Here is a 50,089-nt window from a genome sequence, read left to right as displayed (position 1 = left end):
GCCTTGTCGTCGAGGGTGTAGACGCCGCCCTTGTCGCCGACGCCGTACAGCTTGCCGTTCTGGACGCGGAAGTCGATCCCCACCAGCCTGCCGTCGCCCCTGAGGCCGGTGATCCTGCCGAATGACCAGGTGTCGGCGGGGTCGCGGACGTCGAAACCGACCAGACGCTGGTCCGAGGTCAGGCCCACGCTGATCAGACCGTGGTGCGCGGCCCGGCCCCGCGGACCGAACGGGTCACCGCCGCCGGCCTCCGCCGACGCCATGACAGGAGAGAGCAGGGAAGCGGCCACCGCGGCAGCAGCGACAGCGGTCGCGGCGAGTCGAATGCGCACGAGAGAACTCCGATCGACGAACGGCCCGCATCCTCGATGAGGCGAGTCCACTGATCCTTCGGCACCCCACCCACCGAGGATCGGTGCTGCGTCCCACAACCCCCCGGACAGCCCGCAAAAGTCCTACCGCCACACCCACACGCAGAGCAATCACCACCACTCGTGCGCCTGTTCCACAGAGGTGTTGTCGCCTGGGCGCTGTCCCGTAAACGATCCGCGGCTTGCCGGTTGACCAGCCCGTCTCCCCGTCAACCGGCGAGGGTGAGGTCGTGCGGGCGCGCGATGCCGAGCACGGCGTGGTGGACACCGTCGCCTTTCGGTCGGCGGTCGCAGAGGATCTTCCAGGTGGCCGGTGGAGTACCGATGGCTCTTCGGCTGCTCGGCGACGGCGTGATCGCGGGTGGGGGCCAGGGTGCCGTCCACGATCAGCACGGTGCCTTCGCGGAACCGCTTGCGGGGCTGGAGCGCGAGTGACTGCCCGATAGGGTCGATGACGCGGTCGGCAGCCGGTTTCGACACCCCGGACAGCGGGGCGATCCGTCGCGGCGTCAGGTTCGTCCGCCAGTACGCCGCGAACAGCGGGCCCCGGTCCTCCAGCGGCAGGCTCCACGGCCGGCCCTCGCGGACCGGGCCCCCCTCGCCCCCTCGCGTCGCAGCGCGGTGATCGGCTTGCCGGACTGCCACGGGCTCGGCCCGGTGAACGGGGACCCCGCCGACCGCTGCCGACGGGGGCGTCCTTCACGGCGTCGGCCGGCACCGTGCGTCAGTGACGCGTATGGACCGGGCCGTCCACCGTAAGGGACCCGTCATGGGCCGTCCCGGGCGATGAGGTGCGCGCATAGCTTCGTCGTCGTGCCCCGGTCCGCCTCCCCGCGCCCGGGGCCCGTCCGTCCCCCGCGGTTCCGGCAAGGAGAGCCCCATGTGTCTGTTCCGGTACGACGACGATCCCGAGCCCGAGGAACCGGTCCCGGCCGGACTCCTCCACGTGCCCGTCCGGCCGGGAACGACGGAGGTGGTGCTGCGCGTGTTCCGCACCCCCCTGGGCGAGCGCACCGCCGTCGGGTTCACCCGCCCCGAGCTGCTGGCCACGGCCCTCGGTCCGGAGCAGCCCTGGATCCGGCTGTCCGAGCCGGCGCTGCGCGCGCTGACCTCGCCCCTCGGCGCGTGCCGGCTGACGATCGACCCGACGCTCACCGCCCCGGCCGTCACCCGTCTGCCGGCGGACACCGCCGGGGTCGCGGCCCGTGCCCTGTGAGGAGGTTTTCGATGACCGCCGAGACCGTCACCGGGGTCGCCGCCGACGCGGCGGACCTCTCCCTGTGGCCCGCGTCCGCCCGGCTCCTCCCGCACGGCCACCTGGCCGTCGGCGGGGTGTCACTGGCGGAGGCGGCCGCACGCTTCGACACCCCGCTCTACGTCGTCGACGAGGACGAGGTGCGCGGGCGCTGCCGGACCTACCGGGACGCCTTCCCCGACGCCGACGTGCTGTACGCGGCCAAGGCCTTCCTGTCCCGCGCGATGGCCCGCTGGGTGCGCGAGGAGGGACTCGGCCTGGACGTGTGCTCCGCCGGAGAGCTGGAACTCGCCGTCCTGGCCGGCTTCCCCCCGGAGCGCATCGTGCTGCACGGCAACGCGAAGTCGCCCCGCGACCTGACGACGGCACTGCGCCTCGGCGTGGGCCGGATCGTCGTCGACGGGCCGTCGGAGATCGCCCGGATCGCGGCCGCCGTCGCCCCGGGCGGCCGGCAGAAGGTCATGGTGCGCGTGGTGCCGGGCGTCTCGGCCGGCGGTCACGACAAGATCCGCACCGGCACGGACGGCCAGAAGTTCGGGCTGTCCCCCACCGACGGTTCGGCGCAGCACGCCCTGGCGCGGATCCTGGACCAGCCCGGGCTCGAACTGACCGGCCTGCACTGCCACATCGGGTCCCAGATCACCGAGGTGAAACCCTATCTGGTGGCCCTGCGCCGGATGGTCGGGCTGATGGCCCGCCTCCGTGACGCGCACGGCGTCACCCTGCCCGAGCTGGACATGGGCGGGGGCCACGGCATCGCCTACCGGCCCGGCGAGCCCGCCCTCGACCTCACCGCCCTCGCCGGGCGGCTGCGCGCGGAACTCGCCGAGGGCTGCGCCGCCGCCCGGCTGCCCCTCCCCCGGCTCGTCGTCGAGCCCGGACGGGCCGTGGCCGGACCGGCCGGGATCGCCCTGTACCGGGTGCTCGCCGTCAAGCACACCGGCGGGAAGGTGTTCGTCGCGGTCGACGGAGGCATGAGCGACAACCCGCGTCCCGCCCTGTACGGAGCGCGCTACGCGCCCCGTCTCGTCGGCCGCCGCTCGACGGCCGAAGCCCGTGCGGTCACCGTGGTGGGCCGGCACTGCGAGGCCGGTGACGTCCTCGCCGCCGACGCCGAGCTGCCCGGCGACGTCCGGCCCGGCGACCTGCTCGCCGTACCGGTGGCCGGCGCCTACCAGCTGTCCATGGCCTCCGGCTACAACCTCGTGGGCCGCCCCGCGGTCGTCGCGGTCCACGACGGCACGGCCCGGGTGCTGCTGCGGCGCGAGACGCTGGAGGACTTCCGCGGCAGGGACGTCGGGGAGTGAGGGCACCTCCCGGGCCCTGCCGGTGAAGGGGCCGGGGCGACAGGACCGTCGCCTCGCCGGGGACGGCCCTGTCGGTCGCCCCCGGCTGCCGCCCTCGTGTCGATCAGGGCGCCGGCTCCGAGGACCGGTCTGCCACGTGGCCCTTCTTCACGGGATCGGCGCCGTCGGCATCGGACGGAACCGCTTCGGCGGCAACGCCGGTCAGAGCCACTTGTTGCGGCGGAGCGCACGGTAGACGACCGTGCACACCGTGATCATGGCCAGCCAGACGGCCGGGTAGCCGTAGGGGGAGGCGAGTTCGGGCATGTGCTCGAAGTTCATGCCGTAGATGCCGACGATCATGGTGGGGACGGCGATGAGGGCGGCCCAGGCGCTGATGCGGCGCATGTCGGCGTTCTGCTGGACGCCGAGCTGGGCGATGCTGGCGGTGAGCATGCCGGTGATCAGTTCGTCGAAGGACAGGATCTGTTCGCTGACGCGCTGGTGGTGGTCGGCGACGTCCCGGAAGTAGGTGGCCACCTTCGGCGGGATTCCCGGCGCGTTGTTGTCGCTCAGGCGCTGCAGGGAGCCGGCGAGGGGCATGACGGCGCGTTTGAACTCCAGCAGTTCCCGCTTGAGCTGGTAGATGCGCGCGGCGTCGACGGGGGTGTCGGGGGAGAAGACCTCGGCTTCCAGGGTGTCGACGTCGCCGGCGAAGGCGTCGGCGACGACCATGTAGCGGTCGACGACCATGTCGGCCACCGCGTGCAGGACGGCGGCGGGACCACAGCCCAGCTGCTGGGGGTCCTCCTGGAGCAGGCGGCGTACGCCTTCCAGCGGGGGCGCGCTGCCGTGGCGGACGGTGATCGCGTAGCCGGGGCCGGCGAAGACCATGATCTCGCCGGTGTCGACGATCTCGCTGGTCGCGGTGACCTTCTCGTGGTCGACGTAGACGATGGTCTTCAGCACCAGGAACAGCATGTCGCCGTAGCGCTCCAGCTTGGGACGCTGATGGGCGTGGACGGCGTCCTCGACCGCCAGGGGGTGCAGGCCGAAGGTGTCGGCCACCTCCTGCAACTGCTCCGCGGTGGGCTCGTACAGACCGATCCACGCGAACCGTCCGGCCTGCGGGTCTATCCGTTCCTTGATCGCCTCCAGGCCCACCTGGCCCGGGACGCGACAGCCGTCCTCGTACAACGCGCAGTCCACCACCGCCGAAGGCAGAAGCCCCTCCTCTTTGCCGTTCCGCTGTGTCACTGACCCCTCGTTCCGCTCGTTCCCGTATCAGGGGGCAACCTACCCGCCCGGCAGGCGTCCGGTTGCGACGACGGACCATCCGGGCTCGCCGTCGAGGCCGGCCGGGCAGGCTCTTCGAAACCCGCGTCGCCTTTCGTCCTGTCGCCCGACGGCCCTTCGGGCAGTCGCCCCAGAACCGTTCCGGGCCCGTGGGAAGACGACCGAGCCGTCATGCCCTCACGTCTCCTTCTCCGTGGAGGGGTCTGGGCGCGGCCGGTGAGGGCCGTCTGCCGTGCGGAGGCCGAGCACCATGGTCAACCCGCCTCCGGGGGTGTCCTCGGTGGTCACCGTGCCGTCCATCGCCTCGACGAATCCGCGGGCCACCGCCAGGCCGAGGCCGACGCCCTCACCGCGCGGTGCGTCGCCATGGCGCTGGAAGGCTCCGAAGACGCGCTCCTTGGCCTCGTCGGGGACGCCGGGGCCGCGGTCGACGACGCGGAGTTCGACGCGGCCGGCGAGGGCGCTCGCCGAGACGAGGACGGGCTCTCCGTGCGGGCTGTGCTTGACGGCGTTCTCCACGATGTTGGCGACGGCCCGTTCCAGCAGGCCGCGGTCGACGGCGACCATCGGGAGCGTCTCGGGGACGTCGAGGTCGACGCTGCCCTCGGGGACGCCGAGCAACGCCATGGGGACGACCTCGTCGAGGTCGGTCTCCCTGATCACGGCCGTGACGGTTCCGGTCTCCAGGCGGGACACGTCGAGGAGGTTGCCGACCAGGTGATCGAGCCGGTCGGTGCCGTCCTCGATGTTCGCGAGCAATTCCGCGCGGTCCGCTTCCGACCACTCCACGTCGTCGGCCCGCAGGGAGGAGACGGACGCCTTGATGCCGGCGAGCGGAGTGCGCAGGTCGTGGCTGACGGCGGCGAGGAGCGAGGTGCGGATCTTGTTGCCTTCGGCGAGCTCGCGGGACTTCTCCGCCTGGTCCAGGAGGCGCTGCCGGTCGAGGACGACGGCGGCCTGGGCCGCGAAGGCACCGAGAACGCGCCTGTCCTCGGCCGGCAGGACACGGCCTGTGAGGGCGAGGGCCAGGTGGTCACCGACAGGTACGTCCACGTCCGCGGCCTCGGGGCGGCTGACGGGACGGTGGCCGACGGCGGCGACGCAGGACCACGGTCCGGTGTCCTCACCGCGCTCCAGGAGCGCCACCGACTCCATGGAGAAGGTTTCCCGGAGCCGTTCGAGCAGGGCGTCCAGACCGGTCTCCCCGCGCAGCACGCTGCCGGCGAGGAAGGAGAGCGTCTCCGCCTCCGCCCGCAGCCGGGCCGCCTGATGCGTGCGGCGGGCGGCGACGTCCACCACGGAGGCGACCGGGACGGCGACCCCGACGAAGATCACCAGAGCGACGATGTTGCGCGGGTCGGCGATCGTGAGCTGGTGGAGCGGCGGGGTGAAGTACCAGTTGAGCAGCAGCGATCCGACGGCCGCGGACCCCAGGGCCGGTCTGAGCCCGCCGAGCAGGGCTGCGGCCACGGTGAGCGCCAGGAAGAGCAGTACGTCGTTGGCCAGGCCGACATCGGGCAGGACGCCGCTCAGCAGCAGGGTGAGCAGGACGGGCCCGGCAAGGCCGACGGCCCAGCCCCACAGGGTACGGGACCGACCCAGCCGTGTCCGGGCGGGGGCCGGCAGGCTGCGGCCCTTCGCCGCCTCGTCGTGAGTGACGATGTGGACGTCGAGATCGGGGCCGGACTCACGGGCGACCGTGGCGCTGACGCCCGGCCCGAGGACGTACTGCCAGGACCGGCGGCGGCTCACACCGAGGACGATCTGGGTGGCGTTGACCCCGCGCGCGAACGCGAGGAGGCCGGCGGAGACGTCGTCGCCGACGACGTGGTGGAAGGTGCCTCCCAGGTCCTCGACGAGAGTGCGCTGGACGGCGAGTTCCTTCGGGGACGCCGAGGTCAGGCCGTCGCTGCGGGAGATGTAGACGGCCAGCACCTCACCGCCCGCGCCCTTCTCCGCCAGGCGTACGGCACGCCGTATCAGGGTCCGGCCCTCCGGTCCCCCGGTGAGGCCGACGACGATCCGTTCCCGCGAACCCCAGATCTTCGAGACGCGGTGCTCGGTCCGGTACTCCTGGAGGTACTCGTCGACCCGGTCGGCCGTCCACAGCAGGGCCAGCTCGCGCAGGGCGGTGAGGTTGCCGGGGCGGAAGTAGTGGGAGAGGGCCGCGTCGACCTTGTCCGGCTTGTAGACGTTGCCGTGTGCCATCCGGCGCCGCAGCGCCTGCGGCGACATGTCGACCAGCTCGATCTGGTCGGCGCGCCGGACGACCTCGTCGGGGACCGTCTCCTTCTGCCGGACGCCGGTGATCGCCTCGACGACGTCCCCGAGCGACTCCAGGTGCCGACGACGTCCCCGAGCGACTCCAGGTGCTGGATGTTGACGGTCGAGACGACGTCGATGCCGGCCGCGAGCAGTTCGGCGACGTCCTGCCACCGTTTGGCGTGGCGCGAGCCCGGTACGTTCGTGTGCGGCAGTTCGTCCACGAGGGCGACGGCGGGGCGCCGGGCCAGGACCGCGTCCACGTCCATCTCCGTGAAGGACGTGCCCCGGTACTCGATCGTGCGGCGCGGGACGGTCTCCAGACCGTGCAGCATGACCTCGGTCCGGGGCCGGTCGTGGTGCTCGACGAACGCGACGACGCAGTCCGTGCCCCGCTCGACGCGCCGGTGCCCCTCGGAGAGCATGGAGTACGTCTTGCCGACGCCCGGAGCCGCTCCCAGGTAGATGCGCAGCTTTCCGCGTCTCATGTGCGCGTCTCTCCTACGGTTCGAACCGGTGGCCCGTGCCGGGCTCGGTGATCAGGTGACGCGGGTGCGAGGGGTCCGCTTCCCGCTCGCGTCGCAGCCGGGCCGTGCAGACCCGAAGGTGGTTCGTCTTTCTGCCGTAGCCCGGCCCCCACACCTCTTCGGGCGGGTGGCGCCGGCCCGTGAGCTTTCCGGGGGCCTGATCAGGACCTCCAGCAGGTGCCGTCCGGTCGGCGTGAGCCGTACCTCGCGCCGCGCCTGCTGGGCCAGCAGGTCGACCGTGAAGCCGTCGGTGCCGACCGGACCGCCCGCGGCCGGTGCGGACGACGGAGAGGGTGGGCGCCGAGGTGCCGTCCGGTACCGAGTCCACCGCGTACCGGCGCGCCCGCAGGTTGGTCACCAGCGCTCGTGCGAGCTGTGCGTCGTCCTCCACCACCAGCACCCGCTTCATCGGCCCGCTGCCTTCCTGTTGTGCGTGACATGCGTGTCGTACGGCGTGGGGGCGGGGGTCGGCGGCCCCGGACCGTTTCCGGGACCACCGTCTCCTCCCCTGCCGGGGCGAGGCCGTCAGCCCTTGGCCGCCAGGTCCTTGAGCGCGGTGTTGAGCTTCAGGACGTTGACGCGGGGCTCGCCGATGAAGCCGAGGACGCGGTCGTCGGTGTGGTCGGCGACCAGTTCGTCCACCGTCGCGACGGACAGGTGGTTCCTCTCCGCGACGCGGTGGACCTGGAGCCTGGCGTACTCCGGGGAGATGTGCGGGTCCAGGCCGGAGCCCGAGGAGGTGACGGCGTCGGCCGGCACGTCCGAGGGCTTCACCGTGTAGCCCTTCACCGAGTTGTCCTCGACCACGGCCGCCTTGGCGTCTTCGACCCAGGTGATCAGATCCTCGTTGTCTCCGGAGCGGTTGGTGGCGCCGGAGAGGATGATCTCGTACTGAGTGTTGACGCCGTTGGTTCCCAGGCCGTTGGACGGGCGCGGCTGGAACCAGCGCAGGTCCGGGGCCGGCGTCTCCTCGCCGTCCTCCAACGGCAGGTCGTAGCGCTGGCCGATCAATTCGGAGCCGACGACCTCGCCGCCGGCGTCCTCGATCTCGGAGCCGTTCGCCTTGCCCGGGAAGGCCACTTGGGCGATGCCGGTGACGGCCAGGGGGTAGAGGACGCCGGTGATCACGGTCAGGACGAGCAGGGCCCTCAGGCCCGCCCAGAGCACGCGGCCCGTGTTCGCTGCTGAGTTGTTCATCGCGGGTCAGCCGATTCCGGGGATGAGGGAGAGGAGCATGTCGATGAGCTTGATGCCGAGGAACGGGGCGACGAGGCCGCCGAGTCCGTAGATCCCGAGGTTGCGGCGCAGCATCCTGTCGGCGCTGGTCGGCTTGTACCGGACGCCCTTGAGGGCGAGCGGCACGAGGGCGACGATGATCAGCGCGTTGAAGATCACGGCGGAGAGGATCGCGGACTCGGGCGAGGTCAGGCGCATGATGTTGAGCTCGTCCAGGCTCGGGTAGGCCACCGCGAACATGGCGGGGATGATCGCGAAGTACTTCGCGACGTCGTTGGCGAGGGAGAAGGTGGTCAGCGCTCCCCGGGTGATGAGGAGTTGCTTGCCGATGGCGACGATCTCGATGAGCTTGGTGGGGTCGGAGTCGAGGTCGACCATGTTGCCGGCCTCCTTCGCGGCCGACGTGCCGGTGTTCATCGCCACGCCGACGTCGGCCTGCGCGAGCGCCGGGGCGTCGTTGGTGCCGTCGCCGGTCATCGCGACCAGCTTGCCGCCCGCCTGCTCCCGCTTGATGAGGGCCATCTTGTCCTCGGGCGTGGCCTCGGCGAGGAAGTCGTCGACGCCGGCCTCCTCGGCGATGGCCTTCGCGGTCAGCGGGTTGTCACCGGTGATCATGACGGTCCTGATGCCCATGCGGCGCAGTTCGTCGAACCGTTCCCGCATGCCGTCCTTGACGACGTCCTTCAGGTGGACGACACCCAGGACGCGCGCGCCCTTCTCGTCCTTGACCGCGACGAGCAGCGGCGTGCCACCGGCCTCGGAGATCCCGTTCGCCAGGGCGTCGGCGTCGTCGGCGACCTCGCCGCCCTGCTCACGGACCCAGTTGACGATCGACCCGGCCGCGCCCTTACGGGTCTGCCCACCGTCGACGTCGACACCGGACATACGGGTTTGGGCGGTGAACCCGATCCAGGTGGCGTGCGCCAGTTCGCCCTGGTGGCGTTCGCGCAGGCCGTACTTCTCCTTGGCGAGAACCACGATCGAGCGTCCCTCGGGCGTCTCGTCGGCGAGCGAGGACAGCTGCGCCGCGTCGGCCAGTTCGGCCTCTGTGGTGCCCTCGACCGGGACGAACTCGGAAGCCCGGCGGTTGCCGAGGGTGATGGTGCCCGTCTTGTCGAGCAGCAGCGTCGACACGTCACCCGCGGCCTCGACCGCGCGGCCCGACATCGCGAGGACGTTGCGCTGCACGAGCCGGTCCATGCCCGCGATGCCGATCGCGGAGAGCAGTGCGCCGATCGTGGTCGGGATCAGGCAGACCAGGAGCGCGCTGAGGACGATCAGGGAGGTCTGCCCGTCGGCGCCCGCGTAGATCGCGAACGGCTTCAGAGTGACGACCGCGAGCAGGAAGACGATGGTGAGGGATGCCAGGAGGATGTTGAGGGCGATCTCGTTCGGGGTCTTCTGCCGGGCGGCGCCCTCGACCAGGCCGATCATGCGGTCGATGAACGTCTCGCCCGGCTTCGTCGTGATCTTGATGACGATCCGGTCGGAGAGCACCTTCGTACCGCCCGTGACCGCACAGCGGTCGCCGCCGGACTCGCGGATCACGGGGGCGGACTCGCCCGTGATGGCGGACTCGTCCACGGACGCGACGCCCTCGACGACGTCACCGTCGCCGGGAATGACGTCACCGGCCTCGCAGACCACCAGGTTCCCGATCTTCAGCTCGGTGCCCGGGACCCTCTCCTCGTCCTTGCCGACGATCCGGCGCGCCACGGTGCCGGTCTTGGCCTTGCGCAGGGTGTCGGCCTGGGCCTTGCCCCGGCCCTCGGCGACCGCCTCCGCCAGGTTGGCGAAGATCGTGGTGAGCCACAGCCAGGCGGTGATCGCCCAGCCGAACCAGTCACCCGGGTTCCTCACGGCGAGGACGGTGGTCACCACCGAGCCGACGAGCACCACGAACATGACCGGCGACTTGATCATCACGCGCGGGTCGAGCTTCCTGATCGCGTCCGGGAGGGAGACGACCAGCCGCTTGGGGTCGAACAGGCCTCCACCGACCCGGCCGGGTGAGGGGTGTCCCCCGGGCAGGTCGCCGTGGGGCGCCTCGGTCGCGGTCGTGATGGACATGGCGTCCTCGTGCTTCTTCACGTCGTTGGTCATGCCGCGAGCCCTTCGGCGAGCGGTCCCAGCGCGAGCGCCGGGAAGTAGGTGAGACCGGCGATGATCAGGATCGTGCCGACCAGGAGACCGGTGAACAGCGGCTTCTCCGTGCGCAGGGTGCCCACGGTCTCCGGGACCGGCTTCTGCTCGGCGAGCGAGCCGGCCAGGGCCAGGACGAACACCATCGGAAGGAAGCGGCCCAGGAGCATGGCGATGCCGAGGGTGGTGTTGAACCACTGGGTGTCGGCGTTCAGGCCCGCGAACGCGGAGCCGTTGTTGTTGGCGCCGGAAGTGTAGGCGTAGAGGATCTCGGAGAAGCCGTGCGCGCCGGAGTTGGTCATCGAGTGCGACGGGGTGTCCAGGGCGAGCGAGGCCGCCGTGAAGCAGAGCACGAGCGCCGGGGTGACCAGGATGTAGCAGGCGGCGAACTTGATCTCGCGGGTGCCGATCTTCCTGCCCAGGTACTCCGGGGTGCGGCCGACCATCAGGCCCGCGAGGAACACGGCGATGACCGCCATGATCAGCATGCCGTAGAGGCCGGAGCCGACGCCGCCGGGCGCGATCTCGCCGAGCTGCATGCCCAGCATGGTGATGCCGCCGCCGAAGCCGGTGTAGGAGGAGTGGAAGGAGTTGACCGCGCCGGTCGAGGTCAGGGTGGTCGCCACCGCGAAGAGGGCCGAACCGCCGATGCCGAAGCGGGTCTCCTTGCCCTCCGTCGCCCCGCCCGCGAGCTCGAAGGCCGCTCCCCTGCCCGCGAACTCGGTCCACATCATCAGGGCGGTGAAGCCGATCCAGATGACGGCCATCGCGCCGAGGATCGCGTACCCCTGCTTCAACGATCCGACCATGCGGCCGAAGGTGCGCGTCAGCGCGAAGGGGATGAGCAGGATCAGGTAGATCTCGAAGAGGTTGGAGAGCCCGTTGGGGTTCTCGAAGGGGTGGGCGGAGTTGGCGTTGAAGTAGCCGCCGCCGTTGGTGCCCAGCTCCTTGATGACCTCCTGGGAGGCGACCGCGCCGCCGTTCCACTGCTGCGTGCCGCCGGTGAACTGCCCCACCTCGTGGATGCCGGAGAAGTTCTGGATCGCGCCGCACGCCACCAGGACGAGCGCGCCGACGACGGAGATCGGCAGCAGGATCCGGACCGTGCCCCGGACCAGGTCGGCCCAGAAGTTGCCCAGCTCACCGGTACGGGAGCGGGTGAAGCCGCGCACCAGGGCGACGGCCACCGCGATGCCGACCGCCGCCGACACGAAGTTCTGCACCGCCAGGCCGCCGGTCTGCACGACGTGGCCCATGGCCTGTTCGCCGTAGTACGACTGCCAGTTGGTGTTGGCCACGAAGGACGCGGCCGTGTTGAACGCCTGGTCCGGATCGATCGACACGAAGCCGAGCGAGCCGGGCAGCGACCCCTGCACCCGCTGGAGCAGGTACAGGAACAGCACGCTCACGGCGGAGAAGGCGAGCACCGCGCGCAGATAGGCGGGCCAGCGCATCTCCACCGACGGGTTCGCGCCGATCGCCCGGTAGATCCACTTCTCGGGCCGGTGGTGCTTCTCCGAGGAGTACACCTCCGCCATGTGGTCGCCCAGCGGCCGGTAGGACAGACCGAGGGCGACGACCAGGGCCAGAAGCTGGAGCACACCAGCAAGAACAGGACTCATCTCGTGCCTCAGAACCTCTCCGGCTTGAGGAGGGCGAGGACGAGATAACCAAGGAGGGCGGCGGCGACGAGCAGACCGACGACGTTCTCGACAGTCACGGCTTCGCCACCCCCTTGGCGATGAACGCCACCAGCGCGAAGATCGCGACCGTGGTGACGACGAAGGCCAGGTCGGCCATCGTGGGCTCCCGGTGAAGAAGGAAAGCGGATTCTCGGACGAGATGAGGAAACAGCCTTTTCGAGCCATCGCCGCCTTCGTTGACGCCGCCCTGACGCCTTCGGCGCTTCTCTTGACGCGTCCCCTACGCGGAGCCGCCTTCGCGGGTCCGGGACCCGGCCGCGGCCTCTCCCGTCAGCGGCACGTCAAATCTGCCCGCCGCCGCGTAAACGACGCGTAGCCCCGCCCGGCCCTCCCCGTCCCGAGCACCTAGCGTCGGCGTCATGCAGCCCCCGCTTCCCGCCCCCCGCTCCGGTCCCGGCCCCGGTCCGGTCGACGACGTACTGCACGACGCCGACTGGGCCGCTGAAGCACGTTCCGCCCTCGCGTGCGCGGGACTGCTGCTCGGGACGTCACTGGGCGTCGAGGCCTGCGCGCACGGGCCGACCCTGCCGGGCACGGTGGGGTGGATCGCCCTGGCGGCACTCCTGCTGGTGGTCCTGCTGCCCCCGCGCGTGGGTGTCGCACCGAACCTGCTCGTGGTCCGGGGACTGTGGCTGACCAGGACGGTCCGCATCGACCGGCTCACCCTGGTCTCCTGGCCGGAGGGCACCGCCCGGCGCCTGGTCCTGCGGGACGAGGAGGGGGCACGGGCCGAGGTCGACCTCCGGGTCCTCCTGGCCAACCCGGCGTTGTGGCTACGGATCGAAGCGGGCGCCCGTGTCTCCCGGCAGCGCGGCCTCCTCACCCGCGGCACCGCCGACCTCGCGCGTCTCTCGCTATGGGTCCACGGGGAGACGACGCGCTCCGTCTTCAAGGTCTCCGGCCTGGAGTAGCGCCTCCGGGGCGTCCGGCACGAGCGCGGCGAGGCCGACCGGGTCGCCCGTGACGAGCCCGGCCTCCTCCGGCGGCATCGAGGCGACGCGCGCGCCGCGTCCGGGGACCGGGTCCGGTTCCTCCGGCGCGGTCCTCCTCCCGGCCGGGGCGGGACGCCCGCGAGCCTCGCGGACACGTCTTGACGCTTCCCTGACGCACCCGCCCGGAATGGCCGGGCAGACGGTGCGTACGCTGACTCGGCCATCCATGCGATGGCCGGAAATATCACCTCAACAGCAGTTTCGGGAGCACTTCATGGCCACCACGAAGGACAAGCGCGTCGAAGGGTCCGGGCGGTTGCGCGCGTGGATGCTCGAGGGTCTGTCCGACATGGGCAAGGGCAGGCCGTCCCGGCCCGAGGAGTCCGCCCCGGACGCCGGGCACAAGGGGCAGCCCTGGTGGCGGGTGATGTGCCTGACCGGCGTCGACTACTTCTCCACCCTCGGCTACCAGCCCGGCATCGCGGCCCTGGCCGCCGGGCTGCTCTCCCCCGTGGCGACGGTCGTGCTGGTGGTCGTGACCCTGGCCGGCGCACTGCCGGTCTACCGGCGGGTGGCCGAGGAGAGCCCGCACGGCGAGGGCTCGATCGCGATGCTGTCGCGGCTGCTGTCCTTCTGGCAGGGCAAGCTGTTCGTGCTCACCCTGCTCGGCTTCGCGGCGACCGACTTCCTCATCACGATCACCCTGTCGGCGGCGGACGCCTCCACCCACCTGGTGGAGAACCCCCACCTGGAGTCCGCACTCCACGACAAGCAGCTGGTCATCACCCTGATTCTGATCGCCCTGCTCGGCGCGGTGTTCCTCAAGGGCTTCCTGGAGGCCATCGGCGTCGCCGTCGCCCTCGTCGGGACGTACCTCGCGCTCAACGTCGTCGTCGTGGTCACGGGCGTGTGGCACGTCGTGACCGAGGGCCACGTGGTGACGGACTGGTCCGCCGCCCTGACCCAGGAGCACGGCAACGTCTTCGTCATGATCGGCGTCGCCCTGATCGTCTTCCCCAAGCTCGCGCTCGGCCTGTCCGGCTTCGAGACGGGCGTGGCGGTCATGCCGCACGTGAAGGGCGATCCGGGGGACACCGAGGAGAAGCCCGCCGGCCGGATCCGCGGCACCAAGAAGCTCCTGACGACGGCCGCGCTGATCATGAGCGTCTTCCTGGTCTCCACGAGCTTCCTCACCACCGTGCTCATCCCCCACGAGGAGTTCGAGTCCGGCGGCGACGCCAACGGCCGCGCGCTCGCCTATCTCGCGCACGAGTACCTGGGCAACGCCTTCGGCACCGTCTACGACGTCTCGACCATCCTCATCCTGTGGTTCGCCGGTGCCTCGGCCATGGCCGGCCTGCTCAACCTGATGCCCCGCTACCTGCCCAAGTACGGCATGGCCCCGCACTGGGCCCGCGCCGTGCGCCCCATGGTCATCGTCTTCACCCTCGTCGCCTTCCTCGTCACCTGGATCTTCGACGCCGACGTCGACGCCCAGGGCGGCGCGTACGCCACCGGTGTCCTGGTCCTGATCTGCTCGGCCGCCATCGCGGTGACGATCGCCGCCCGCAAGGCGGGCCAGCGCGGCTGGACCATCGGCTTCGGCGTCATCTCCGTCGTCTTCCTCTACACCACGGTCGTGAACGTCGTCGAGCGACCGGACGGCGTGAAGATCGGCGCCTGCTTCATCGCCGGCATCATCCTCATATCCCTCCTCTCCCGGCTCGGCCGCGCCTTCGAAGTGCGTGTCACCCACATCGAGCTCGACGAGATGGCCCGGCGCTTCGTCCAGGACACCGCACGCCGCACGCCGCGCTTCGTCGCCAACGAACCCGACGCCCGCGACGTCGCCGAGTACCGAGCCAAGATCGAACAGGTCCGCGCCGACAACGACCTCCCCGACACCGAGGACCTGGTCTTCGTCGAGGTGACCGTCACCGACCCCTCCGAGTTCGAGGCCGGACTCACCGTCCGCGGTGAGGTGCTGCACGGCCGCTACCGCGTCCTGACCGTCGAGTCCTCCTCCGTGCCCAACGCCATCGCCGCCCTCCTCCTGCACATCCGCGACACCACGGGCGCCTGCCCCCACGTCTACTTCGAGTGGACCGAGGGCAACCCGTTCAGGAACTTCCTGCGCTTCTTCCTCCTCGGCCAGGGCGAGGTCGCCCCGGTCACCCGCGAGATCCTGCGCGAGGCGGAGCCCGACCGGGACCGCCGCCCCCGCGTCCACGTCGGCTAGGGACGTGGGCGCCGGAGATCGGCGTCAGGAGGATCAGGGCCACCTCGCGCGGTACGAGGCGCCGGTGCCGCGGACGGCCCCGGAAGTCGGGCCCATCGCTCGCGGAGACCGGTGGCCACCTGCGCGTGCGCCGCGGAAGCCGATGGAGCCGCGGCTGCCCGGGAGCGCCGCCGAGGAGCGGGGGTCTCCTTCGCCCGGCCCCAGGCCGTGACGCCCCGATCACCGTCCTCCCGCCCCGCCCCGCCCCGCGCCGGTGGCGGCCGCGCCGGGGTGCGCCGCGCAGGCCCGTCAGGGCCTTGCGTCCGCGGGCCCGGGGGATCAGATCCGGAACCTCAGCCGGCAGACCGCGGCATCCGTGTCCTGGCGCACGGCGTGGGCGACGACCGCGCCCCGCTGGTTCTGCAGCAGGCGCTGCCACAGGTGTTCCGGTTCCACCTCGGGAACCAGGACGGTGATCCGGGCGTTCGGCTCGGCCGCGCGCAGCTCGCGCACGTAGGCGGTGATGGGCCTGCCGAGCGTGCGCTTCTCGGAGGGGAGCCGGATCAGGGGCACGCCGGGACCCCACAGCGCCCAGTCCCGCTCCAGGGCCTCGGTGGCGGCCAGGTCCTCGGCGTCCGGGTGGCAGACGGTGACGGCCCGCACCTCGTCACCGAGGGAGACCGCGGCGGTGAGGGCCTCGCTGGTGAGCCGGGTCAGGGAGGAGACGGGAACGAGGACGAGGGAGCGCTCGCGGTGCGGCGGCTCGGGGATCCGGCCGACACCGAGGCGCCGGCCGATCCTGCCGTACGACCGGCGCACGGTCTCGAAGAGGAGGACGAGGAGGGGCAGGGCGACGATGATCAGCCAGGCGCCGTCGAGGAATTTGGTGGTCGTGACGACGATCGCGGAAACACCCGTCAGAACGGCACCGAGGCCGTTGAGGAGGGCCTTCGCGGCCCAGCGGGTACCGCGCTCCCGGCGCCAGTGCAGCACCATGCCGGTCTGAGCGATCGTGAAGCCGACGAACACGCCGATCGCGAAGAGCGGGACGAGGGTGTTGGTGTCGCCGCCGGAGAAGACCAGCAGGGCGGCGGAGACCACGGCGAGCCAGACCACACCGTGCCGGTGCACCTGCCGGTCGGCCTTGAGACCGAAGACGTGCGGCAGGCAGTTGTCCCGGGCGAGCAGTTTGAGCAGGACGGGCAGACCGCCGAAGGAGGTGTTGGCGGAGAGCGCGAGCAGCACCATGGTGGCGAACTGGACGACGTAGAAGGCCCCGTTGTGGCCGAGGGAGGCGTCGGCGAGCTGGGCGAGGACGGTGACGCCCTCGACGGGCCGGAGCCCGAAGCGGGAGATCAGTACGGACAGGCCGATCAGCATCACGCCGAGCAGGGCGCCGAGGGCGACCTCCGCGCGCATCGCCCGGCGGGCGGCCGGGGTACGGAACGACGGCACCGCGTTCGCGATCGCCTCGACCCCGGTGAGGGCCGAGCAACCCGAGGCGAACGCCTTCAGCAGGAGCAGGGCGCCCACGGTGGTGGCGTTGTCGGCGAGCACCGAGGGGTGGCCGGCGGAGGCGGCCGTGGAGACGGGGGCGTCACGGAACAGGCCGACGACGACCAGCACCATGATCGCGCCGACGAAGACGGCTGTCGGGGCGATGAAGGCGCGTGCCGAGTCGACGATGCCCCGCATGTTCACGGCCGTGACGAGCACGAGGACGCCGAGGCAGAGCACCAGCCGGTCGTCGTAGAGGCCGGGGAAGGCGGAGGTGAGGGCGGCGACACCGGCGGTGACGGCGACGGCCACGTTGAGGACGTAGTCGAGGACGAGCGAGGCGGCCGCGACCAGGCTCGCACGGCGGCCGAGATGGGCCTTGGCCACGGCGTAGGAGCCGCCGCCGTCCGGGAACGCCTCGATGACCTGCCGGTACGAGGCGACGAGGACGACGAGCAGTCCCGCGATGGCCAGGGTGACCGGGAGGGTGAAGCCGAGGCCGTGAGCGCCGGCGGCCGCCAGGACGAGGACGATCGCCTCGGGTCCGTACGCCACCGACGCCATCGCGTCCAGCGACAGCGCGGCGAGACCGGTGAGGGTGGTCAGCTTGTGCCGGCTCTCGGCGTCGGGCGGTTCGGCGCCGGGGGTGGCGCTCTTCTCGGCGGTCGGAGCGGTCGGAGCGGTCATGCGGACGGATCCCTTCGGGTGTGGCTCCGCTCAGCGTGCGCCCCGAGGACGAGAGACCCGTTCACTCCTGGCGTTTTCTTGGCGCCGGTCGGCCCGTTCCTCACGCTTCCCTGACACCGGCCCGGCCTCGGCGTCAGGGAAGCGTGAAGACTTCCGGCGCGAGGACCTGCTCGGAGGCCCGTTCGGCCTACAGTCCTGCTATGAACAGGTACGACGGGAGGACGTCCGCCGACCGCCGTGTGCGTCGCATTTCGGTGGCCCTCGCCGCTGCGGTCGTGCCCGTCGGCGCCTTGGGGGTGATCGCCGACAGCATGTGGTTGCTCGGCGTGGGCGCGTGGCTCCTCATCGTCGCCTTCCTCATGGAGCTCGTCTACCGCCCCTGAGTTCCCTTGTCCCACCCCTGCCGGCGGACGGGCACGTGGACGACCTGGACGGCCGCTACGCCGCTCGTCGACGAGCGGGAGCGCGACCACGCGGCCTTGGCCGGGGGCGGCCGGGTGAACGCCGGTAAGTTACGACGTTCCGCAACCGGGATCCGGAAGGTGCCCCGGCCCCGCTCATGGCGCGAACCGGGCGCGGACCGTGCCCGGCCCTCAGTCGAGTCCGGGCACGGGATCGACGTCCCGGCCGCCGTGCGCGGGCCGGTGGGCGCCGCGCAGCCGCTCCTCCAGCGCCTCCAGGAGGCCGGGCAGGTCGGGGGCGACGGCGAGGTCGTCCAGGGTGGACGCCGCGAGGAACCCGGTGCCGGAGATCCCGCGCAGGGCGCCGAGCAGCGGCGTCCAGAAGCCCCCGGCGTCGAGGAGGCCGACGGGCTTGGCGTGGAAGCCGAGCTGGCGCCACGACCACACCTCGAAGATCTCCTCCAGGGTCCCGAGCCCGCCGGGCAGGGCCGCGAAGGCGTCCGCGCGGTCGGCCATGATCGCCTTGCGCTCGTGCATCGAGTCGCAGACGACCAGCTCCGTCACCCCCTCGTGCGCCCACTCCCGCTCGATCATGCTGCGCGGAATGACGCCGACGACCTCGCCGCCCGCCTTCAGGGCCGCGTCCGCCAGGACCCCCATCAGTCCCGTACGGCCGCCGCCGTAGACGAGTCCGATCCCGCGCCGGGCCAGATCGGCGCCGACCGCGGCGGCCAGTTCGGCGTACGCCGGGTCGTGTCCGTCGGAGGAGGCGAGGAAGACGGCGAGGCGGCGCATGGTGACCTCCCGGGGCGGCTGCGGCGGACGGTCCGGTCTATCACGGGCGCTTCCGCTCCGACCAGGGGGCTTTCGGGGCGCGGGGCGCGCGCCCCGCCGGTTCAGGGGCTCGTCGTGGAGACCGCGTACACCCGGGGGAAGGCCGGTTCCGTGAGGTCGACCGTGATGTCCGTGGTGGGGCGGGGTTTCTCCCGGGTGACGGTGGTGCCCGACCAGGCCGGGGTGTTCGGGAAGGTCCAGGCGGCGATGGAGCGGTCGCGTTCGCCGATGGTGACCCGGCCCGGAGTGAGCTGGGCGCGGGCGGCGCCGGACTCGGCGAGGAAGGTGTCGAGGCCGGCGGCGGTCGTCGTGAACCGGACGTAGAGCCGGCTGGTCTTCCAGTTGCTGGTCTCGTAGTAGGCAACGTCCCGGGCGCCGGAGGGGATCGGGACCTCGAAGACCCGGCGCTTCATCTGGGAGGGCCAGTTGTCCTGGAGGCCGGCCGCCGAGGACTCGCGCTCCTTGTCGCGGCCGCTGTCGCGGCTCTGGCCCGCGGAGATGACGAGGTAGCCGGCCGGGATGCCGACGAGGAGCACGATGATGACGGCCGTCAGCCAGCGGCGGCGGATCATGTGCCGGCGGTCCTCGGGCAGCCGCTCGCGCGGTGCGCGGGGCGGGGCGGACGACGGGTGGGGCGGGGTCATGAAGGGGGGTCCTCGGGGGTGCGGGCGGTCCGGGCCGAGGTCCCGCTGCGCAGGGCCTGGGCGTAGCGCTCGTACCGTTCGTACCGCTCGACGCGGCGCCGGTTGGCGCGGCGGAAGCGGCGGGCGACGAGCCGGGCGAGGTCGGCGGCGCCGACCATGCCGGCCTCGGGGCCGAGCTGGGCGCGGACGAGACGGGCCTCGGGGCGGTAGCCGCGGCCGGTGAGGTGGCGGCGGAAGGAGTCCCGGGCGGGGCCGATGAGGAGGTCGTCGGCGGCGGAGACGCCTCCGCCGATGACGAAGCAGGAGGGGTCGAGGGCGGCGGCGAGGTTGGCGATGCCGACGCCGAGCCACTGGCCGATGTCCTGGAACAGCTCGACGCACATGGCGTCGCCCTCGCGGGCGAGCTCGGTGATGAGCGGGCCGGTGATGTCGGGGACGTGGCCCTTGACCCGCTCGATGATGTTGTACGCGACCGGGGAGTCGGCGGCGGCCAGCTCGCGGGCCTCGCGGACCAGCGCGTTGCCCGAGCTGTACTGCTCCCAGCAGCCGCGGTTGCCGCAGGGGCAGCGGTGGCCGCCGGGGACGACCTGCATGTGGCCGAACTCGCCGGCGACGCCGTACTTGCCCCGCTTGACCTGGCCGTCCTCCAGGATGGCGCCGCCGATGCCGGTGCCGAGGGTGATCATGACGAGGTGGTCCTCGCCGCGTCCGGCGCCGAAGCGCCACTCGGCCCAGGCGGCGGTGTTGGCGTCGTTGTCCACCATGACGGGGACGGCGAGCCGGCCCTGGAGGGCGTCGCGGAGGGGCTCGTTGCGCCAGGCGAGGTGCGGGGCGAAGAGGACCGTGGCGCGCTCGGCGTCGACCCAGCCGGCCGCGCCGATGCCGACGGCGTGCACGTCGTGCCGGTCGGAGAGGTCCAGGACCAGTTCGACGATGGTGTCCTCGACGACCTTGGGGCTCTTGGACTTGTCCGGGGTCTCCGTGCGGAGCTTCTCCAGGATGTTGCCGTCGGCGTCGACGACCCCGGCCATCACCTTCGTGCCGCCGATGTCGATGCCGACGGTCGGCACCCGGGGGGCCGTCAGGTGGGAGCGCCGTTCCCGGGTCCCCACGGTCCGCAGCACGGTGCCGCGGGCGGAGCCGCGGTGGGCGAGGTCACGGTAGGTACTCATCGGCTCCGATTCTGCCAGGTGGGGTGTGCGGGGGCCGTTACGTCGCGGAGGGGCGTTCCAGTTCGTGGCGCAGGTCCTCCAGCTCGCTGCCGCCGGCCATCTGCCGGGTCAACTCGTCGAGGGTGACGGAGCCCTTGGTGTGGCTGCCGGCCGTCGTGCCGCGCTTGAGGAGGACGAAACGGTCGCCGACGAGGTGGGCGTGGTGGGGGTTGTGGGTGATGAGGACCACGCCGAGGCCCTGGTCGCGGGCGGCGGCCACGTACTTCAGGACGACCCCGGACTGCTTGACGCCGAGGGCGGCGGTCGGCTCGTCGAGGACGAGGACCTTGGCGCCGAAGTGGACGGCGCGGGCGATGGCCACGCACTGGCGCTCGCCGCCGGAGAGGGTGCCGATGGGCTGGTCGACGTCGCGCAGGTCGATGCCCATGCGGAGCAGGGCCTCGCGGGTGGTGGCGCGCATGAGCCCGGCGTCGAGCCGCTTGAGGGGGCCCCGGCCCTTCGTCGGCTCGGAGCCGAGGAAGAAGTTCCGCCAGACCGGCATGAGCGGGACGACGGCGAGGTCCTGGTAGACGGTGGCGATGCCCCGGTCGAGGGCGTCGCGCGGGTTGGCCAGGGTGACCTCCTCGCCCTCGATGCGGAAGGTCCCGGCGTCGTGCCGGTGCAGTCCGGCGACGATCTTGATGAGGGTGGACTTGCCTGCGCCGTTGTCGCCGAGGACGCAGGTGATCTCCCCCGCGCGGACCTCCAGGGAGACCCCTTCGAGGGCGCGGATGTTGCCGTAGTACTTGCTGACGTCGTCGAGCTCGACGAGGGGCGCGGTCGCGGTCGTCACTTGGTGGCCTCCACGCGCTTGCGGATCCAGGCGTTCAGGAGGGTCGCGAGCAGCAGCATCGCGCCCAGGAAGAACTTGAACCAGTCCGGGTTCCACTCGGCGTACACGATGCCCTTGCTGGTCATGCCGAAGATGAGGGCGCCGACCGCCGAGCCGATGGCCGAGCCGTAGCCGCCGGTGATCAGGCAGCCGCCGATGACGGCCGCGATGATGTAGATCAGCTCGTTGCCGACGCCCTCGCCGGACTGGACGACGTCGAAGGAGAAGAGCAGGTGCTGGCCGGAGATCCAGGCGCAGAAGGCCACGCCCGCGTAGAGGCCGATCTTGGTGCGGTGGACGGGGACGCCGACCGCGCGGGCCGCGTCGGCGCCGCCGCCGACCGCGAAGATCCAGTTGCCGAAGCGGGTGCGGAGCAGGATCCAGGTGGCGAGCGCGACCAGGCCGAACCACCACAGGACGGTGACCTTGAACTCGACCCCGCCGAGGGTCAGCTGCGAGGCGAAGAGCTTGCGGGCGGAGGGGAAGCCCTCCATGTCGGCGATGGTCTTGGTGGAGACGGTGCCGCTGATCAGCTTGGTGAGGCCGAGGTTGAGGCCGGTCAGCATGAGGAAGGTGCCGAGCGTGATGATGAAGCTGGGCAGCCTGGTGCGGGTCAGCATGACGCCGTTGAAGACGCCGATCGCCAGGGTGACGAGCAGCGAGACGCCGACGCCGACCCAGACGTTCGCCGTCATCTGGTAGCTGAACATCGAGGAGACCAGCGCGGAGCTGGTGACCATGACGCCGGCGGAGAGGTCGAACTCGCCGCCGATCATCAGGAGGGCGACGGGGACGGCCATGATGCCGATGGTGGAGGCCGCGTAGAGGACGGTGCCGAGGCTGGAGGGGCGCAGGAAGCTGTCGGCGAAGACCGCGAAGAAGACGAAGACGGCGGCCGCGCCGACGACCGAGCCCAGCTCGGGGCGGGCGAGGAGCTTCTTCAGCGGGGTCGTGCGCAGCAGGCGTTCGTCGACGTGGTCGATGCCGGACGGCGGGGCGGTGGAGCTCATCGGGTGCCCCGATCCGCGTAGGCGACGAGGTCGGCGGCGTTCTCCCCGGTGATGATCTGGGGGCCGGTGAGGACCGGCTTGCCGCCGCCGAGGACGTCGGCGTTGTAGCGGTACAGCCAGAGCAGGTCGACGGCCTCGTACCCCTGGAGGTAGGGCTGCTGGTCGACGGCGAAGCCGAGGGTGCCGGCCTTGAGGGCGGTGGCGACCTTGGCGTTGAGGTCGAAGGTGTCGATCTCGGCCTTGCTGCCGGCGCTCTTCGCGGCCTGGACGGCGGTGTCGGCGAAGGGGGCGCCGAGGGTGACGACGGCGTCGACGTCCTTGTCGGACTGGAGCTTGGCCTCGATGGAGGCCTTCACGTCGGGCATGTTGGTGCCGTCGACGTACAGGTTGACGAGCTCGCCGCCGAAGGTCTTCTTCGCTCCCGCGCAGCGCTGCTCGTGGCCGACGTTGCCCTGCTCGTGCAGGACGCAGAGCGCCTTCTTCTTCCCGCGCCTGTCGAGCTCCTCGCCGACGGCCTCGCCGGCGACGGTCTCGTCCTGGCCGATGTGGGTGAGGGCGCCGTAGGCCTTGGACTGCTCGGCGCCGGAGTTCACGGTGATCACCGGGATGCCTGCCTTGACGGCCTTCTCTACGGCGGCCTTCATGGCGTCGGGCTTGGCGAGGGTGACGATCAGGCCGTCGACGCCCTTGGCGATGTACGAGTCGACCAGCTGCGCCTGCCGCTGGGCCTCGTCGTCGTGGGCGTAGAGGAAGTTGACGTTGTCCTTGACGGCGGCCTGCTGGGCGCCCTTCTGGACGATGTCCCAGAAGGTGTCGCCGTCGCCCGAGTGGGTCACCATCGCGAAGGTCCAGCGGGGGGTGTCGACGGCCGCCCTGCCCTGGGCCTGCGCGGCCTTGCGGGCGTCCTCCGCCCGCTTGCCGCCGGTGCTGCTGCATCCGGCGAGCGCCGTCGTCAGCGCGAGTGCGAGCACGGCGCCGACCGCGGCGCGTACCCCTCCTGTCCGAAGCCTGGTCACGAGGCCGTGCCCTCCTTTGTGTCCTTTGCACGCATTGCAGGCGTGCATTGCAGTATCGGTCATGCGGGTCGGGCGGCTCGCCGCGGGGCCCGCCCCGGATCACGGACGGGCCATCAGCCGGAACTCGAAGGAGTGGTGGGCGGCCCGGTAGAGGTGGGAGCCGTACTCGACGGCCCGGCCGGTGTCGTCGTAGGTGACGCGCTCCATGGTGAGCAGCGGGGCTCCCTCCTCCTCGCCGAGCAGCGCGGCCTCGGCGGCGGTCGCGGCGCGGGCGCCGACGGTCTGGCGGGCGCTGTGCAGGGTGAGCGCGGCGGAGCGCAGCAGCCGGTGGAGGCCGGTGGTCTCCAGGAGCGCGGTGTCCGGTTCCAGGAGCCCGGCCGGGAGGTGGTTGCGCAGGTGCGCCAGGGGTTCGCCGCGCGCGGTGCGGAGCCGTTCCAGGTAGCGGACCTCGCTGCCCTCGGGTACGCCGAGGGCGGCGGCGACCGGTCCGGTGGCGGGTTCGAGCCGGTTGACCAGGACGCGGGTGGCGGGGTGCCGTCCCGCGGCCTCCAGGTCGTCGTAGAGGCTGCTGAGCTCCGGGGGCCGCCGGACGCCGGTGTGCACGACCTGGGTGCCGACGCCCCGGCGGCGGACCAGGAGTCCCTTGTCGACGAGGGTGCGGATGGCCTGGCGGACGGTGGGGCGGGAGAGGCCCAGGCGGGCGGCGAGGTCGATCTCGTTGCCGAGGAGGGTGCCCGGGGCCAGCGTCCCGTCCTCCACGGCGCTCTCCAGCTGGCGGGCCAGCTGGAAGTAGAGGGGGACCGGGCTGGTGCGGTCCACCGAGAGCGGGGGGAGGGCGGAGCCGGACTGCGGGGGCACGGGGGGAGCGTAGCCCCGGGGCGCGGACGGCGGGAACCCGATGACGGGAAGTCGTGACGTCCTGTTGTCCTGACAAATCCTTGACAGGGGGTGCGGGCGCCTCCACGGTGGGGCCATGCGCATCGGACTCATCGGTACGGGACGGATCGGGAGCTTCCACGCGGGGGTGCTGGCCCGCCACCCGGAGGTCGGGTCCCTGGTCGTGGCGGACGCGGACCCCGCGCGGGCGGCCGGGGTGGCGGGGGCGCTCGGCGCGGAGGCGGCGCCGGACGTGGCCGCGCTGCTCGGGAGCTCCCCGGACGCGGTGGTGATCGCCTCGGCGACGGCGGCGCACGCGGAGCTGATCGCCCGCGCCGCCGGGGCGGGCCTGCCGGCCTTCTGCGAGAAGCCGATCGCCCTGGACGTTCCGGGGACGCTCGCCGCGCTCGACGCGGTGGCGGCGGCGGGCACGGAGCTCCAGCTGGGGTTCATGCGCCGCTTCGACGCGGGGTACCGGGCGGCCCGCGAGGCGGTGCGGTCGGGGCGGCTCGGCCGGCTGCACACCGTACGGGCGGTGACCTCCGACCCGCGGCCGCCGCCCGCCGCGTACCTGCCGCTCTCCGGCGGGCTCTTCCGCGACTGCCTGGTGCACGACTTCGACGCGGTCCGCTGGGTGACCGGGCGGGAGGTCGTCGAGGTGTACGCGGCGGGCTCGGACGCGGGCCCGGCGATGTTCCGGGAGGCGGGGGACGTGTCCTCGGCCGCCGCGCTGCTCACCCTGGACGACGGCACGCTGGTGACGGCGACCGCGACCCGGCGCAACGGCGCCGGGTACGACGTGCGGATGGAACTGGCGGGCGAGCGGGGCCAGATCGGGGTGGGCCTGGACGACCGCACCCCGCTCGTCTCGGTGGAGCCGCAGGGACCGCCCGCGCCGGAGAAGCCGTGGCCCGGCTTCCTGGAGCGGTTCGCCCCGGCGTACGAGGCGGAGTTGGACGCCTTCGTACGGCTCGTGCGCGGCGCGGCGCCCAATCCGTGCGACGGGCGGGAGGCCCTGGCGGCGCTGCGGATCGCGGAGGCGTGCGAACGCTCACGGCGGGAGGGGCGGCCGGTGCGGGTGGAGGGCTCCGGCTGACGCGCCGAAGGGGTCCGGGCGGTCCGCCGAGGACTCCGGGCGGTCCGCCGAGGGGCGCTCTGTCAGCGGTTTCGCCCGACGCCGGGACGCTCCGCGCGCCCTGCCCCCGCCCTACGCGCCGTCCTCGGCGTCCAGGAGGCCCGCGTCGTGGACGAGGAGGGCGATCTGGACGCGGTTGTTGAGGCCGAGCTTGGCCAGGATCCGGGAGACGTACGTCTTGACGGTGGGCACGCCCATGTAGAGCTCGGCGGCGATCTCCGCGTTGGAGCGGCCGTGGCCGACGGCGACGGCCACCTCCCGCTCGCGGCCTGCGAGTTCGGCGAGGCGGTCGGCCGCCGTGGTGCGCCGGGGCTGTCCCGGCCGGCCCGCGACGTGGGTCATGAGCTGGCGGGTGACGGCCGGGGAGAGGACGGGGTCCCCGGCGGCGACCCGGCGGACGGCGGCGACGATCTCGGCGGGCGGCGTGTCCTTGAGGACGAAGCCGGCGGCGCCGGCCCGCAGGGCGCGCAGGACCTGCTCGTCGGCGTGGAAGGTGGTGAGGACGACGACCTCGGGGGCGCCGGGCCGGGCGCGCAGGAGTTCGGTGGCGGTGAGGCCGTCGACGTGGGGCATGCGGATGTCCATGAGGACGACGTCGGGGGCGTGCCGGGCGACGAGTTCGGGGACGTCCCGGCCGTCGGCGCCCTCGCCGACGACGGCGAGGTCGTCGGCGCCGCCGAGCATGAGGGTGAGGCCCGCGCGGACCAGGGGGTCGTCGTCGACGATGAGCAGCCGGATGGTCATGGGGGCCACGGTAGCCAGGCGTGCAGGGCGAAGCCGCCGTCGGGGGCCGGTCCGTGGGCGAGGCGGCCGCCGGCGAGGGCGGCGCGTTCGGTGAGTCCGATGAGGCCCTGTCCGGAGCCGGGGACGTGCGGGACGGGTCCGGCGGGGGCCGGGTTGTGGACGTCGACGGTGAGCCCTTCGCCGGGGCGGCCGCGGACGGTGACGGTGACGGGGGTGCCGGGCGCGTGCTTGCGGGCGTTGGTGAGGCCCTCCTGCGCGATGCGGTAGACGGTGCGGCCGGTGGCGGCGGGGACCGCGGCCGGGTCGTCGACGGTGGTGTCGAGGACGACCTCCGCCCCGGCCCCGCGGGACTCCTCGACCAGCGCGCCGAGGGTGGCGAGGGTGGGCTGGGGCCGGTTCCCCTCGCCGTCCTCGTCGGGGGCGCGCAGGACGCCGATGATCTCGCGGAGGTCCTGGAGGGCCTCGTGGGCGCTGTCGCGGATGACGCCGGCGGCGCGGGCGATCTGCTCGGGCGGGGCGTCGGGCCGGAACTCCAGGGCTCCGGCGTGGACGCTGAGCAGGGTGAGCCGGTGGGCGAGGACGTCGTGCATCTCGCGGGCGATGGCCTCGCGGGCGAGCCGCTGGGCCTGGGCGGCGCGCAGTTCGGCCTCGGCCTCGGCGCGGCGGGCGCGTTCCCTGAGGGCCTCGACGAGCTGGCGCCGGGAGCGGACGAGCATGCCCCAGGCGGTGACGAGCAGGATGAGGACGAAGCCGAGGACGAGGGAGAGCGTGAGGCCGGTGGTGGGGTCGGGCCGGAGGAAGGCCTGGGCGGTCGAGGTGGCGACGGCGAGCGCGCCGATCGGGGCGACCTCGCGGAAGGGACGGCGCACGGCGACGCTGAAGAGGCTCGCGAGGACGGCGCCGGCGGCGACCGGGGCCACCAGGTTCACCAGGGAGAGGCCGATCGCGAGCCCGGCCGGCCACCGGCGGCGCAGCCAGAGCGCGCAGCAGGCGGCGGCGCCGGCGAGCTGGTCGAGGAGGGTGACGGTCTCGCTGGTGTACTGCGCGCTGGTGTCGGCGGCGACGAGGCCGACGAGGGCGGCGAGCAGGAAGAGCGAGGTGTCCACGATCCAGTCGCGGACGGTACGGCGGGGCCGTGCCGCTCCGCTCCCGCCCGGTTCGACCAGGTGGGAGGGGAGCAGCCAGCGCTGCCGGTCCGTGCGGGTCATGTCCGCAATGTAAGCGGCCGGGGGCGCCCGTGAGGGGTTCGGGCAGCCGGGTCGCTACCGAAGTCGCGGAGGTCGGTACTTCGGTAGCGGCGGACGGGGACCGGGGGCGGACGCGGCCGCTCCCCCGCCCCGGTCATGATCGGGACATGAAGAGATTCCTGGAGACCGTCGGGTTCGTGATCGCCCTGGCCGGTGTGTGCGGGGTGGTCCGCGAGCTGACGGACGGCTGGTTCGGTGTCATGGGCCTGACCCGGTTCCTGACGGAGAACGTGGGGTTCCTGGAGGGGCGGGAGCTGTTCGCCAACATCGTGATAGCGGTGCTCGGCGGGGTCGTCCTGATCGTGTCGGACCGGGTGCCGAAGTCCTGAGCGCGCGTCTCAGGCGCCGGTGGAGTCCAGGCGGGTGACCTCGGCGAGGTAGTCCGCCGTCCGGTGCGCGGCGGAGCCGCCGGTGTAGAGGGCGGCGCCGGCGACGGCGAAGGGGAGGGAGCCGCCGAGGAGGGCGACGAGGCCGGGCCAGTCGCGCTCCTCGACGCAGTCGTCGTGGTGGACGTACTCGCTGGTGAGGAGGGCGGGGCAGGGGCTGCCGCCGCCGCTCTGCTCGTACGGGGTGACGAGGAGGACGGCGAACCAGATCCAGAGCAGGCCGGCGGCGGCGAGCAGGAGGATCCCCCAGCCCTGGGTGCGGCGGGCGCGGGCCCTGAACTCGTTGCTGTGGACGAGGGAACGCGTGGACGAGGACATGGAGGGAGAACCTACCGGTCGTCCTCGCCGGCCCCGCCGGGGCGGTCGGTCCCGTCGGCGGCGCGGCGGCCCCAGGTGGTGCCCGCGAGGACGAGGACCGCGCCCGCGAGGCCGAGGGCGCCGGGGCGGTCGCCGGCCACGGCGATGCCCGCGGCCGCGGCCCAGAGGGGTTCGGTGCCGAGGAGGAGGCTGACCCGGGACGGGGAGGTGCGGCGGACCGCCCACATCTGCACGAAGAAGGCGAAGAGCGTGCAGAAGACGGAGAGGAAGAGCAGTCCGGCCCATGCGCGCGGGCCGAAGTCGAGGGCGGTGGCCCAGGGGGAGGCGCCGGTGCCGGGGAAGGCGGCGATGACGGCGAACACGGCGACGGCTGAGCCGAGCTGGACGGTGGTGAGGGAGAGCGAGTCGGCCGAGCGGACCGCCTTGATCCGGGACATGGCCAGGACGTGGACGGTGCGGGCGAGTGCGGCGAGCAGCATGAGCAGGTCGCCGGTGGAGGGGGCGGTGAAGCCGCCGCCCTGGGTGAGCAGGACGACGCCCGTGACGGAGAGCCCGGCGGCGGCGAGGAAGGCGCGCGTCGGCCGGACGCCGGTGACGGCGGCCTCGGCGAGCGGGGTGAAGATCATGGTGAGGCTGATGATCAGGCCCGCGTTGGTGGCGGAGGTGTGGACGACGCCGTAGGTCTCCAGGAGGAAGATCCCGCCGAGGATCAGCCCGAGGGTGCCGGCGCCGCGCCACTGGGCGGCGGTCAGGGCGCGGAGCCTGTTCCACCCGGCGGCGACGAGGACGGGCAGCACCACCGCGAACCGCAGGACGAGGACGGCGATGACCGTGTGGGTGGTGGTGATGCCCTTGGCCGCGAGGTAGCTGGCGCCCCAGAAGACGGCGACGAGCAGGACGGGCAGGTCGGTGAGCCAGGCCCGGCGCGGGGCGCCGAGGGGCAGGGGTGCGGCGAACGACGGAGCCGACATCGGGCCGTTTCTCCAACTCTCTGGGTGGGGTGGAGACTTCGACGGCTCGCACGCGGAGGATCACCGTACCCGGAACGGCCCGTGGCGGCTACACCTTTCCGCCGCGCTCAGTAACTGCCGTACGCGGGGCGCCCTTCGCGTTCGTACGTGTGGACGGCGACGCCCGCGCCGGTGGTGTGCGACCCGGCGGGCCGGAAGGCGGTGGGGCGGACGCCGTCGGTGAAGAGGCGGCGGCCCGTGCCCAGGACGACGGGGAAGACGAGCAGGTGGAGGGTGTCGATGAGGTCGTGGTCGAGGAGGGTGCGGGCGAGGCCGGCGCTGCCGTGCATCTGGATCTCGCCGTCGAGCCGCTCCTTGAGGCCGGCGACCTCCTGGGCGACGTCGCCGCGGAGCACGGTGGTCCCGGCCCAGTCGGCCTCGGTGAGGGTGGTGCTGGCGACGTACTTGGGGAGGGCGTTCAGCTTGCTCGCGACCGGGTTGTCGGGGTCGGTCTGCTTCGGCCAGTAGCCGGCGAAGATGTCGTAGGTGCGGCGGCCGAGGAGGAAGGCGGTCGGCCGGGTGAAGACCTCGTCCACGAAGCGTCCGAAGTCCTCGTCGCCGTACGGCACGGACCAGCCGCCGTGCTCGAAGCCGTCGCTGCGGTCCTCGTCGGGGCCGCCGGGGGCCTGGACGACGCCGTCGAGGGTGAGGAACTGGGTGAGGCTGAGGGTGGCCATGGCGGATGCCTTTCCGTTCTCCGGACCATCGTGTTCCGAAAGCTCCGACCGCGCCGCCGGACGGAACTCATCGGTGCCGGACTCGACGTCCGATTGCCGCCGGTCTTCGCCCGCTCCCCCGGCTTTCATTGAACCCGCAACCACTTAGTGCTTCCACGGAGGTTCGGGATGTCCACGATGAGCGGCACGGCGGTCCTGGTGACGGGCGGCAGCAGGGGGATCGGCGCGGCGACGGCGGTACGGCTCGCCCGGGAGGGCGCGGACGTGGCCTTCACCTACGTACGGGACGAGGCGCGGGCCGCGGAGGTCGCGGCGCGGATCGGGGCGACGGGCCGGAAGGCGCTGCCGCTGCGGGCCGACGCGGCCGACCCCGGGGACGCGGCGGGCGCGGTCGCGTGGGCGGCGGACGCCCTGGGCCGGCTCGACGTCCTGGTGAACAACGCGGGCGTCGGGGTCCTCGGCCCGCTGGAGTCGCTGGCCCTCGCGGACGTGGACCGGGTCCTCGCCGTGAACGTCCGGGCGGTCTTCCTCGCCTCGCAGGCGGCGGCGGCCCGGCTGCCCGACGGCGGCCGGATCGTCACGATCGGCAGCTGCATGGCCCGGCGGGTGCCGGGCCCCGGCGGGACCCTGTACGCGATGAGCAAGACCGCCCTGACGGGCCTCACGAAGGCGCTCGCCCGCGAGCTGGGCGGCCGGGGCATCACGGCGAACCTCGTCCACCCCGGTCCCGTGGACACCGACATGAACCCGGCGGACGGCCCGCTCGCGGCGGGCCAGACGGCCCTCACGGCCCTCGGCCGCTTCGGCACCCCGGACGAGGTGGCGTCGATGGTGGCGTTCCTGGCGGGCCCGGAGGGGCGGTACGTGACGGGGGCGGAGTTCTCGGTGGACGGGGGGCACGCGGCGTGACGCGTGCGGGGAGGCGCACGACGGCGGTGGCAGGGGTGGCAGGAGTCGAACCTGCGGCATCCGGTTTTGGAGACCGGCGCTCTGGCCTCTGAGCTACACCCCTTCGGTGGGCCCGAGCATGACACCCGGCGCACGTCGGCCGCCACGTCTTTTCCGGGGCGTGCGGCCGGGGACGCGGTCCGGCGGAACGCGCGAGGGCGCACCGGTGCTGTCGGGCCGGTGCGCCCTCGGGGGCCGGGCGGGGTGTCGTGTCCCGCTCGGGTCGTGGGGGCCGGGCGGGTCGCCCGGCCGGGGGCGGGGGCCCGGGGGTGCCGTGTCGGCGGGTCACCCCCGGGAGGTCAGCCGCCCAGTTCCTGGTGGCGGGCGGTCAGCCGCGCCGTACCGGCCTCCGTGAGGGAGCCGAAGAGGCGGAGGCGGGAGATGCCGCCGTCCGGGTAGATGTCGATCCGGACGCGGGAGCCGACCGCCGGGGCGTCCAGGACGAAGCGGTGGTTGGTGTCGGGCTGGAGGCGGGTCCGGGGCAGGATCTCGGTCCACTCCTCGGAGCCCTCGGCCGCGACGGAGAGGGCGGCCCAGCCCGCGCTGTTGCCCTTGAGGTAGGCGGTGTCGATCTCGACGGCGCGGATCTCGGACTCGGCGACCAGGGCGTAGCGGATCCAGTCGTTGCCCTTGTCGCGGCGGCGGCGGGTCTCCCAGCCGTCGTCCATCTTGTGGGAGCGGCCCGGCTGGATGGTGTGGGTGGCCGGGGAGTAGAAGCGGTCGGAGGCGTCCTCGACCTGGCCGCCGTTCTCCAGGGCCGCGAGGTCGAAGGTGCCGAGGACGCCCAGCCACACCGGGTCGGGGGCGACCTCGCCGTACACGCGGAGGCGGGCGATGCCGCCGTCGGGGTGCTGGTTGACGCGCAGGTGGGTGAAGCGCTGCTCGGCGTCGACGGCGAAGCCGTTGGCGGCGTGGCCGCCGACGGCGGTGCGCGGGACGAGCACCGTCCACTTCACGTCGTCGGCGAGGAGGTCCTCGGGCGAGGGCGAGCCGGCGACGGAGGCGGCCTCGACGGAGACGGCCTGCGGGTAGTTGCCCCGGAAGTGGGCGGTGTCGAGGACGATGCCGCGGATCACGCCGGGGGCACCGAGCCGTACGAGGGCCCAGTCGTGGTCGTCCTCGGTGGGGTGCGGCCGCTGCGCGGAGACGCCGCGGCGGCGGCGGGTCTCCCAGCCGTCCATGATCTTGCCCTTGTGGCCGAAGTGCTCGGGGTCGAACTCGGCGGCACCGGGCTTGAGCAGGTTCTCGCGCTCCGCGAAGAACTCGTCGTTGGCGGCGAGCACGCCCGCGCCCAGCCGCCGGTCCGCGAGGTCCGCGTACTGGGTGAAGGGGAAGTCGGCCGTGCGGTAGTCGGCGTACGGGTCGCCGCCGCCGTAGGGGCTGGCGTCGCCGGTGAAGGAGGGTATGCCGGTGCTCACGGGTCAGTTGTTCCTTTCGAGGAGGCGGCCGGAGGGCTCGGCGAGGACGCCCTGGTCGACGATCCGCTCGCCGCGCAGCCAGGTGGAGGTGACGACGCCGTGCAGGGTCCGGCCCGCGTAGGCGGTGATCCGGTTGCGGTGCTGGAGCTCGGCCGGGTCGACGGTGAAGGTGGCCTCGGGGTCGAGGACGGCGAAGTCGGCGTCGCGGCCGGCCTCGATGGCGCCCTTGCGGTCGAGTCCGGCGAGCCGGGCGGGGCCGGTGGACATCCAGCGGACGACGTCCGTCAGGTCGTGGCCGCGGCGGCGGGCCTCGGTCCAGATGGCGGGCAGGCCGAGCTGGAGGGAGGAGATGCCGCCCCACGCGGAGGCGAAGTCGGGGGTCTTGAGGTCGGCGGTGGACGGCGAGTGGTCGGAGACGACGCAGTCGATCGTGCCGTCCGCGAGCCCCTGCCACAGCGCGTCCTGGTTGGCGGCCTCGCGGATCGGCGGGCAGCACTTGAACTCGGTGGCGCCGTCCGGGATCTCCTCGGCGGTGAGGGTGAGGAAGTGCGGACAGGACTCGACGGTGATCTTCACGCCCTCGGCCCGGGCGGCGGCGATGGCCGGCAGCGCGTCGGAGGAGGAGAGGTGCAGGACGTGGACGCGGGCGTCGAGCCGACGGGCCTGGTCGATCAGGTTCTCGATGGCCGTGTTCTCGGCGTCCCGGGGCCGGGAGGCGAGGAAGTCGGCGTACGCGCCGCCCGGCCGCTGGGGCGCGGCGGCGAGGTGGTGCGGGTCCTCGGCGTGCACGATCATCAGGCCGCCGAAGCCGGAGATCTCGGCGAGCGAGGTCGCGAGGCGTTCCTGGTCGAGCTCGGGGAACTCCTCCACGCCGGAGGGCGACAGGAAGCACTTGAAGCCGAAGACGCCGGCGTCGTGCAGCGGGCGCAGGTCCTTGACGTTGTCGGGCAGGGCGCCGCCCCAGAAGCCGACGTCGACGTGGGCCTTGGCTCGGGCGACGTCCTGCTTGACGCGCAGGTTCTCCACGGTGGTGGTCGGCGGCAGCGAGTTGAGCGGCATGTCGAGCAGGGTGGTGATGCCGCCGGCGGCGGCCGCGCGGGTGGCGGTCCAGAAGCCCTCCCACTCGGTGCGGCCGGGGTCGTTCACGTGCACGTGGGTGTCGACGAGTCCGGGCAGGACGACGTCGTCGCCGACGTCCTCCAGCCGGGCGCCGGCGGGCACCTCGGCGTCGTACGGCAGCACGGCCGCGATCGTCCCTCCGGAGACGGCGATCGACGCCGGGCGCGTCCCCTCGGGGGTGATGACGCGCGTCGAGCGCAGGACCAGGTTGACGTCCACCCGTACCCCTTCTTCCACTGCTCCTGAAAGGAGCCGCCCCTGCTCGGGGAGGCCTCCGCGGAGAAATTCAACGAACTGTTGAAGGAGTCTTCACTTCCGGACGACATGCCGTCAAGGGCACACTTCCAGCATCCGGGACTGCCGAACCCGGCTTGGATGTTTCCACAGAGTGGAATGTAAATTTCGTACAGTAGAACGTAGCTCCGCACATGCGAGGCAGTCCAGGGCCGCTCCGGGCCCTCGCCGACACCGGACAAACACCCCCTGACCGGCGCCGACGCCGGGACCGGGGCCGTGTGCCCCGGCCGGTGGCCCGGTAGGCTGCTGCCTTGCCCGCCCGCCCCGAAAGGACCGTGACGTGCCGACGTCCAGCGCCAGCACCACCGACGCCGCCAAACCCGCCGCGAGCGGGGGCGTCCAGTCCCTCGAGCGCGCCTTCGACCTCCTGGAGCGGATGGCCGACGCCGGGGGCGAGGTCGGGCTGAGCGAGCTCTCCGCCAGCAGCGGGCTGCCGCTCCCCACCATCCACCGCCTGATGCGCACCCTCGTCGCCTGCGGCTACGTGCGCCAGCAGCCCAACCGGCGGTACGCGCTCGGCCCCCGGCTCATCCGGCTCGGCGAGTCCGCCTCCCGCCTCCTCGGCACCTGGGCCCGGCCGTACCTCGCCCGGCTCGTCGAGGAGACCGGCGAGACGGCGAACATGGCGCTGCTCGACGGCGACGAGATCGTGTACGTGGCGCAGGTGCCGTCCAAGCACTCGATGCGCATGTTCACCGAGGTCGGCCGGCGGGTCCTGCCGCACTCGACCGGCGTCGGCAAGGCGCTCCTCGCGCACACCCCGGCGGACGAGGTGCGCGCGCTGCTCGCCCGTACCGGCATGCCGGCCGCGACCGAGAAGACCATCACCACGCCCGAGGGCTTCCTCGACGCGCTCGTCGCGGTCCGCGAGGCGGGGTACGCGGTCGACGACAACGAGCAGGAGATAGGGGTCCGCTGCCTCGCGGTGTCCGTGCCGGACTCCCCCACCGCCGCCGCCGTCTCCATCTCGGGCCCGGCGGGCCGGGTCACCGAGGCGGCCACCGAGAAGATCGTCCCGATCCTCCAGGAAGTGGCGCGCGACCTGTCGGCGGCGCTGGCGAACACGGCGGGCAACGGCCAGGGCTGAACCGCACCGCACGCGAGGGCGCCCGGAACCACGTGGTTCCGGGCGCCCTCGCGCATGCCGGGGACTGCGTGCCGGGGACCGGCTTACACGGGTACGGCCTCCGCGAGCCGGCCGTCCCGGACCGTGACCGTGCGGTCCGCCCGGGCCAGGTGGGTCCGGTCGTGGGTGACCAGGACCGTCGCCGTGCCCCGCTCCCGCGTCAGACGGGCGAGGAGGTCCACGACCGCCGCCCCCCGCTCGTGGTCGAGGGCGCTGGTCGGCTCGTCGACCAGCAGGACGGACGGCTCGTTCATCAGGGCCCGCGCGATGTTGACCCGCTGCCGCTGACCGCCCGACAGCTGGTGCGGCCGGCGCCCGGCCAGGTCCGCCAGGCCCACCGCGTCGAGCAGTTCCAGGGCCCGGCCCCGTACCGCCTTCGGGGAGCGGCCCGACAGGTGGGCCATCACCTGCACCTGCTCCGCCGCGCCCAGCGAGGGCAGCAGGTTGGGCTGCTGGAAGACGATCCCGACGTGCTCGCGCCGCAGCTCCGCCCGGGCGGCCGGGGTGAGCGCCCCCGTGTCCGTACCGGCGACGACGACCCGTCCCCGGTCCGGGGTGACGAGGGTGGCGGCCACCGCGAGCAGGCTGGACTTGCCGGAGCCCGAGGGGCCGACGACGGCCGTGAGCGTCCCGGCGGGGACGGCGAGGGAGACGGCGTCGAGGGCGGTGAGCCGTCCGCCGCCGTCGGGATAGGTGAGGGTGACGTCGTCGAGGACGAGGCTCATCGGGTGCTCCCGCGTGGGGGTGAGAGGGCTCATCGGGTGCTCCGTGTGGCGGTGAGAGGGCTCATCGGATGTTCCCGTGTCGGGTGAGAGGGCTCATCGGACGCCGCCCAGGGCCGTGAGGGGGTCGACGGCGGTGATCCGGCGGACGGCCAGGGCCGCGCCGAGCACGCCGAGGACGACGATGACGGCGGCCGGTCCGAGGACGGTGAGCGGCTCCAGGACGAAGGGCACGTTCCCGCCGCCGATCAGGGCGCCGGCGCCGACCGCGAGCGCGGTGCCGAGCAGGGTGCCGGCGGTGAGCATGAGGACGGCCTGTCCGAGGGCGTCCCCCAGGAGGTACGGGGTGGAGGCGCCGAGCGCCTTGAGGACGGCGACGTCACCGGCGCGCTGGACGGTCCAGACGGTGAAGAAGGCGCCGATGACCAGGGCGGAGATGGCGAAGAGGAAGCCCCGCATGAGCTGGAGGGAGCCGTTCTCGGCCTGGTAGGACCCCAGGGCGGTGAGGGCGTCGTCGACGGTCCGCGCCTCGGTGCCGGCGGCCGCGTCGCCGGCCGCCCAGTCGGTCCCGTCTCCCCCGCTCAGGACGATGACGGTGGCCTCCTCCCGGACCGTGGTGCCGCTGTGCCCGACCTTCCGCCAGTCGTCGAGGGAGGTCCACACGACGGGCGTGTGGCTGTACGAGGCGTCGCCGGAGACGGCCGCGACGGTGACCTCCAGGGGGCCGAGGCGGACCGCGTCACCGGCGGCCGCGCCCAGTTCCTCGGCCGCCCGCTCCGACAGGACCGCCTTCCCGGGGGCGACGGGCGCGGGCGCGAGCCCGGACTCCGGTTCCGTACCGAAGACGGAGACGGAGACGGCGGCGGTGCGGTCCCCGGCGGCGCCGTCGAGCGTGCGGATGCCGAGCGGCGCCGCGCCCGTCACCCCGGGGCGCTCCGCCCACGCCCGCCACTGCTCCTCCGTCACCGTCGAATCGGTGAAGGAGGCCGACCGTCCGGACGGCGGCGCCGCGAAGGCCAGCCGGTCGGCGGGCAGCCCGGTGAGCGCGGAGACGTTCTCCCGCGCGAGCCCGGCGGTCAGCCCGGACAACAGCCCCACGAGCAGGGTGATCAGCACGATCACCGTGCCCATGAGGGCGAACCGCCCCTTGGCGGATCTCAGGTCTCTCCATGCCACGAACATGCCGACCAGCCTGGTCCGCGCACCTCCTCGCGGGCATCGCGCGGCGGACGGTCCCACAATCGAACTTTCGGTTGAGCCGGGCCGCCCGCCCGCTGTCTACCCTGGAGGGACCATGGCTCCCCACTCCTCCCTCCACCCCGCCCGGCGTCCCCTCACCCCCGCCCCGTTCGTGCTGCGCCTCTGCCTGCACCTCCTCATGGCGGGCCTGCTCGTCCTGGCGGCGGTCCGGGCGCACTCGGCCGCCGGGACGGTGGCGGCGGCGGTGACGGGGGCGGTCTACGCGGCGGGCTCGTACCTTCCGGCGGTACGGGACTCCCGGCGGGCGGCCGCCGTCTGGCTGGGGGTCCTGGGGGCGTCCTGGCTGGCGATGCTCTGCCTGACGCCGGAGGCGCTCTGGGCTGCCTTCCCGCTGTACTTCCTCCAGCTGCACCTGCTGCCCGTCCGCTGGTCGCTGCCGGCGGTGGCGCTCACGGCGGGCGCGGCGATCCTCTCGTACGTGGGGCACGGCGCCGCGCTCAACCCGGGGGTCTTCATCGGGCCGCCGCTGGGCGCGGCGGTCGCGGTGGCGACGGTCCTCGGCCACCAGGCGCTCTACCGGGAGAGCGAGCGGCGGCGCCGGCTCATCGAGGAGCTGATCGCGACGCGGGCGGAGCTGGCGGCGGCGGAGCGGCACGCGGGGACGCTCGCCGAGCGGGAGCGGCTCGCGCGGGAGATCCACGACACGCTCGCGCAGGGCCTGTCCTCGATCCAGCTGCTGCTGCGGGCGGCCGAGCGGGCGCTGCCGCCGGGCTCCCCCGCCGCCGGGCACATCGAGCGGGCGCGCCGGGCGGCCCAGGACGACCTGGCGGAGGCACGGCGCTTCGTCCGGGCGCTCTCGCCACCGGACCTGGAGCACGGGTCGCTCGCGGCGGCCCTGGAGCGGCTGTGCGAGCCGGGGACGGTGGCGGGCCCGTACGGGACGGGGGCGGGACCCCGGGTCCGGTTCTCGGCGAGCGGGACGCCGGTGGAGCTGCCGACCCCGTACGAGGTGGCGCTGCTGCGGATCGCGCGGTCGGCCCTCGCGAACACGGTGCGGCACGCCTCGGCCTCGCGGGCGGAGATCACCCTGTCGTTCATGGACGCGTCGGTGACCCTGGACGTGGTCGACGACGGGGAGGGCTTCGAGCCCGGTTCCGTACGCCCCTCGTCCGAGGGCGGCTTCGGGCTTCCGGCGATGCGGTCGCGGGCGGAGTCGCTGGGCGGGACGTTCACCGTGGAGGCCGCCCCCGGCCAGGGCACCGCCGTCGCCGTCTCCCTGCCGCTGTCCCCCGGGAACCGCCCCCTCCCCGCCGGAGGTCCCGCATGACCGTCCGTCTTCTGCTCGCCGACGACCATCCGGTGGTACGGGCGGGCCTGCGCGCGGTCCTCGACACCGAGCCGGACTTCACGGTCGTCGCGGAGGCCGCCACCGCCGGGCGCGCGGTGGAGCTGGCCGCCGCCGGGGGCGTGGACGTGGTCCTGATGGACCTCCGGTTCGGCGCGGGGATGCACGGCTCGGAGGCGACGGCGGCGATCACGGCGGCGCCGGGCGGGCCGAAGGTGCTGGTCCTGACGACGTACGACACGGACGCGGACATCCTGGCGGCGGTGGAGGCGGGCGCCTGCGGCTACCTCCTGAAGGACGCGCCGCCGGAGGAGCTGGCGGCGGCGGTCCGGACGGCGGCGGCCGGGCAGTCGGCCCTCGCCCCGGCGGTGGCGCACCGGCTGATGGACCGGATGCGGACCCCGGCGCAGGCGCTGACCAAGCGCGAGCTGGAGGTGCTCCAGCTGGTCGGCGAGGGCCTGTCGAACCTCCAGATCAGCAAGGCGCTGTTCCTGAGCCAGGCGACGGTGAAGTCCCATCTGGTCCACGTCTTCGCGAAGCTGGGCGTGGACTCCCGCACGGCGGCGGTGGCGGCGGCTACGGCCCGGCGGCTGATCAGGCGGTAGGGGCCGGGGCGGGCGGCGTGCCAGCGACTGACCGGCCCTCGGTTGACGGGCCGCCGCCCGGCAGTCCGTCCCTCAACGAGCCGTCGTTTGACGGGCCGCTGCTTGACGGGCCGCCGCTTGACGGACCGCCGCTTGACGCCGTCTCAGTTCTCCGTGCTCCGCTCCGGCGGCACACCGAAGAGTTCGACGGCGCGGCGGACCCCGGCGAGGGCGTCGGCGAGGGCGCTGACGGAGCCGACGCAGCCCGCGACGATCAGCAGGGAGCGGCGCAGCCGCCGTACCTCCGGAGCGCCGCCGAGCACCATGGCGTCGAGCGCCGCGAGCTCTCCCTCGGCGATCTCCCGATCGGTGAACTCCGCGCGGTACGCGGCGAGTTCGCGCCGAAGCCGGGACACGGCCGACCTCAGCTCGGTCACCCTGGGGTCCACGCCCTCGATGCCCACCGGCCTCTGCTCCACGCTTCGCAACATGGCTCTCCCCCTCGCACGACACTGTGCGCAGAACTCCACACCCCGAGCACGCGGAACGCCCCAGACCGGTCCTCCGGACGACGGTCGGGCGCCGCGAGTCGGGCCAGTTAACTCCTTCGCCACCCCCCGCGCCACCCCCCGCAAGGCTGATTCCGGCGACCGTGTGTTTCCGTCCGGATGCGGTATGCAGTCCTCATGACGACTCCGGAAGACCGAACCGACGACCTCACCGACAACCCCGCGGGCGGACCCGCCGACGCGTCCGCCGGCGGCCGTTCCCCCGTCGTGGCCGGTCTGCTGCTCGCCGCGGGGGGCGGGCGGCGGCTCGGGGGCCGGCCCAAGGCGCTCCTCGTCCACCGGGGCCGTCCCCTGGTGGAGCACGCGGTGGGGGTGCTGCGCGCGGCCGGGTGCGAGGTGGTGCACGTGGTGCTCGGGGCGTCGGCCGACGCCGTGCGGGAGCGGGCGGAGCTGCCCGGATGCGTCCTGGTGGACAACCCGGAGTGGGCGGCGGGGATGGGCTCCTCGCTGCGGGCCGGGCTCGCGTCGCTCGCCGCCGATCCGCGGGGGGTGGACGCGGCGCTCGTGTCCCTGGTCGACCAGCCGGGGATCGGGGCGGAGGCGGTGGCGCGGGTCCGGGCGGCGTACGGCTCGCGGGACTCGCTCGCGGCGGCCTCGTACGACGGGCGGCGGGGGCATCCGGTGCTGTTCGGCGCCGGGCACTGGGCGGGGGTCGCGGAGACGGCGGTGGGCGACCGGGGCGCGCGGGACTATCTGGCGGCGCACCGGGATGCGATCACGCCGGTGGACTGCTCGGATGTGGCCGAGCCCTATGACATCGACACCGTGGCGGACCTGTCGCACTTGGAGTGAGCGGCCTGGCACTGAGCGCCGCGTTCTGTCGATCCGGAGAATCTCGACATCAACAAACGATTGAACTTCCACCATGAGGAAACTAGTATCCACTGTTCAGAAGCGCCTGCTAGCCCAGGAGGCGCTCGCGGCCGTATCTCGGCTCCGGTGGCACTCCGTGCCCTCCCGTGACGCCCGGCGGCCGTCTGGCACCGCCCGCGAAGTCCGCTGAAGGAAGTGACAGTTCATGTCCGCACCAGCGCCGTCCCCCCTGGTCGTCGTCGATGCCGAGCCCCTGCCGCGCCAGGAAGAGGTGCTCACCGAGGCCGCCCTGGCCTTCGTCGCCGAACTGCACCGGCGGTTCACCCCGCGCCGGAACGAGCTCCTCGCCCGCCGGGCGGAGCGCCGCGCCGAGATCGCCCGCACCTCCACCCTGGACTTCCTGCCGGAGACCGCCGCGATCCGCGCCGACGACTCCTGGAAGGTCGCGCCGGCCCCGGCGGCCCTGAACGACCGCCGGGTCGAGATCACCGGCCCCACCGACCGCAAGATGACGATCAACGCGCTCAACTCCGGCGCGAAGGTGTGGCTCGCCGACTTCGAGGACGCCTCGGCGCCGACCTGGGAGAACGTGGTCCTGGGCCAGCTGAACCTGATCGACGCGTACACCCGGAACATCGACTTCACGGACCCGCGCTCCGGCAAGTCGTACGCCCTCAAGCCCGCCGAGGAGCTGGCGACGGTCGTCATGCGGCCGCGCGGCTGGCACCTGGAGGAGCGTCACCTCGCCTTCGAGGGGCAGGCCGTGCCCGGCGCGCTCGTCGACTTCGGCCTGTACTTCTTCCACAACGCCCAGCGCCTGATCGACCTCGGCAAGGGCCCGTACTTCTACCTGCCGAAGACGGAGTCGCACCTGGAGGCCCGCCTCTGGAACGAGGTCTTCGTCTTCGCCCAGGACTACGTCGGCATCCCGCGGGGCACCGTCCGCGCCACGGTCCTCATCGAGACCATCACGGCCGCGTACGAGATGGAGGAGATCCTCTACGAGCTCCGCGACCACGCCGCGGGCCTGAACGCGGGCCGCTGGGACTACCTCTTCTCCATCGTCAAGAACTTCCGTGACGGTGGCGCCAAGTTCGTCCTGCCGGACCGCAACCTGGTGACGATGACGGCCCCGTTCATGCGCGCGTACACCGAACTCCTCGTGCGCACCTGCCACAAGCGCGGCGCGCACGCGATCGGCGGCATGGCGGCCTTCATCCCGTCCCGCAAGGACGCCGAGGTCAACAAGGTCGCGTTCGAGAAGGTCAAGGCCGACAAGGACCGCGAGGCCGGCGACGGCTTCGACGGCTCCTGGGTCGCCCACCCCGACCTGGTGCCGATCGCGATGGCCTCCTTCGACGCCGTCCTCGGCGAGAAGCCGAACCAGAAGGACCGCCTGCGCGAGGACGTCTCCGTCGCGGCCGGCGACCTGATCGCGATCGACTCGCTCGACGCGAAGCCCACCTACGACGGTCTGCGCAACGCCGTCCAGGTCGGCATCCGCTACATCGAGGCGTGGCTGCGCGGCCTCGGCGCCGTCGCCATCTTCAACCTGATGGAGGACGCGGCCACCGCCGAGATCTCGCGCTCCCAGATCTGGCAGTGGATCAACGCGGGCGTCGTCTTCGAGAACGGCGAGACGGCCACCCCGGAGCTGGCCCGCGAGGTCGCCGCCGGGGAACTGGCCGCGATCCGTGCCGAGATCGGCGAGGAGGCCTTCGCGGCCGGAAAGTGGCAGCAGGCCCACGACCTGCTGCTCCACGTCTCCCTCGACGCGGACTACGCGGACTTCCTGACCCTTCCCGCGTACGAGCAGCTGGTCGGCTGACTTCCCTGCTCTTCGGCTGAACCGCACAGCAGCCGAACATCATGAGCCTTGGCTCGGTGTCGCTTCGACACCGAGCCAAGGCTTTCGCGTCTCTCGCCGCCTTCCTATGCGCGTGCACAGAGCGATGGTGGCGAGGTAACGTGGTGGCGCTTGCCACCCCTTCCTCGGAGGGGCGTACGCGTCGTGGTTTCTCGGATCGGCCGGTGCCCCGGTTGGGGACTTCCCTGCCAATGATCCGACTCCTCAAGGAGATGCCTGGCATGGAACACGCCAAGTACAAGCCCTCTCGGCGCCCGTGGTTGCATGGCCTCGCCCTCGGCATTGCCGGCGGCCTGGCAACGGAACTGCTGCTCTGGGCAGGGCGTGTGGTGGCGTCCATCACCGGAATCCGGTAGTGGACGGCGGCGGGTCGGAGAGACCCGCCGCCCCAACTCCCACTTTTGCTTCAGGAATCAAACAGGCCGAGTTGCCGGCTTCCCGAAGCACCCCGCTGCTGATTCTGCTCGGCAGCGTGCGCCCGCAGCTTGCGCACGAATCGTTGTTCTGCAGGCAGAGCCGCCGAGGTAGGCCTTAGCCCCTCCTCATCGACAGGCGCAACCATCTTCTTCAGATACCGCTGGGTTTCCGGATCGACCGAATAGATGACGGTCGCAGAGCTGGCACGCGTCAACAACACGTGATAGGCGTTCCGGATCCGTCGGGCGAACTCGTCCGGATCCGAAGGCAGTCCGGGATCCACAGAGCCTGGTTTCAGCAGCTTCCTCAGCCCGGTCTCCTCGTCCTTGCCCGAGACTTTCCCCTTCTTGAAGTGCCACACATCGCCGCGTCGAACCATGTCGTCGCCGAGAATTACCCCGCACCAATCCCACTCGAGGCCCTGAGCGGTGTAGACGCAGCCGACCTGACCGACTCCCTCGGAATCCACTCCCCACAGCGCGGCAGGCGGTTCACCATTTGCATGGCGACTTAGCGTCCCCTTCGCGTTCCAAGGTCGCCGCCATTCACCCAACTTCACATCGAGCGGCAGCTCACGAGTTTTCTCATCGGGCTCGTTCCACGGCCAGCAGAATCCCGCGACCATACGGGCCGTGGCCCCGTCACGCTGCTCCTCTCGAACGACTCTCTCGAGGTCCTCCACAGCATCGGCCACCTCCACGTGCATGAGCCCGTCCCACTCCCAGACGTGCGGCACTTCACCAGAGATGCCAAGAAGGTCCAGTACCCACTGGCGATACCCTTCGCTGCCACCGCAGCGGAACTCCGTATGCAAGTCGTAGATCTCTGGAGTGGCACCGTGGCGCTGCGCCGCCTCGACCACGAGCTGACTGGAGCCCACTTCGCCACGCCGGAGGGACTGGTTCTCGTCCAACAGAAAGACAGTGACACGAGCCGCTTGGATCAACTCGTCCACTTGAGGTTGCTTGCCGTGTCTTTCCGGCGGCCAGTACTGAAGCTTCGACACCTCGCGCATCCGGTGAGCCTCATCACAGATCAGTAGGTCAAGTACGGGTACAGGTCGCTCGACGAAGCTGAGAAAGTGAGCCAACTGCCCAGTGGAGAGAATCCCATCCCTCTGGAAAAGCTTCTCCAAAGCAGCATGAAACGCGATTGATCCCGTGGCATAGCGCGCCGTCAGACCGACTGCGGTGAAATGCCTCAGAAGCTGGAGCCCGATGGCGCTCTTCCCCGTACCCGCTCCTCCACGGACCAGGAACACAGAACGCTCCGAGCCTCCCCCGCTCGGGGATCGCCCCCTATCCACCGCCCGCTTCACGTCGCGCCACACACTGCGCTGCTCACCCCTCAGAGTGAAGGCCGTATCGGCTCCTTCGGACAGCGCCATCGCTTCCAAGAGGGGAGCGTTTTGGAGTCCGAGTCGCTTCAGCAGACGCCCTGCCGCAGGCGCACCGCTCTCCTGCTGAAATCTGTCCCGTACCTCCTCCAAGAGATCCAGACGAGTATCGTCGGTGAAGTAGAAGGAATGGGCACCCTTCGATGTTCCGGCTGCCAGCAGAGGCAAGACGGAATCTTCGGTCGCATTGTGCAGGTAAGTGAGACCTGCGTAGGAGACACTCAACCCGTTCATCGAATCATCAGATGCGAAGAAGTCAACGATCTTGCCCACCTGGGCACTGGGGTGCTTCTTCGGTCTCCTGAAGCCCGGGACGGCCACCTTGCCCGGATTCTCCGTTGCCTCCACCGAGCCCCATCGCTTGAGCTCGATGACGAGCAGGGAGTCCTGCCCCGTCTCGGGGTGAACTCCCACGAGGATGACGTCCGCTGCGCCCTCCACGCCCTCCGGTTGGCACTCCACGAACATGTGCAGCTCGCCGTGGCCGGCGTCTACTAGCTCTTCGGCGAGCCTGACGAGACTTTCCCTCCAAGCCTCCTGCTCCGAATCGGAGGCCGGATTTCCCTTGAATCGAACCCAACGCGCAGCCATGTGCGACAACAAACGGTTCCTGTCATGGAGTTTCAACAGACGCCGCGCGGAGAGCTGCAGCAGGAGCATGAAGAGGTCCCCCAGGGCACGAGAAAGCTCGTGCGGGTGGGGGCCTGTCCTTGAGGGAAGCCCGTCGGGCCGCGATGACTTCAGAGATCATAAGGGCTCATCGCATCGGCCTAACAACGGCGAGGAGCACCATCCCCACCAGGTGAAGCTGGGGCCTGCGCAGGCCGGTACGGGGCGACGGGGGCGCAGAACGCGCAGTTCCTGGCGAGAAGCGCATTGAGCCCGGTGTCGGTCGGAAGGGTGCCCAGCACCCTTCCGACCGACAGAGAATGTCAGGTGTCGAGACCTGCCACGAATCTCGTCGGTTCGCCCAATACGGTCTGCGCACCCAACAGGTCGGAAAAGCGGATCGCAAGGGTCGATTCGGCAAGTCGGGCCGGTAGTGCCTCTCCGAACTTGAGCCCCTTCACCGCTCGAGTGTCCACTTCCGGAAGGCACAGCTGCTCTGACGCGTCCGAAAGAGCCTGCTTCCAGATCCGCGGATCGATGTCTTCCCTGAGCCGGACCCAGCAATCGTTGACGCGCTGACCGGGGGCAGCCACCGCACCGAGCGAGGCGGCCAGGGTGGCATTGGCCCGTTCTGCATCAACTGCTCAAGCAGCTGGGCGGACTGTGGGGTGATGCGCCGGCTCTCCCGCTCCGGGGGCTTCCCGAGCAGATCGTCCCAGACTCTGCCCAGGCCACTCGCTCCGTCGTTGCGCCCGAAGACGTTGATCTGCTGGAACTCGTCGAGCCCGCTTACGAGACCCGAGTCGTGGAGGAAGACCGCAGGCTTGATGAAGGGGACGCGACGCGGGTCGACGCCCATTGACCGGGCAGCTCTCTCCAACTATCCCTTGAGTTCTTTACACTTGAGGTCGGTCAGGTGCAGCGGATTCTTCAGGGTGCGGACTCGGTCGGCGTGGAATTGCCAGGTGTCTCCGTGATTGACGACCCGCCCGGGGTGCCCCTTGAGCTCGAGGAGATAGAGCCCTCCGGGGACTGCGATGAAGAGGTCGCACTCGTTGGTGCGACCGGAGGCGGCAGTGAAGGAGAAGGTGGCCCAGGCACGATAGGGCTCAGCGGCCGGCATCAACTGTCGGATGCGGTCGAGGCCCTCCTGTTCCCAGGAGTTGGGTGGACCGGCGAGGCTGGAACCAACGCTCCTTGCGCGGCGGCCCGGGCTTGGGCGCCGCCGGCGCACCAGCTGCCGACACGGTTCGACCTCCGTGGTGATTCCGCTACGCCGTCCGGCGCAAGTCTCCAGGTCACCGACCCTACCCTGGCGCACCTGTACCGCGAACGGACCACGCTCGGCAAATCAATGGCCATGGATGCTACGCAGTGTGATACGATCTTCGCGCCGTTTACGGAATCCGCCGGGCTGTCGAAGTCGGACCATGCCCCCACCGTAGGGAGAGAGCGCATGCCTGCGCATCAAGAGTCAGCAGCTGTAAACATACCGGGGCCTTCTGCGTCCGCCCCCTCATTCCGTGCCACCGTTCACGATGACGGAACTCCGCACACCATTTCCCTCGCCTGAGGGTCGCCTGCTTCATCCCACAGCTGCCACTCCTGTGTCCGAATTCAGGCGAAACGTTTCTCTCGTGCAGGAATTCGGGCGCCCCAAACCCAAGGGCGTGTTCGTGCTTTCCTCTCTCTCCGATGCCGTCGTCCCGGTGAGCATCGCTGTCGCCGTCATCGCTTGCTTCGCAGTCGGCTGCGCCACGTTCCGGAGCGTCGCCAAGGCGGCCTTGGCGGACACGGAGTCCGCGGATCGTCCGCAAATTCTCAAGCAGCTCGTCGCCGTGCTGCAGGCCCTTTTCTCCTTCTCGCTGCGCCGCAGGTAGCCATCTGCAGGGGTGGGCGTGCGAAGCCCGCACGCCCACCCACATCCCGCTTCAGATCTCCGCACCCGGGAGCACTCCTTGCTTCGTGACACCGCCTCCAATGCCGCAGTTCAGGGACTGAACGGAATGCTGTCCGCCCGGCTGGCGGAACAGTTCGTACACGACCACGGGCACAAGCCCAGTGCGGCCGAGGTGCGGTCATGGGAGCGCAGCCTGCCCGCCTTGACGAGTGTGCTGCTCGAAGCAGGACTGCACGACGTGACCGTGCTCCTCGAGTACGGCCTGCCACTGACCAGCAAACGAGCCGACGCGGTCCTGGCCGGCGTCCACCCGAAAACCGGCGAGCCGTCCTACGTCGTCATCGAGCTCAAGCAATGGAGTCAGGTCGCACCGGAGGACGGCGAGCCTCTCCTGTGCCGCGTCGACGCCTATGCACGCCCCGTCCTCAATCCCATCGAGCAGGTCCGCGGTTACTGCGACTACCTCGCTTCGTTCAACGGAGCGCTGACGGAGCACCCTGAGCGCATAGCGGGAGCCGCATACCTCCACAACGCCACGGAGTTCGGCATCTCGGGACTCGCCGAGGTGGGTGAATCCGAGAGAGGACGGCTGTTCAGCGAGCAGCGCCGCGGTGAGTTCATCGGCTTCCTGCAGTCACGGCTCGCACCCATAAATGGGGCTCCCGCCGCAGACGAGCTGCTGGCAGGAAAGATCGGCCCCTCCAAGCAGCTCATGGCCGTCGCTGCTCAAGAGGTACGCGAGCGTGAGCAATTCGTCCTCCTGGATGAGCAACGCGTCGCCTACGAGACCGTGATGCGCGCGGTTCGCCACGCTGCCCAGGCGGACCTCAAGAGCGTCGTCGTCGTCACCGGCGGTCCCGGAACGGGCAAGAGCGTTATCGCCCTTTCCCTGTTGGGCGAGTTGTACCGACAGGGCCGACCCGCTCTCCATGCGACCGGATCCCAATCGTTCACCAAGACGATGCGCAAGGTCGCCGGTGCCCGAAAGCGTGAAGTGCAGGACCTCTTCAAGTACTTCAACAGCTTCATGACCGCCGAGCGGAACGCCCTCGACGTCATCATCTGCGACGAGGCCCACCGCATGCGCCAGACCTCGGCGAATCGTTACACCCCCGCGAACCAACGCAGCGGCCGACCGCAGGTGGAGGAACTGATCGACGCCGCGCGCGTTCCGGTCTTCCTCCTTGACGAACACCAGATCGTACGCCCGGGCGAGATGGGCAATGTCGACCAAATCCGCGCTGCTGCTTCGGCCAAGGGGCTCCCCTGCACGGTCGTCCCTCTGGACAGCCAGTTCCGATGCGGCGGAAGTGACGCCTACCTCCGCTGGGTGCTACGTCTTCTCGGCCTGACACCAGGGGGGCCTGTCGCATGGGACCCGGACGACAAGATGCAGCTCATGGTGGCCGACACGCCCGAGGAGATGGAGTCGTTCCTCGCGAGCAAGCGGGCAGAGGGCTACAGCGCTCGTATATCGGCCGGGTACTGCTGGAAGTGGACGAAGGAGACCGCCCCCGGTCAGGCTCTTCCTGCCGATGTCGTGATCGGCGACTGGTCACGCCCCTGGAACGTCTTCGGCGACCGCGCCGTGGCCGGAGCACCGCCGTCTGCGCTCTGGGCCACCGATCCGGCCGGCTTCGGACAGGTCGGTTGCGTCTACACGGCCCAGGGGTTCGAGTACGACTGGAGCGGCGTCATACTCGGTCCCGATCTGGTCTGGAGGGAAGGAGGCTGGATAACAGACCGCACCCAGTCGAAGGACCCTGTCTTCAAGCGGTCGACCCCCGACGACGAGGTCGATCTCCTCATCCGCAACACCTACAAGGTCCTGCTGACGCGCGGCATGGTCGGGACAGTCGTCTACTCGACTGATGAACAGACCCGGCTGAAACTCCGCGAACTCGTCTCGGACTGACTGCAGCTACCTCCTACACACAGGCCCGACCCTGGTGAACGTGCCTCCGGGCGCAGGGCTCTGTCGTACACCTTCCGTGCCACAGGCGACGAGACACAACCGAGATATGCAGCTACCTAGCGGTAACAAGCCACGCCGTGCGAGATTCCGCCCGCCACCGGCCAGCGGCTGTCCCCCACGTCACCGCGTACCGCAGAAGCACCGCCATGCCCTCGAACCCCCACCGCGCCCTACGCGCGTTCCTGGCCCTGTGTACCACCGCCGGACTCGTCTCCGTCGCCGCCCCGTCCGCCCAGGCCTCCCCCGGCACCGGGCCCACCGCCGTTGTCGCCATGGGCGACAGCTACCTCTCCGGCGAGACCGGACGGTGACAGGGTAAAGGCCTGACCGACTACGGCAGCCGTCACGGCACCGACCGGGCATGGACGGGCGGCGGCTACGACCCGTCGCGGGTGTACAGCGCCACCGCCGACGGCTGCCACCGCTCCGACACCTCCGAGGTGCGGAGCGCCGGTCCGATCGCCGCCTCCCTGATCAACCTCGCCTGCTCGGGGGCGACCGCGGAGAACGTCTTCCGCGCCTCCCGGGGCGGCCGGGCCTTCAAGGACGAGGCACCCCAGGCCGACCGGCTGGTCCCGTACAAGCACCGGCAGCTGCCCGTTCTGGGACGCCGACGCGAACTGGGCGCGGGACTCAACTGGTCCCGCGGCTCGCCGACCGTCTGCGGCAGGTCGCCGTGGCCAAGGGCGCGCAGTTCCTGGACCTGCGGGACAGCTTCCAGGGGCGCGAGGTGTGCGCGAGGGCGAGTCGGCAGGCGACCGCCTCCCCGCCTCCGTCGGCGGCGACGAGCGAATGGGCGCGCTGGATCGACAGCCGGAGCACCCAGGGGCTCGTCCAGGAGTCGATGCACCCCAACGCCTACGGTCAGCAGGCCCTCGGACGCTGCCTGGCGCTGATCCACGCCGTCCCGTCCGGCCACCGCGCATGCCGGAACACGGCGGGCGCGGGGGCTTCGGGGATGTACCTCACGGCGGGGTGACGCGGGGCCCGTCCCCTTTCCTTCCGCCTCCGGCGTCACGGCAGGGTGATGCCGAGCGGGCCGAGGACGCGTTCCGCCTCGTGGCGGTCGGCCTCGGCCATCGCGCGGACCAGGGCGGCGGAGCCGCCGGGCCAGGCGGCGGCCGTCGTGTCGAAGGCGGCGCGGCGGGACTCCAGGGGCCCCTTCTTGGCGGGCAGCGCGTCGAGGACGTGCAGGGCCCGGGCCGAGGCCGGCACCTGGATCGGGTCCGCCTCCTCGCCCCGGTCCTCCAGGGCCCGGAGGGCGTACGCGCCGAGCACCGGGTCCCGGAGGGCGGCGCGCAGCGTCCCGGGCGGGGCGGTGCCGGTGTCCAGGACGGTGAAGAGCCCCCGGACGGCGGCCGCTTCGGAGGTACCGGCGTGGACGGTGCCGAGGGCGTCGAGCAGTTGGGTCCAGGCCTGGGCGGTGTCCACGCGCGCGTGGAGCCAGTCGGCCAGGACGCGCGCGGCGACGGAAGCGGACCAGCCCCCGGCGGCGGCGACCAGGACGGGAGCGGGCCAGGCGGCGGCCCCGGCCGCGTCGGGCGCGGCGACCCCGCGCGCGGCGAGCAGGTAGCGCACGGCGCCCGCGCCGCGCGGGGTGAGGCCGAAGGCGTCGCCGCTCCGGAAGACCAGGCCGGTCGCGGCGAGTCGGTCGAGGACGGTGGCCAGGTCCCGGGCGGGCCCCTCCAGCCGGGCGCGGTCGGCCTCGCTCAGCCCCGGGGTGCCCAGGAGCCGGACGAGCTCCGGCACGGGCGGGACGGCGTACGGGCCGGGCGCCCCGTCCGGCACCGGGACGGGCAGGTCCTGCAGGGCCGGGTCGACGGTCCAGTCCTCGTATTCGGCGGCCTTGCGGGCGACGGACTCGGCGGAGCAGCCGCGCTGGTAGACCACGTAGAGCAGGTGCGGTGCCTCGCCCCCGTACGGCTCGAACTCCTCCTCCGCGAGCTCCTCGACGGCGGTGAGGAGGGTGTTCGCGTCGTCCTCCATGGCCTCGGGGGTGCCGGGCTCGATCGCGGGCGGCGGGGGCACCGG

Annotated in this window: 46 protein-coding genes, 1 tRNA gene and 3 pseudogenes; 18 read left to right on the top strand and 32 right to left on the bottom strand. The window is 71.9% G+C overall.

Translation table 11 applies throughout. From position 1 onward, the window contains the following. Together ADL08_RS26910 and ADL08_RS35965 are read right to left on the bottom strand one after the other, a co-directional pair. The coding region (locus tag ADL08_RS26910) for a DUF4394 domain-containing protein (protein ID WP_234352273.1) at nt 1-332 on the bottom strand (332 nt) is incomplete at its 3' end. A gap of 345 nt (nt 333-677) precedes the next feature. Beyond that, a pseudogene (locus ADL08_RS35965) lies at nt 678-1,099 on the bottom strand (hypothetical protein); the annotation flags it as partial. 152 nt (nt 1,100-1,251) lie between these two features. On the opposite strand from ADL08_RS35965, the gene ADL08_RS26905 reads away from it, so the two are divergent. Both ADL08_RS26905 and lysA read left to right on the top strand, forming a co-directional pair. Continuing rightward, nucleotides 1,252-1,587, top strand: a complete 336-nt coding sequence (locus ADL08_RS26905) for an SAV_915 family protein (protein ID WP_053647418.1) — start codon at nt 1,252-1,254, stop codon at nt 1,585-1,587. Between the two features lie 11 nt (nt 1,588-1,598). After that, nucleotides 1,599-2,933, top strand: a complete 1,335-nt coding sequence (lysA, locus tag ADL08_RS26900; RefSeq protein WP_053647416.1) for a diaminopimelate decarboxylase — start codon at nt 1,599-1,601, stop codon at nt 2,931-2,933. A 201-nt stretch (nt 2,934-3,134) separates the two neighbouring features. Here lysA and ADL08_RS26895 read toward each other — a convergent pair whose 3' ends face one another. The 6 genes and pseudogenes from ADL08_RS26895 to kdpF all read right to left on the bottom strand — a co-directional run bounded on the left by ADL08_RS26895 (nt 3,135) and on the right by kdpF (nt 12,095). Continuing rightward, complete coding sequence (locus ADL08_RS26895; protein ID WP_053647414.1) at nt 3,135-4,169, bottom strand: magnesium and cobalt transport protein CorA; 1,035 nt, start codon at nt 4,167-4,169, stop codon at nt 3,135-3,137. Between the two features lie 216 nt (nt 4,170-4,385). Next, a pseudogene (locus ADL08_RS26890) lies at nt 4,386-6,958 on the bottom strand (ATP-binding protein). A gap of 564 nt (nt 6,959-7,522) precedes the next feature. Then, nucleotides 7,523-8,194, bottom strand: coding sequence for a potassium-transporting ATPase subunit C (locus tag ADL08_RS26885; RefSeq protein WP_053647412.1), 672 nt, complete (start codon nt 8,192-8,194; stop codon nt 7,523-7,525). A 6-nt stretch (nt 8,195-8,200) separates the two neighbouring features. Then, entirely contained in the window at nt 8,201-10,336 is a 2,136-nt protein-coding gene (kdpB, locus tag ADL08_RS26880) for a potassium-transporting ATPase subunit KdpB (RefSeq protein WP_053647410.1), read from the bottom strand. Further along, a complete protein-coding gene (gene kdpA / locus ADL08_RS26875) occupies nt 10,333-11,997 on the bottom strand; it encodes a potassium-transporting ATPase subunit KdpA (protein WP_053647408.1) in 1,665 nt (554 codons plus the stop codon). The genes kdpB and kdpA overlap by 4 nt, the downstream gene beginning before the upstream one ends. An 8-nt stretch (nt 11,998-12,005) precedes the next feature. Beyond that, nucleotides 12,006-12,095, bottom strand: a complete 90-nt coding sequence (kdpF, locus tag ADL08_RS34870; protein ID WP_063885358.1) for a K(+)-transporting ATPase subunit F — start codon at nt 12,093-12,095, stop codon at nt 12,006-12,008. Between the two features lie 342 nt (nt 12,096-12,437). On the opposite strand from kdpF, the gene ADL08_RS26870 reads away from it, so the two are divergent. Then, on the top strand, nt 12,438-12,989 hold the full coding sequence (locus ADL08_RS26870) for a hypothetical protein (RefSeq protein ID WP_053647405.1): 552 nt from the start codon (nt 12,438-12,440) through the stop codon (nt 12,987-12,989). A gap of 295 nt (nt 12,990-13,284) precedes the next feature. After that, nucleotides 13,285-15,249, top strand: coding sequence for an APC family permease (locus tag ADL08_RS26865; RefSeq protein WP_053647403.1), 1,965 nt, complete (start codon nt 13,285-13,287; stop codon nt 15,247-15,249). A 318-nt stretch (nt 15,250-15,567) separates the two neighbouring features. Here the strand turns inward: ADL08_RS26865 and ADL08_RS26860 are convergent, their stop codons facing one another. Then, the gene (locus ADL08_RS26860) at nt 15,568-17,412 is read right to left on the bottom strand and encodes an APC family permease (RefSeq protein WP_053647401.1); all 1,845 of its coding nucleotides are present in this window, start codon (nt 17,410-17,412) and stop codon (nt 15,568-15,570) included. A gap of 200 nt (nt 17,413-17,612) precedes the next feature. Between ADL08_RS26860 and ADL08_RS26855 the strand changes: the two genes are divergently transcribed. Further along, nucleotides 17,613-17,795: a hypothetical protein gene (locus tag ADL08_RS26855; RefSeq protein ID WP_053647399.1), complete on the top strand. Its 183-nt coding sequence runs from the start codon at nt 17,613-17,615 to the stop codon at nt 17,793-17,795. A 210-nt stretch (nt 17,796-18,005) separates the two neighbouring features. Here ADL08_RS26855 and ADL08_RS26850 read toward each other — a convergent pair whose 3' ends face one another. The 7 genes from ADL08_RS26850 to ADL08_RS26820 all read right to left on the bottom strand — a co-directional run bounded on the left by ADL08_RS26850 (nt 18,006) and on the right by ADL08_RS26820 (nt 24,179). Further along, nucleotides 18,006-18,608: a TIGR00730 family Rossman fold protein gene (locus ADL08_RS26850; protein ID WP_053647397.1), complete on the bottom strand. Its 603-nt coding sequence runs from the start codon at nt 18,606-18,608 to the stop codon at nt 18,006-18,008. Between the two features lie 101 nt (nt 18,609-18,709). Next, complete coding sequence (locus ADL08_RS26845) at nt 18,710-19,291, bottom strand: hypothetical protein (RefSeq protein WP_053647395.1); 582 nt, start codon at nt 19,289-19,291, stop codon at nt 18,710-18,712. Beyond that, on the bottom strand, nt 19,288-20,463 hold the full coding sequence (locus ADL08_RS26840; RefSeq protein WP_053647393.1) for an ROK family glucokinase: 1,176 nt from the start codon (nt 20,461-20,463) through the stop codon (nt 19,288-19,290). Before ADL08_RS26840 ends, ADL08_RS26845 begins: the two co-directional genes overlap by 4 nt. 37 nt (nt 20,464-20,500) lie before the next feature. Continuing rightward, nucleotides 20,501-21,295: an ATP-binding cassette domain-containing protein gene (locus ADL08_RS26835; protein WP_053647391.1), complete on the bottom strand. Its 795-nt coding sequence runs from the start codon at nt 21,293-21,295 to the stop codon at nt 20,501-20,503. Beyond that, entirely contained in the window at nt 21,292-22,344 is a 1,053-nt protein-coding gene (locus ADL08_RS26830) for an ABC transporter permease (protein ID WP_053647390.1), read from the bottom strand. The genes ADL08_RS26835 and ADL08_RS26830 overlap by 4 nt, the downstream gene beginning before the upstream one ends. Next, nucleotides 22,341-23,360: a sugar ABC transporter substrate-binding protein gene (locus ADL08_RS26825; RefSeq protein WP_078968397.1), complete on the bottom strand. Its 1,020-nt coding sequence runs from the start codon at nt 23,358-23,360 to the stop codon at nt 22,341-22,343. The genes ADL08_RS26830 and ADL08_RS26825 overlap by 4 nt, the downstream gene beginning before the upstream one ends. A gap of 99 nt (nt 23,361-23,459) precedes the next feature. After that, nucleotides 23,460-24,179, bottom strand: a complete 720-nt coding sequence (locus tag ADL08_RS26820) for a GntR family transcriptional regulator (protein WP_053647424.1) — start codon at nt 24,177-24,179, stop codon at nt 23,460-23,462. 154 nt (nt 24,180-24,333) lie between these two features. Here ADL08_RS26820 and ADL08_RS26815 point away from each other — a divergent pair, with 154 nt between their 5' ends. Then, nucleotides 24,334-25,332 carry a Gfo/Idh/MocA family oxidoreductase gene (locus tag ADL08_RS26815; protein WP_053647386.1) on the top strand — a complete coding sequence of 333 codons (999 nt, stop codon included), beginning with the start codon at nt 24,334-24,336 and terminating at the stop codon, nt 25,330-25,332. A gap of 111 nt (nt 25,333-25,443) precedes the next feature. Here the strand turns inward: ADL08_RS26815 and ADL08_RS26810 are convergent, their stop codons facing one another. After that, on the bottom strand, nt 25,444-26,115 hold the full coding sequence (locus ADL08_RS26810; RefSeq protein ID WP_053647384.1) for a response regulator: 672 nt from the start codon (nt 26,113-26,115) through the stop codon (nt 25,444-25,446). Beyond that, nucleotides 26,112-27,323 (bottom strand): sensor histidine kinase, encoded by a 1,212-nt coding sequence (locus ADL08_RS26805; RefSeq protein WP_053647382.1) that lies wholly within the window; start codon nt 27,321-27,323, stop codon nt 26,112-26,114. The genes ADL08_RS26810 and ADL08_RS26805 overlap by 4 nt, the downstream gene beginning before the upstream one ends. 146 nt (nt 27,324-27,469) lie before the next feature. On the opposite strand from ADL08_RS26805, the gene ADL08_RS26800 reads away from it, so the two are divergent. Continuing rightward, nucleotides 27,470-27,691, top strand: a complete 222-nt coding sequence (locus ADL08_RS26800; RefSeq protein WP_053647380.1) for a hypothetical protein — start codon at nt 27,470-27,472, stop codon at nt 27,689-27,691. 9 nt (nt 27,692-27,700) lie between these two features. Here ADL08_RS26800 and ADL08_RS26795 read toward each other — a convergent pair whose 3' ends face one another. The 3 genes from ADL08_RS26795 to ADL08_RS26785 all read right to left on the bottom strand — a co-directional run bounded on the left by ADL08_RS26795 (nt 27,701) and on the right by ADL08_RS26785 (nt 29,753). Further along, nucleotides 27,701-28,066 carry a hypothetical protein gene (locus tag ADL08_RS26795; RefSeq protein ID WP_053647378.1) on the bottom strand — a complete coding sequence of 122 codons (366 nt, stop codon included), beginning with the start codon at nt 28,064-28,066 and terminating at the stop codon, nt 27,701-27,703. Between the two features lie 11 nt (nt 28,067-28,077). Next, nucleotides 28,078-29,037: a DMT family transporter gene (locus ADL08_RS26790; protein ID WP_053647376.1), complete on the bottom strand. Its 960-nt coding sequence runs from the start codon at nt 29,035-29,037 to the stop codon at nt 28,078-28,080. Nucleotides 29,038-29,144: 107 nt separating this feature from the next. Continuing rightward, nucleotides 29,145-29,753 (bottom strand): dihydrofolate reductase family protein, encoded by a 609-nt coding sequence (locus ADL08_RS26785; RefSeq protein ID WP_053647375.1) that lies wholly within the window; start codon nt 29,751-29,753, stop codon nt 29,145-29,147. Between the two features lie 168 nt (nt 29,754-29,921). On the opposite strand from ADL08_RS26785, the gene ADL08_RS26780 reads away from it, so the two are divergent. Beyond that, nucleotides 29,922-30,662, top strand: a complete 741-nt coding sequence (locus ADL08_RS26780) for an SDR family NAD(P)-dependent oxidoreductase (protein WP_053647372.1) — start codon at nt 29,922-29,924, stop codon at nt 30,660-30,662. A 27-nt stretch (nt 30,663-30,689) separates the two neighbouring features. Here ADL08_RS26780 and ADL08_RS26775 read toward each other — a convergent pair. From ADL08_RS26775 to allB, 3 genes are all read right to left on the bottom strand, one after another. After that, nucleotides 30,690-30,765: transfer RNA gene (locus ADL08_RS26775), tRNA-Trp, on the bottom strand. A 235-nt stretch (nt 30,766-31,000) separates the two neighbouring features. Then, the gene (gene alc, locus ADL08_RS26770; RefSeq protein WP_053647369.1) at nt 31,001-32,119 is read right to left on the bottom strand and encodes an allantoicase; all 1,119 of its coding nucleotides are present in this window, start codon (nt 32,117-32,119) and stop codon (nt 31,001-31,003) included. A gap of 3 nt (nt 32,120-32,122) precedes the next feature. Further along, the gene (allB, locus tag ADL08_RS26765; RefSeq protein WP_053647368.1) at nt 32,123-33,457 is read right to left on the bottom strand and encodes an allantoinase AllB; all 1,335 of its coding nucleotides are present in this window, start codon (nt 33,455-33,457) and stop codon (nt 32,123-32,125) included. Nucleotides 33,458-33,815: 358 nt separating this feature from the next. On the opposite strand from allB, the gene ADL08_RS26760 reads away from it, so the two are divergent. Beyond that, nucleotides 33,816-34,622 carry an IclR family transcriptional regulator gene (locus ADL08_RS26760; protein ID WP_053647366.1) on the top strand — a complete coding sequence of 269 codons (807 nt, stop codon included), beginning with the start codon at nt 33,816-33,818 and terminating at the stop codon, nt 34,620-34,622. Nucleotides 34,623-34,705: 83 nt separating this feature from the next. Here the strand turns inward: ADL08_RS26760 and ADL08_RS26755 are convergent, their stop codons facing one another. Together ADL08_RS26755 and ADL08_RS26750 are read right to left on the bottom strand one after the other, a co-directional pair. Further along, nucleotides 34,706-35,386: an ABC transporter ATP-binding protein gene (locus ADL08_RS26755; protein WP_053647422.1), complete on the bottom strand. Its 681-nt coding sequence runs from the start codon at nt 35,384-35,386 to the stop codon at nt 34,706-34,708. Between the two features lie 93 nt (nt 35,387-35,479). Continuing rightward, nucleotides 35,480-36,565, bottom strand: coding sequence for an ABC transporter permease (locus ADL08_RS26750; RefSeq protein ID WP_053647364.1), 1,086 nt, complete (start codon nt 36,563-36,565; stop codon nt 35,480-35,482). A 112-nt stretch (nt 36,566-36,677) separates the two neighbouring features. On the opposite strand from ADL08_RS26750, the gene ADL08_RS26745 reads away from it, so the two are divergent. Both ADL08_RS26745 and ADL08_RS26740 read left to right on the top strand, forming a co-directional pair. Further along, nucleotides 36,678-37,910: a sensor histidine kinase gene (locus ADL08_RS26745; protein ID WP_053647362.1), complete on the top strand. Its 1,233-nt coding sequence runs from the start codon at nt 36,678-36,680 to the stop codon at nt 37,908-37,910. Next, nucleotides 37,907-38,533 (top strand): response regulator, encoded by a 627-nt coding sequence (locus ADL08_RS26740; protein ID WP_053647361.1) that lies wholly within the window; start codon nt 37,907-37,909, stop codon nt 38,531-38,533. Before ADL08_RS26745 ends, ADL08_RS26740 begins: the two co-directional genes overlap by 4 nt. Nucleotides 38,534-38,676: 143 nt before the next feature. On the opposite strand, the gene ADL08_RS26735 is transcribed toward ADL08_RS26740, so the two are convergent. After that, the gene (locus tag ADL08_RS26735) at nt 38,677-39,003 is read right to left on the bottom strand and encodes a DUF5955 family protein (protein WP_053647359.1); all 327 of its coding nucleotides are present in this window, start codon (nt 39,001-39,003) and stop codon (nt 38,677-38,679) included. 195 nt (nt 39,004-39,198) lie between these two features. On the opposite strand from ADL08_RS26735, the gene ADL08_RS26730 reads away from it, so the two are divergent. The 3 genes from ADL08_RS26730 to ADL08_RS38830 all read left to right on the top strand — a co-directional run bounded on the left by ADL08_RS26730 (nt 39,199) and on the right by ADL08_RS38830 (nt 42,117). Further along, nucleotides 39,199-39,873: a nucleotidyltransferase family protein gene (locus tag ADL08_RS26730; protein WP_234352271.1), complete on the top strand. Its 675-nt coding sequence runs from the start codon at nt 39,199-39,201 to the stop codon at nt 39,871-39,873. 226 nt (nt 39,874-40,099) lie between these two features. Next, complete coding sequence (aceB, locus tag ADL08_RS26725; protein WP_053647357.1) at nt 40,100-41,722, top strand: malate synthase A; 1,623 nt, start codon at nt 40,100-40,102, stop codon at nt 41,720-41,722. Nucleotides 41,723-41,982: 260 nt separating this feature from the next. Then, nucleotides 41,983-42,117 carry a hypothetical protein gene (locus ADL08_RS38830; RefSeq protein ID WP_267889589.1) on the top strand — a complete coding sequence of 45 codons (135 nt, stop codon included), beginning with the start codon at nt 41,983-41,985 and terminating at the stop codon, nt 42,115-42,117. Nucleotides 42,118-42,167: 50 nt separating this feature from the next. On the opposite strand, the gene ADL08_RS26720 is transcribed toward ADL08_RS38830, so the two are convergent. The 3 genes from ADL08_RS26720 to ADL08_RS37690 all read right to left on the bottom strand — a co-directional run bounded on the left by ADL08_RS26720 (nt 42,168) and on the right by ADL08_RS37690 (nt 45,306). After that, nucleotides 42,168-44,234, bottom strand: coding sequence for a DUF2075 domain-containing protein (locus ADL08_RS26720; protein WP_053647355.1), 2,067 nt, complete (start codon nt 44,232-44,234; stop codon nt 42,168-42,170). 272 nt (nt 44,235-44,506) lie between these two features. Then, complete coding sequence (locus tag ADL08_RS37695) at nt 44,507-44,776, bottom strand: hypothetical protein (protein ID WP_199837095.1); 270 nt, start codon at nt 44,774-44,776, stop codon at nt 44,507-44,509. A 287-nt stretch (nt 44,777-45,063) separates the two neighbouring features. Then, entirely contained in the window at nt 45,064-45,306 is a 243-nt protein-coding gene (locus ADL08_RS37690; RefSeq protein ID WP_053647351.1) for an NERD domain-containing protein, read from the bottom strand. A 514-nt stretch (nt 45,307-45,820) separates the two neighbouring features. On the opposite strand from ADL08_RS37690, the gene ADL08_RS26705 reads away from it, so the two are divergent. The 3 genes from ADL08_RS26705 (at nt 45,821) to ADL08_RS39050 (ending at nt 48,369) form a co-directional block, all read left to right on the top strand. Next, nucleotides 45,821-46,063: a hypothetical protein gene (locus ADL08_RS26705; protein ID WP_159043121.1), complete on the top strand. Its 243-nt coding sequence runs from the start codon at nt 45,821-45,823 to the stop codon at nt 46,061-46,063. Nucleotides 46,064-46,189: 126 nt separating this feature from the next. Then, nucleotides 46,190-47,998 (top strand): DUF2075 domain-containing protein, encoded by a 1,809-nt coding sequence (locus ADL08_RS26700; protein WP_053647347.1) that lies wholly within the window; start codon nt 46,190-46,192, stop codon nt 47,996-47,998. A gap of 206 nt (nt 47,999-48,204) precedes the next feature. Next, nucleotides 48,205-48,369 carry a hypothetical protein gene (locus ADL08_RS39050; protein WP_234352270.1) on the top strand — a complete coding sequence of 55 codons (165 nt, stop codon included), beginning with the start codon at nt 48,205-48,207 and terminating at the stop codon, nt 48,367-48,369. A 65-nt stretch (nt 48,370-48,434) separates the two neighbouring features. Here ADL08_RS39050 and ADL08_RS39045 read toward each other — a convergent pair whose 3' ends face one another. Next, complete coding sequence (locus ADL08_RS39045) at nt 48,435-48,602, bottom strand: hypothetical protein (protein ID WP_234352269.1); 168 nt, start codon at nt 48,600-48,602, stop codon at nt 48,435-48,437. A 132-nt stretch (nt 48,603-48,734) separates the two neighbouring features. Here ADL08_RS39045 and ADL08_RS39040 point away from each other — a divergent pair, with 132 nt between their 5' ends. Continuing rightward, nucleotides 48,735-49,037: a hypothetical protein gene (locus ADL08_RS39040; protein ID WP_234352268.1), complete on the top strand. Its 303-nt coding sequence runs from the start codon at nt 48,735-48,737 to the stop codon at nt 49,035-49,037. A gap of 35 nt (nt 49,038-49,072) precedes the next feature. Here the strand turns inward: ADL08_RS39040 and ADL08_RS26690 are convergent. Then, nucleotides 49,073-50,089 (bottom strand): annotated as a pseudogene (locus ADL08_RS26690) (hypothetical protein); the annotation flags it as partial.

It is taken from the genome of Streptomyces sp. NRRL F-6492 (assembly GCF_001280125.1).
Classification (GTDB): Bacteria; Actinomycetota; Actinomycetes; order Streptomycetales; family Streptomycetaceae; genus Streptomyces.
Note: the sequence above shows the minus strand (reverse complement) of the source record. Positions and strands in the feature narration are given on the sequence as shown.

Coding starts and splice junctions, on each gene's coding strand:
- ADL08_RS26855 (WP_053647399.1), top strand. CDS start 17,613: ATGAACAGGTACGACGGGAGGACGTCCGCCGACCGCCGTGTGCGTCGC.
- ADL08_RS26745 (WP_053647362.1), top strand. CDS start 36,678: ATGGCTCCCCACTCCTCCCTCCACCCCGCCCGGCGTCCCCTCACCCCC.
- ADL08_RS26870 (WP_053647405.1), top strand. CDS start 12,438: ATGCAGCCCCCGCTTCCCGCCCCCCGCTCCGGTCCCGGCCCCGGTCCG.
- ADL08_RS26720 (WP_053647355.1), bottom strand. CDS start 44,234: ATGCTCCTGCTGCAGCTCTCCGCGCGGCGTCTGTTGAAACTCCATGAC.
- kdpA (WP_053647408.1), bottom strand. CDS start 11,997: ATGAGTCCTGTTCTTGCTGGTGTGCTCCAGCTTCTGGCCCTGGTCGTC.
- ADL08_RS26795 (WP_053647378.1), bottom strand. CDS start 28,066: ATGTCCTCGTCCACGCGTTCCCTCGTCCACAGCAACGAGTTCAGGGCC.
- ADL08_RS26830 (WP_053647390.1), bottom strand. CDS start 22,344: ATGAGCTCCACCGCCCCGCCGTCCGGCATCGACCACGTCGACGAACGC.
- aceB (WP_053647357.1), top strand. CDS start 40,100: ATGTCCGCACCAGCGCCGTCCCCCCTGGTCGTCGTCGATGCCGAGCCC.
- ADL08_RS39050 (WP_234352270.1), top strand. CDS start 48,205: ATGCCCTCGAACCCCCACCGCGCCCTACGCGCGTTCCTGGCCCTGTGT.
- ADL08_RS26750 (WP_053647364.1), bottom strand. CDS start 36,565: ATGTTCGTGGCATGGAGAGACCTGAGATCCGCCAAGGGGCGGTTCGCC.
- ADL08_RS26785 (WP_053647375.1), bottom strand. CDS start 29,753: ATGGCCACCCTCAGCCTCACCCAGTTCCTCACCCTCGACGGCGTCGTC.
- ADL08_RS26800 (WP_053647380.1), top strand. CDS start 27,470: ATGAAGAGATTCCTGGAGACCGTCGGGTTCGTGATCGCCCTGGCCGGT.
- kdpB (WP_053647410.1), bottom strand. CDS start 10,336: ATGACCAACGACGTGAAGAAGCACGAGGACGCCATGTCCATCACGACC.
- ADL08_RS26735 (WP_053647359.1), bottom strand. CDS start 39,003: ATGTTGCGAAGCGTGGAGCAGAGGCCGGTGGGCATCGAGGGCGTGGAC.
- ADL08_RS26740 (WP_053647361.1), top strand. CDS start 37,907: ATGACCGTCCGTCTTCTGCTCGCCGACGACCATCCGGTGGTACGGGCG.
- ADL08_RS26780 (WP_053647372.1), top strand. CDS start 29,922: ATGTCCACGATGAGCGGCACGGCGGTCCTGGTGACGGGCGGCAGCAGG.
- ADL08_RS26845 (WP_053647395.1), bottom strand. CDS start 19,291: ATGACCCCGCCCCACCCGTCGTCCGCCCCGCCCCGCGCACCGCGCGAG.
- ADL08_RS26905 (WP_053647418.1), top strand. CDS start 1,252: ATGTGTCTGTTCCGGTACGACGACGATCCCGAGCCCGAGGAACCGGTC.
- ADL08_RS26810 (WP_053647384.1), bottom strand. CDS start 26,115: ATGACCATCCGGCTGCTCATCGTCGACGACGACCCCCTGGTCCGCGCG.
- ADL08_RS26755 (WP_053647422.1), bottom strand. CDS start 35,386: ATGAGCCTCGTCCTCGACGACGTCACCCTCACCTATCCCGACGGCGGC.
- ADL08_RS37690 (WP_053647351.1), bottom strand. CDS start 45,306: ATGCCGGCCGCTGAGCCCTATCGTGCCTGGGCCACCTTCTCCTTCACT.
- ADL08_RS26865 (WP_053647403.1), top strand. CDS start 13,285: ATGGCCACCACGAAGGACAAGCGCGTCGAAGGGTCCGGGCGGTTGCGC.
- ADL08_RS26700 (WP_053647347.1), top strand. CDS start 46,190: ATGCTGTCCGCCCGGCTGGCGGAACAGTTCGTACACGACCACGGGCAC.
- lysA (WP_053647416.1), top strand. CDS start 1,599: ATGACCGCCGAGACCGTCACCGGGGTCGCCGCCGACGCGGCGGACCTC.
- ADL08_RS26860 (WP_053647401.1), bottom strand. CDS start 17,412: ATGACCGCTCCGACCGCTCCGACCGCCGAGAAGAGCGCCACCCCCGGC.
- ADL08_RS26805 (WP_053647382.1), bottom strand. CDS start 27,323: ATGACCCGCACGGACCGGCAGCGCTGGCTGCTCCCCTCCCACCTGGTC.
- ADL08_RS26815 (WP_053647386.1), top strand. CDS start 24,334: ATGCGCATCGGACTCATCGGTACGGGACGGATCGGGAGCTTCCACGCG.
- ADL08_RS38830 (WP_267889589.1), top strand. CDS start 41,983: ATGGAACACGCCAAGTACAAGCCCTCTCGGCGCCCGTGGTTGCATGGC.
- ADL08_RS26850 (WP_053647397.1), bottom strand. CDS start 18,608: ATGCGCCGCCTCGCCGTCTTCCTCGCCTCCTCCGACGGACACGACCCG.
- ADL08_RS26730 (WP_234352271.1), top strand. CDS start 39,199: ATGACGACTCCGGAAGACCGAACCGACGACCTCACCGACAACCCCGCG.
- ADL08_RS26840 (WP_053647393.1), bottom strand. CDS start 20,463: ATGAGTACCTACCGTGACCTCGCCCACCGCGGCTCCGCCCGCGGCACC.
- ADL08_RS26790 (WP_053647376.1), bottom strand. CDS start 29,037: ATGTCGGCTCCGTCGTTCGCCGCACCCCTGCCCCTCGGCGCCCCGCGC.
- ADL08_RS26885 (WP_053647412.1), bottom strand. CDS start 8,194: ATGAACAACTCAGCAGCGAACACGGGCCGCGTGCTCTGGGCGGGCCTG.